Genomic DNA, 55,750 nt, shown 5'->3' on the forward strand with positions numbered 1-55,750 from the left:
CCACTGTATGCGAATGGACCGTCAACCCGGATGCGAGCGCCACCCGCAGGAGCTCAGCATGGAATTTTGCGGGGTGCAGCCCGCCAATGTCCATCCGAACGGTCCCACCGCGGTAGAAGTCGGTGCCGATATAATTTCGCTGCTCGGCATGCGGAACCGCGTAGGATTCGATCCCCAGTTTCTTCGCCAGCGTCTCGGCGCCGCGCGCCATCTTCTCATACTGTTCATATCCGAAAGCGCCTTTGAATTGGCCAACCAGTCGGAAGTCGCAGTCGAGCCCTTCGGTCTTGATGAAGTCGTAGAGGAATTCGCGTGCGACCTTGCCCTCGGCCTCGATCGCCATGGCCTTCTCTTCCCCGAAGCGCCGGGTGATCGTGGCATAGTCCGGCCGGATGCTCCCGCTCGTAATCCCGCCGTTGCGGGTGGAAGCACCCTCGCCCGGATTCATCGCATCAAAAGCTGCGACCGAGCGTCCTTCGCGCGCCAGCGCAAGCCCGGCCGAAAGCCCGGCATAACCGGCGCCGATAATTGCCACATCGAGCTTCTTTGCGAGGGGCTGCCGCGGCAGCGGCATGACGGGCGACGCTTCCCACCAGTAGGGCGTGTTCTTGTCGGCGATGTGAGGCTCTTGCACGTGGCTGACTTCTCGCTGCATTGCAGGGGTAAAGATCTGCGGTCGGTGAAACTTCAGATGTGGTCGTCTCGGACGTCGAGCGCATCACGCAGCCCGTCACCGATGAAATTGAAACTGGTTACCGCGATGGTGATTGCAGCCCCGGGGATGATTGCCAGCCAAGGTGCGCTGCCCAGATATTGCTGGGCGCCATTGAGCATGTTGCCCCAACTGGGCAATGGCGGCTGGATCCCATAGCCGAGGAAGCTGATGTAGGCTTCCATGAGAATGGCGCGCGCGACCGTCAAGGTGGAAGCGACGATAATCGGCCCCATGGCGTTGGGCAGTATCTCGCGGAACATGATGTGGGTGCCGCTCAATCCCAGCATTCGCCCGGCCAGGACGAACTCGCGTTCGCGTAACGAGCGGACTTCCGCTTCGACGATGCGGGCAACCTCCATCCAACTGGTGAGGGCGATAATGACGGTGATCATCACAGGACTGGGCTTCAGTGCGGCAGCCAGCGCCAGCAGCAGAAAGATCGATGGGAATGACAGGAATCCATCGACCGTGCGCATCAGCGTGGCCCCGACCCAGCCGCCGCGATAGCCGGCAATTACGCCGACCAGGGTGCCGATGAGCGTCGACAAAACCATGGCAAAGAAACCGACCAGCAGCGAGATTCGTCCCGCCATCAAAAGCCTTGCCGCCACGTCGCGGCCAAGCGGATCGGTACCTAGAAAGTGGTAGCCCGTCAGCGGAGGGGCAAAGCGGGCCCGCAGATCGATATACAGTGAGTCATAAGGCAGGAGATGGGGGCCGAGGACGCAAGCGAGGCTCAGGAAGATGATCATCGCCAACCCGAGCAGCGCCAAGCGATGCCGCATGAAACGAAGTGCCGCGCGGTTGTCTCTCCATCGGCTTGGAGCTGCATTTGCGGTGAGAGCGGTCATATCGGCTGTCTCCTGTCGGGGAAGTTGCGCGCTCAAGCCAGACGAATGCGCGGATCGACAATAGCGACGACAATATCGGCGATCAGGTTTCCAAGCAGAACGAGGATGGCGGAGAACATCAGCAGCCCCATCACAACCGGATAGTCGCTGTAACCAAGGCTATCGAGGAACAACCGTCCCATTCCTGGCCAGGTAAAGACGGTTTCGGTCACGAGCGCGCCAGTGAGGACGCTGGGAAGCTGCATCCCGGCCAAGGTAATCATCGGCAAAAGTGCGTTGCCGACGACATGCTTCATCAGAATCCGGCGTTCACTCAACCCCTTAGCCCGAGCCGTCTTGACGAAGTCCTGGCTAATGGCGTCGAGGGTAGCCGTCCGCATGTAGCGGCTCCAGATCGCGACATGGACCAGCGAGAGCACAATACTTGGCAGGATCAGATGGTGGAGGTAGCCCAGGATCGAGGCGTCGCCGATCTCGGACATATTGCCCGCGGGCAGCCAGCCCAACTTCAGGGAAAAGATATAGATGCCGACGAGCCCGAACCAGAAGGTAGGGACCGACAACGCGACCATGGCGCCGACAGTTGCGAGATAGTCGAACAGCGAATAACGGCGCGTGGCGCCGCGGATTCCGATCCAGGCGCCAATGGAAATTGCAATTACGGTTGAGGACCCCATCAGCAGCAGCGTGGCAAAGAGATGGCTGCCGATCACCTTCAATACCGGCGCTCCGTCACGGAACGAGTGACCCCAGTCGCCCCGCACCAGCCGCCATGCCCAGTCCAGATATTGGATCCATATAGGCCGATCGAGGCCCAGCAGCCCCTTGAGACGCTCGATATCCTGCTGGGTCATTCCGGGATCAAGTCCGAATTGCGCCAGCGGGCCGCCGGGAAGGAGGTTCAGAATGCCGAAGCCGATGATCGAAACGATCACAAGCAGCACCAGGCTCTGCGAGAGGCGATTGAGCAGGAAGCCGCGCATTCGAGTCCTCCATTGTGGGTTGATGATTTTAGTCTGTTGCCGCCGCCGCGCCCGAATCGGGCGGGGCGGCGGCAACTGCGTGGATTAGGCCTTCCACTGCCAGGCCGCGGCATTCCACGACGCTGTGCGGGTGTTGGCGTTGGGCTCGAAGCCGTCCAACCCTTTCTTGCGCCCGAGGACGATTGTGTAGGCGAACAGCGGCAGGAAGGGCAGATCATGGCGTACCACTTCCTGCACGCGATTATAGATCCCGCGCCGTTCTTCCGGATCGAAGCTGCGAGCACCCTTTTCGAGCAGGGCATCGACCTCAGGGTTGGAATATTGCCCGGTGTTCGAACCGTGTCCGCCTTGAGCGGCGATTGCCTTCGTATGGAGCCGGTTTGTGGCGTCGGGGTCCGCGGCAATCAGATAGGTGACGCCCACCATGGCGGTGTCGAATTGCGACTTCAGCCAGAACTCGCCCCACATGACTGCCGCCGGCAAATTCGAGATCGTCATCTCGACGCCGATCTCGGCAAACGTCTGCTGCAGGAACTGCTGCGTCTGCTCGCGGAGGTTGTTGCCAGAAGTTGTCGAGTTGGAGAAGGACAGTCGAACCCCATCCTTGGCGCGGATTCCATCCGGCCCCGGCACCCAGCCGGCCTCATCAAGGATTTGGCGCGCCCGGTCCAGATTGAACTCCTGAACCGGCAGGTTCGGGTCGTAGTAGTAGGACTCCTTCGGCATGAAGGTCTCGGTGAGAGTGCCCACGCCGTAATAGATCGTGTCGACGATCGCTTTCCGATCCAAGGCGGCGTAGAGCGCCTGGCGCACGGCCAACTCCTTGAACTGCGGGCGGCCCAAATTGAGGTAGATCGACTCCAGGGATGCCCCTGTCTCCAGTGTCACCACGCGGTCTGGTAGTTCGCGGGCTTCAGTATAATGGTCGGCGGTGATGAACGACTGATCGACCAGGTCCACGTCGCCGCTCTTGAACTGCGTGTAGAGCACCGTCATATCGGGGATGTATTTGAAGATGAGCTGCTCGACATAAGGACCTTCGCCGGCGTACTCAGGATTGGCGACGAGCTCGATGTGATCGCCCGCCACGCGCTGGCCCCATTTGAATGCGCCGGTGCCGACCGGCGTCTGGTTGAACGCGGCTGTATTCGGATCGGCCTCTTTCTCCAGAATGTGCTTGGGTACGATGAAGGTTTCGGCCAAGAACGAAAGATAGGGCGCAAAAGCCTCCTTCATCCGCCAAGTGATCTCGGTGGGCGAAACCACTGTGATGTCCTGCACGAGCGAATGGCCGCTCGTGCGCCAAGCCCGAAACTTCGGGTTCGTGATGAGCTCAAGGGTGAATTTCACGTCCTCGGCCGTGAAGGGCTCACCATCGTGCCAGCGGGCATTGTCGCGCAACCGGATGCGCCAGTTGAGACCGTCCTGCGAAATGCCGCCGTTCTTCTGGCTTGGCACCTCGGCTGCGAGGTTTGGATGTAGGCCACCTTGGGGGTCCATCCGGACCAACGCATCGAAAACCGAGAAATGGACCGCGTCATCGACTTCGATATGCGCCATCAACGGATTGAACACGGTCGGCTCTTGCGAAAGACCGACGACGACGCGACCGGCCGGGCCTGCAGGAGGGGTCTTGGCGAAGGCGGGCTTGCCCAGCAGATTGGGCGCGATGAGGCCTGCAGCCCCACCTAGCGCCATCAGTCGCAGCGCTTCGCGCCTCGAGTAGTTGGACGTAGTCGATGAATTTTTGGTCATGGTAGTTCCTCTCTTGTTATTTCTTATGCGTTTGCTGCTACTGGACGGGCATTGCCCGGCCGCTCTCCTGGAATTGCCGCTACCAGTTGGCGCGTGTAGGCTGCTTGCGGGTTCAGGAATATTTGCGAGGGCGGCCCGCGCTCGACGATCCGGCCCTTCTGCATCACAGCGATTTCGTCGCAGATCTGGCTGGCGACGCGCAGGTCGTGTGTGATGAAGACCATCGACACGCCGGTCTCGCGCTGGATCTGATCCAGAAGCTGCAAGATCTGCGCCTGGATCGACACGTCGAGTGCGGAGACCGCCTCGTCGGCAATCAACAGCTTCGGCTTGAACATCAGCGCACGAGCGATGCCGATGCGCTGGCGTTGCCCACCCGAGAACTCGTGCGGGTAGCGGCCAAAAGCGCCGGCATCGAGACCGACATGGGCCAGAAGCGCACGCGCTTCATCGCGCGCCTGGACATAGGGCATCCCGTGCGCCATCGGGCCTACCGTCATGATGTGACCGACCGTCGAGCGTGGGTTCAGAGAAGCGAAGGGATCCTGGAAGATCATCTGGATCCGCGGTCGAAGCGGGCGGAACTTCGCTTCGGAAAGCTTGGCTATGTCACATCCTCGAACAAGATCCCGCCGCCGTCACTGTCCAGCAGCTTGATCAGCAGCCGGCCCAGCGACGATTTCCCCGAGCCGCTCTCGCCTACGACCCCCAGCGTGCGGCCGGGCGCCAGTTCGAACGAAACCTCGTTGACCGCCGTCACAACTCGTTGGGCGCCGAACAGCGCGCTGCCGCCACGATAGGTCTTCAGCAGACCCTCAACCTTCAGGATCGGCTCCTTGCTGGCAGCCTCCGGACGAGGACGATTTTCGCCGGTCAAATGCGGTACGGCCGCAATCAGGCGCTGGGTATAAGGGTGCTTGGGCGACTTCAACACCTGCTCGGCGCTGCCCTGTTCGACGACATGGCCCTTTTCCATCACTACGACGCTGTCGGCGATCTCGGCCACCACGCCGAAATCGTGGGTGATGAACATCACGCTCATGCCCTTGCGCCGCTGAATGTCACGGATCAGTTGCAGGATCTGAGCCTGGGTGGTGACGTCGAGCGCGGTGGTTGGTTCATCCGCAATCAGCACCGTCGGCTCGAGCGCCAAGGCCATGGCGATCATGACGCGCTGCCGCTGCCCGCCCGAAAGCCGGAAAGGGTACTGGTGATACATGAGTTCGGGATCTGGCAGGCCTACTTCAGTGAGCAGCTCGATGGCGCGGTTTCGACAGGTTTGTGGCGTGCCGAAGCCATGCGCGGCCATGACCTCGTCAATCTGCGCGCCCACCGTCATCAGGGGGTTGAGCGCCGAGAGCGGGTCCTGAAAGATCATAGACACGACCCGTCCACGCAGATTGCGCAGCTTGTCTGGCGACATGCCGATGATGTTCATCCCCTCCAGCTGGATGACACCCGACGAGAGGCGGATCACCTTTGGCAGAAGCCCCATGATTGCGTTGGCCGTGACCGACGTGCCCGATCCGGACTCGCCTATGATGCAGAGGATCTGGCCGCGTTTCAGATCGAAGGAAATGTTCTTGACAGCATGGGTCCGTTCCATGCCTTGCGGCAAATTCACCGTGAGGTCGCGCACCGAAAGCGCCACATCGTGGGGGGCTACAGCCTGGATGCTTGCGACCATCGAGATCACCTCCCCTTTCGACCGAGCGCGTCCACCCTGTTGCGGACCGCTTCAACGCCCTTTGAGCTGAAGCGCCTCACCGTAGCGGCCGTAGTCTGGCCTTCTCGGCGCTTCGCGCGCTGAGGCTGCGAGAGACGGGTTCTGCTCATCCTGGCGGCTCCCTTATGAAATCCGGTCCGTGTACCGGACTCTGTTCCCTTTTCTTGGAGAACTCTCCGAAGGGGCAAGCGCTGCCTATCGGATGTCCTCTGGAGCCTGCCTGCCATAAGGAAGGGTTGCTCCGTTCTTCCAGCCAGTTTGACTGTTCTGTTTGCGCAGAGTCTTCGAAACTTGGCCCTCGTGCGGCAGGAACTTCTGAAAAGAACATCCCGTTCGGCATTTCACTCTGTTCCCGTTTCGGCGCGGAAACCGGGATCAGGCAACCATATCCTTCATCCGGCAATACGCGCCCATGAGGGATAGGACCAAGGCTTTTCCGGTGTACATCGGTCCCATGTGCAGGCCATGCCGCCGAGCGGATTGGTGACCGTACGGCCCATCGCAATGTTGGCGCTGCCGATCAAGGTCGATGACTGCGCCGTGTGCCGAATTGCCCATGCCGAAGATCACGCGACTGCATGAAGTGTACCCCCGCTTGCCTCGCGCAGCGAGCTTTCGCACAATAATTGCCTGTCCTGGGGGCTGCTAAACGCAGGATATTCCGTCCAGGCACAAACTCCGCAGACTGCCTCTGCAGGCGGCAGGTTAGGATGCTTCAAATTACCGGAGTCCATCCATGTCCGCGCCGCTCATGCACATCGACTGCAGCCCTTCCCTCCCTCGCGAGGCGGACGTCGTCGTCATCGGCGGCGGCGTGGTGGGCGTGTTCAGCGCATACTATCTGGCGCGCCGCGGCCTCAAAGTCGCCCTGGTCGAGAAGGGGCGTATCGCGGCCGAGCAGTCCAGCCGCAACTGGGGCTGGTGCCGCCAGCAGAACCGCGATGCGCGTGAGCTGCCGATGGCGACCAAGAGCCTCGACCTCTGGGAGAAGGTAGCACAGGAGACCGGCCAAGACACCGGCTTTCGCCGCTGCGGGCTCCTCTATCTCTCACAAGACGCAAATGAGCTGGCAGGCTGGGCAAAGTGGCGCGATTTTGCGAGAACGGTCGGGGTCACCACACACATGCTGAGCGCGGAAGCAGCCACCGAACGGGGCAAAGCGACGGGCCGCAAATGGAAAGGTGGCGTGTTCTCGCCAACTGACGGAACGGCGGACCCTTCCAAGGCAGTGCCGGTTGCGGCGCGCGGCATCATGGCGGCGGGCGGCACCGTACATCAGCATTGCGCGGCGCGCGGGCTGGAGTTGAGCGCCGGCCGGGTGAGCGCTGTGGTGACCGAAGCGGGCACCATCCAGACAAAGACCGTGGTCATCGCCGGGGGGGCGTGGGCTTCTTCCTTCTGCAACCAGCTTGGCATGCGGTTCCCGCAAGCTGCCGTGCGTCAGTCCATTCTAGCCGTGGCGCCAGGCGCAAACGGTCTGCCGGATGCCCTGCATACCGCGGGCGTCTCTCTGACGCGGCGCAGCAACGGTGGATACGCGCTGGCGATCAGCGGGCGGGCGCGTGTCGATCCAACGCCGCAGCAGTTCAGGTTCAGCCGCGAGTTTGTACCTATGTTCGCCCGCCGCTGGCGCAATCTCGCCCCGGGCGCCTTCGAGGGCTGGCGTCAAGGCCATGAAAGCCTGCGCAAATGGGCGCTCGACGACATCACGCCGATGGAACGGAACCGGATTCTCGACCCGAAGCCCGACATGGGACAGATTCGGCTGACATATCGAAGAGCCTGCGAATTGATCCCCGAACTCCAACGCATCGCGATCTCCGATGTCTGGGCGGGTTATATCGACAGTACACCCGATGGCATTCCCGCAGTCGGTGAAGTGGAGGGAATTCCGGGCTTCATCCTGGCGGCGGGATTCAGTGGTCACGGCTTCGGGATTGGCCCCGGCGCGGGGCATATGATCGCCGACATCATCACAGGCAGCGAGCCTATTGTCGATCCGCGTCCTTATAGGCCCGAGCGCCTGAAGACCGCTGCGTGGGGCAAGGTCGCTGAATTCTGAGAAGACCGTCTTGCCAAGGTACAATCGGTCGCACACGAGATTGAGGCCAAGGCGGCCAGCACCAAAAAACAGGGAAGTGACGATGCGCGAATATGAGATTGCCGCCATTCCTGCCGACGGGATCGGCCCAGAGGTGATTGCCGCAGGTCTCCAGGCGCTTGAGGCGCTGCAGCAGCGCTGCGGCGACTTCAAGCTGCGCGTCCAGCACTTCGACTGGGGCTCAGACTATTACAAGGCCCATGGTCGAATGATGCCCGAAGATGGGGTGGCGCAACTGAAGCGCTTCGACGCCATCTTCTTTGGCGCAGTAGGCGCCCCCGATCTGCCTGACGACATCACACTCTGGGGCCTCCGGCTGCCGATCTGCCAAGGCTTTGATCAGTACGCCAACGTGCGGCCGACCAGGATATTGCCCGGGATTGTTTCGCCGCTGGCGGGCGTTGGCCCTGGCGATCTGGATTGGGTGATCGTGCGTGAGAATTCTGAGGGCGAGTATTCGGGCCACGGCGGCCGCGCCCATCGCGGCCTCCCCGAGGAGGTCGGAACCGAGGTCGCGATCTTCACGCGCGTCGGCGTCACCCGCATCATGCGCTATGCATTCCGGCTGGCGCAGTCACGGCCGCGAAAGCTCCTGACAGTTGTTACGAAATCCAACGCGCAGCGTCACGGCATGGTAATGTGGGACGAAATCGCAGCCGAGGTGGCGCGGGAATTCCCGGACGTCGCGTGGGACAAGATGCTAGTCGATGCTATGACAGTGCGTATGACGTTGAAACCTCGGAGCATCGATACGATCGTCGCCACCAATCTTCACGCCGACATATTGTCGGACCTTGCAGGCGCGCTCGCGGGCAGTCTCGGCGTTGCACCGACCGCCAACATTGATCCCGAGCGGCGCTATCCCTCGATGTTCGAGCCAATTCACGGCTCGGCATTCGACATCGCCGGCAAGGGTATTGCCAACCCGGTCGCCACCTTCTGGACCGCTGCCCAGATGCTCGAACATCTGGGCGAGAGCGCAGCGGCCGTCCGGTTGATGAGCGCTGTAGAAACGGTGACGAGTGAAGGCGTGCTGACGCCCGACGTGGGAGGGACAGCGACCACGCAGGAAGTGACGGACGCCGTCTGCCAGGCGATCCGCGGTTCGAACGTGTGACAGGTTTCCAATGAAGCTCGACAAGATCGACATCAAGATCTTATCCCAATTGCAAAAGAACGGGCGGGTCACGAATGTCGAGCTTGCCGACCTGGTCAACCTTTCGCCGAGCCCTTGCCTGATGCGGGTGAAGAAGCTTCAGGCGGAAGGCTTCATCACCGGCTATTCCGCCCAGATCGATGTGTCCAAGCTCGGGCAGACTCTAACGATCTTCACCGAAGTCACGCTCAAGCACCATCAACAGAACGATTTCGCGAGATTTCTCACCGCAATTCAGAAAGTCGATTCTGTCATCGAATGCCATCTGGTTTCAGGCGGTTACGACTATCTTGTGAAGTTTGTCACAGCGGGCATAAGCGAGTACCAGACGATCATGGAGCGCATGATCGAATTGGATATCGGAATCGACAAATATTTCAGCTTCGTCGTGCTGAAGTCACCGATCGTGAAATCCCATTTGCCTCTCGACATCATTTTCGACAAATGAGAAGGCAGCTCCGGCTCGATCCTCAAGCGGCGTGCGCTCGCGCCACGCTCCATCTTGTTGGGCGCGGCACTTGTCGAATGACGATGTCACGATTCGGGGGAGGCCGTCATTGCACTCGTCTGAACGGCGCTTAGGCTAAGCTTCGACTGCATCTGGAGACTTCCAGCGAACGCCTGCTGTCGCCTTGTCCTCGTCAAATGGCTTGAATATATATCCTTCAATGATATATAGACAGGCAGCACGCACGGCTTGCGGAGTTGCGACAATCCAGCCTCGGGGTCACAGTTGGACCAAAGGCAACAGGCGAAAAGATGAACAAGATTGAAACTCTGATCCACCGAAGAGCTGACGATCGCCGGAAGACCGCGCAAGCCTGTGTATCGCGTATTCTCCGGAACGCCAAAGCCCACGGCGTCGATATCTCTGTTGTCGGATCCCTCGCGAAAAACCGTTTCCGCGTCCACTCGGACGTAGATCTGCTGGTTCACGGAAGTACTGATCCTGCGCGCCGGGCCATGGTAGAGCGCTTGGTCGCAGACCAGCTTCGGGGAACGAACATTCCCTATGACCTGATCTTTGCCTCAGACGTTTCGTCCGAACGAGTACAGGAATTGTTCAATGACAGCGTTTAAGCATCCGGCATTCGCAAAGCTGTCGCCAAAAATCGCGCGCGCTGCGAAGGAACTGCAGCAAATCGAGGAGTATCTGTCGGCTCATGGGAGTGAGATGTCACTCGGCGAATGGGGGGCGATCGCAGCTGTTTCGCTGGGAGTCCACAATGTCTACAACGGCATCGAGGACATCCTGCTCAGCCTGTCCAACGACATAGACGGCCTCGTTCCCCAAGGGCCCACGATGCACCAGGACGTGCTCGATCAGATGTCGGCGGAAATTGCAGGCATCCGCCCGGCTGTGCTCGACCCCGAGCTTTATCAGTCCCTGAGTGAGTTAAAGGGATTCCGTCACCTGGTGAGGCATCGGTACGGTTTTGACCTGAAAACAGACAGGGTGCAGGAAAACCTCGACAGGGTAAAAGAGGCATTTCCGTCTTTCGTCGAGGCCATTGTTTACTTGGAAAGCACTCTTACTGAGGAAAACACGCACGACAGTAATGGCGGCGGCCACGGCTCAGGAGGCGGGGCATCTGGTGGTCCCTGAACCAATGGCTCAGTCGTGTGTGCCGGAAGAGATTCTGCGGGCGTTGACCCCTGAGAATTGTCGGCTGGTGGCGCTGATCCATCGGTATCGACCGCAAAGCATCACGGAACTGTGCAGGTTGGCGGCGCGTCCGCAGCCGAACGTATCCCGCTCCTTGGCGGCCCTTGAGCGGGCGGGAATTGTCTCAATGGTGGGCTCCAGGCCGAAGAGACCCGAACTCGCCGTGCAACGAGTCACGATCGAACTCGCTGAGCTTCAGAATGGCCGATGCGAGGTCGACGATTCGTGAAAACAAATCGCCGGACCATCATCTTTGCTGCGCCATGGGTAACAGGGGCAAAGTCGATCAGTGGGATTCGAAGCCGCCGCTGACGAGGTTTGGCAAGTATTGGACGTGAAGCCTCGGTGACGCCGAGCCGATCGCCAAGAAGGAGGCCGGAGCTTTTAGCGGTTTTCATTAGGCCCAGTAAGGTATCACGACAGGCGCGTCCTGCCTGTAAGCGGGTTTCGCCGGAAATCTTGCCTCGGATCACCTGGCATTGAATGTCGTTCTCGGAGCCGTTGGTATACGGAAGATTCCCGGGCTGAGCGCGGACGGTGGCCAACTCGGCCTTGTTGGCGCATCACCTCGGGATTTTGCTTCGGGAGAACGAAGCGTCTAGCTTGACACTTGGGCCGGGAAACATCCGAAAGACCCGGACTGCGTGAGTTTCGCTCTGGTCGATGCAATGCCCGCTAGATGTCTTCTGGATTGACCGAGGTCGCTTCGGCGATGGCAATGATCATCCGTTCATCGCTGCCCGCACATCCTTATCTTGGAGGGTTTGGTCCAGCGTCATCCGCGTGCGTTCGAGGATTCCATCAATATCGTCGTCTGTGCAGCAGAGCGGCGGCGCATAGCCGAGGATGCCGCTGTTGAAGGCACGGATGACAAGGCCGTTCGCCCACGCGCGCTCGAAGATGCGACGCCCCGGATCGGCCGCCGCCGGCAGAGGCGTCTTGCGTACCTTGTCGGTGACCAACTCGATTGCTGCCAGCATGCCGCGACCGCGAATATCGCCAACCAGCGGGTGGTCGGCCAGCGAGCGAAGGCCTTCCATCAAGCGCTTCCCCACTTTCCGCCCATTCTCGAGCAAGCCATCTTCATAGAGGCGCAGGCATTCGAGCCCGACCGCCGCGCTCACGGGATGGGCCGAATAAGTATAGCCATGGCCGACAGCCGCTTTGCCGGCTCCGTCCGCGATCGTATTGTACACGTGGTCCGACATAAAGACGGCGCCCATCGGCACGTAGCCCGAGGTCAGTCCCTTCGCCGTGGTCATGAAATCCGGCACGACCTCGTCTTCCTCGCAGGCGAAGAGCGGGCCGGTACGGCCAAAGGCAGTGATAACTTCGTCGGCAACGAACAGAATGTCGTGTTCCTTGCACACGGCGTGCAGAGCCTTCAGCCAACCTGTCGGTGGAACGAGGACACCGCCCGAACCTTGGATGGGTTCGGCGTAGAAAGCCGCAACGCGGCCCGCGCCGAGTTCCGCGATTTTGGCCCGCAGGGCCGCGACCGATGCATCGATGATCGCCTGCGGGTCGGAACCGACCGGATTGCGATAGGCGTAGTGCGAGGGAATTTTGTGCTGCCAGTCGTAAGGCACGCCGAAACCCGCATGGAAAGCCGGGATCGCGGTCAGACCTGACCCTGCCGTCGAGGATCCATGGTAGCCATACTCGACCGAGATGAACTGGTCTTTTTTCGGCGTACCCTTGGCATGGTAGTAATAGCGAATGAAGCGGATCGTACTGTCGACTGCGTCGGAGCCGCCAAGCGTGAAATAGACATGGTTCAAATCGCCGGGCGCCAGTTCGGCAAGCCTGGCAGCAAGGCGAATGGCAGGCTCGGATCCCAGCCCGAAATATCCCGTCGCATAGGGAAGCTCTCTTAGCTGCTTTGCTGCTGCTTCAACGACGCTCTCCTGGCCGTATCCGATGTTGACACACCATAGACCGGCGAATCCGTCCAGCAGGGTTTTCCCGCTTGCATCGGTCACGGTTGCGCCTTTGGCGGATTTGAGCACCCGCACGCCCGTCTCCTCGTGGCTCCGATAGCATGAAAACGGGTGAACCAGATGTGCGCGATCGAGTTCGATCAGTGAGTTTGCCAGCATTTGTTCCTCCGATTCAGCGTAGTGCCTGACTGACGAGAGCATAAGTCCGGTGTGGTGTGGTTTCGTCCTTCAGCTCGTTTTCAGCGTGATCTGCTGCGCAGTCATGGTTCATTCCGGGCTTGAATTCTCTAAGGCCCAAGGTAGGCTGCCGCGGACAGCAGTTCCTCCCGACCAGAACCTGAGCGATAGGCGTTTTGACTTTCCTTTGCCGCTGGCACCGCATCTTATGCCACGCACGGCTGAGAGATCGCGCGCCGCCGAAGCCCGAAACGAACTCAGGCGCAACTCTCTGCCAAAGCTCTCACGCAATACAAAACAATCTGCTTCAGGGCGCATTGAATGCGGCGACTAGTCTTCTCCGGCCCTCATTATGATCCTTGCTGTGAAAGGCACGCAGTGCCGACAGGATTGGAAGGATCGACCCCTATGACCCAGTTCAGACCGAAATACATCACCTTCGACTGCTACGGTACACTGACCAACTTCGACATGGCCGGAGCGGCGAGACGCGTATACGGCGCGCAGCTCTCCCCTGCTGGGATGGCGCAGTTCATCAAGGATTTCTCGGCCTATCGCCTCGATGAGGTCCTTGGCGCCTGGAAGCCGTACAGCGAGGTCGTGCACAATTCCGTGGAACGAACCTGCAAGCGCAACGGCGTCGCATTCCGGCCCGAGGATGCCCAGCGCATCTATGCGGAAGTGCCGACATGGGGTCCGCACCCGGATGTCCCGGCGGGCCTGGCCAAGGTCGCCAAGGAGATTCCGCTGGTGATCCTGTCGAACTCCATGAAGAGCCTGATCATGTCGAACGTGGAGAAACTCGGCGCACCGTTCCACATGGTCATCACGGCGGAGGAGACCGGCGCCTACAAGCCTTTAATGAAGGGCTTCGAATATATGTTCGAGAAGCTCGGCTGCGGCCCGGAGGACATTACGCACGTGTCGTCCTCATTTCGCTATGATCTCATGACCGCCTATGATCTCGGTATCAAGAGCAAGGTCTGGGTGAACCGCGGCCACGAGCCTGCGAACCCCTTCTACGAATATACCGAAATCAAGGATATCGGCGGTCTGGCCGGCGCCGTCGGACTGGAGCCCGTTCGGGAATTCGCCTGAACCTCTGTTTGCCGGCGCAGTCCGCGCCCGAGCGAGGCGCTCCCAAACGTTAATAGTCACTGGTCGCAACAAGAACGGGGCGGTTTCACCGCCCCTTTCTCGTTGTTCCAGCGCTTTAGGGCTGCAAGTGTTTCCACCTGCTTGCAAGATAACTAATTAAGCCCGCCAACATGAAGCGTCTTGATCTGGAGATATTCCTCGATGCCGAGCTGCGATCCTTCGCGTCCCACTCCTGACTGCTTGACACCGCCGAAAGGCGCAACCTCGGTCGAGATCATGCCGGTGTTGAGCCCGACCATACCGAACTCCAGCGCCTCGGCAACACGCCACGACCGCTTGAGGTTGTCGGTGTAGAAGTAGGAGGCAAGGCCGAACGGCGTGCCGTTCGCGATGGCGATGGCCTCTTCCTCCGTTTCGAAACGAAAAAGCGGCGCCACCGGACCGAACGTCTCTTCCGATGCCAGGAGCATCTCGGTAGTAGCCTCTCCCAGCACGACGGGCCGTGCATATTGCTTGCCCTCCGGCACCGTCTCGCTTTGGGCGATGACCTGCGCACCTTTCGCCTTTGCATCCGCGATGTGACGCTCGATCTTGTTGATCGCGGCCGCGTTGATCATCGGGCCGATCTCAGTGCCCTCGTCCGTCCCTGCGCCAACCTTCATCCGCGTGACGCGCTGGCTCAGCTTTTCGGCGAAAGCGTCGTAAACGCCTTCCTGCACGAGAATCCGGTTCGCGCAGACGCAGGTTTGACCGCCATTGCGGAACTTGGATGCGATCACCCCTTCAACTGCCTTATCCAGATCGGCGTCGTCAAAGACGATAAAGGGTGCGTTGCCGCCAAGCTCCAGGCTCAGCCGCTTGATGTTATCGGCCGCGCCACGCATGAGCAGCGCACCGACGCGGGTCGAACCGGTGAACGAGATCTTGCGCACCGTCTCGTTGGCCATCAGTTCGTTGCCGATTTCGATGGGCAGGCCGGTCACAATGTTGATCACGCCGGCAGGAATACCTGCCCGTTCCGCCAGAACGCCGAGCGCCAGCGCCGAGAATGGCGTAAATTCCGATGGCTTGATGACAACCGTACAACCTGCGGCCAGCGCCGGTGCTACTTTGCGCGTGATCATCGCGTTGGGGAAATTCCACGGCGTGATGATGGCGCAGACGCCGACAGGTTCTTTCAGCACCAGAATGCGGCGATCGGCCGTGGGTGACGGAATGGTCGAGCCGCCGATCCGGCGAGCTTCTTCGGCGAACCATTTCACAAAAGATGCGCCGTAGCGGATTTCCGCCAACGCCTCGGCAAGCGGCTTGCCTTGTTCCAGCGTCAGCAGGAGCGCGAGATCCTGTTCGTGCTGACGGATGAGGTCGTGCCAGCGCTCCAGAAATCCTGCACGCTCGGCATGGGTCCTTTTCTTCCAGCCTTTGAAGGCCTCGGCCGCAGCGTCGATTGCGGCTCTCGTCTCGTTCTCCCCCATTTCGGGAACGGTGCCGAGAACACTTTGGCTGGCAGGGTCAATGACATCGACCACGCCCTTCGTTTCCGCATCCCACCAGACACCGCCAATCAGCGCCTGCTGGCGGAAAAGGTCGGAATCGTTGAACATGCCAATCTTCGTCATCGCATTCATGGTCTTTTCCTCTGCTCTTTCAGCTCAATCCTGCCAGCACGGCCTGCGTGATTGTTTCAGTCCTGTCCTTGCCTGCGATCGTGCCAATCCCCCGCGCGGTTGCGGACTCGATTGCCGACATCACTTGTGCCGCAGCCTGCCCCTCGCCCAGATGCTCGAGCATCATCGCACCGGACCAGATCGCGGCGATCGGATTGGCGGTGCCGAGATGCGCGATGTCGGGCGCCGAACCATGGACCGGCTCGAACATGGAAGGCGCGCTGCGATCGGGATTAATATTGGCGGAGGCGGCATAACCCAGCCCGCCCTGAATGGCCGCTCCAATATCCGTGAGGATGTCGCCGAAAAGGTTCGATGCGACGATTACGTCGAGGCTTTCAGGCGCCAGGACCATGCGGGCGGCAATGGCGTCGATGTGGTAGTGCGAGACCTCCACATCGGCATAGTCCTTCGCCAACTCGCGCGTGACCTCATCCCAGAAAACCATGGAGTGTTTCTGCGCGTTGGATTTGGTGACAGATGCGAGCTGCTTGCGACGCGACCGCGCCTGTTCGAAACCGAAACGGATGATCCGTTCGACACCCGTACGCGTGAAGATCGCAGTCTCGACCGCGACCTCATCGGCCGTGCCGGAATGAACCCGCCCACCGGCGCCGGAATATTCGCCTTCCGTATTCTCGCGGATGCACAGGATATCGAAACCATCGGAGCGGAGGGGCCCCTGAACGCCCGGCAACAGCCGGTGCGGTCGTATGTTGGCGTACTGCGTGAACCCTTTCCGGATCGGCAGGAGCAGTCCGTGAAGCGATACTGAGTCGGGCACTTCCGCGGACCAGCCCACGGCGCCGAGATAGATCGCATCGAATTTTCGAAGTGTCTCGATGCCGTCTGACGGCATCATTGCACCGGTCTCCAGATAGTAGGCGCACGACCACGGGAATCTTGTGTCATCAAGGGCGAAACCGCCCCGCTTAGCCGCCGGCTGCAGCACCTGCCATGCCGCCTGCGTCACGTCCTTGCCGATGCCGTCGCCGGGGATAAGCGCTATCTTGTAGGTCTTCATTGATGGGGGTCCTCATTCGCACTAGCGTCATCGGAACAATAGTGGACCGCCGGCCGCATTTTCCGTCGTGGATGAGCCGCCCGACGGCGTCGAATCGCGTCAGGCGGAACCTGGAAAGCCGATTGTTCTGGAACGGCTGCGCGCGCTATTCGGCCCGACCTTGAGCACTGAACTCAGTCATAAACGCAGACGTAGATCTTGCGCACGGTCTCGATAGTGCGCCAGACGCCGACGAAACCGGGCTTCATTACGAAACTGTCGCCGGCGCGGTAGGTCTTGGTCTCACCGCCCTTCTCCTCGATTTCGACGAGACCCGAAACGATGTGGCAGAACTCGTAGATAATGCCCTTGATCGAGTGCGTCTCGCCGGGCGTCGCCTCCCAGACACCGGTGAGCACCTTTTCTCCCTTCGAGGCATCTTGTGCCCAGGTCTTGAAGGATGGATTGCCCGAAATGAGCCGCTCCGGAGCTGGTAATGCCTCCTTCGGCGCGAAGTCTGGAACTGTGTCGATCGTGATCAGAAGTGACATGTGATGTTTCCTGGTTAGTAGCCGAGTGTCCGATCGATGAGGCCGATCAGTTCTTCTCCGGTGCGGTGGCGCCGGATATTGTCGACGACGGATTGTGCCGCCGTATGCGGTTGCGTCACCGAGGCGATGTGCGGCGTTATCATCACCTTCGGATGCGACCACAGCGGATGGTCTTGCGGGAGCGGTTCTGGATCGGTGACATCAAGCATCGCCGCAGATACGTGACCGGTGTCGAGCGCGTTGATCAGCGCGGCCTGGTCCAGTTGCGGACCCCTGCCGACATGCAGCAGCTGCGCCCCGACGGGCAGTAAGTCGAAGAACTCGGCATCGAGCATGCCGTGCGTTTGTTCCGTGAGCGGGAGCAGGCACACGAGAATATCCGTTTGCTTCAGAAAGCCCGCGAGTTGGTCCGTGCCGTGAAAACAGGCGACGTCCTCTATCCGCTTTTCGCTGCGGCTCCACCCGGCAAGCGGAAACTGGAACGGCTTCAAGCGCTCGATAGCCGCTTGGGCCAGCATGCCAAGGCCGAGGAAGCCAACCCGGCGTTCTGCCGCCTGTCGAGCGACAATCGGTTGCCAAAGGCACCTTTTCTGCTGCTCGAGATAGGCGGGCATCTCCCGGTGGAGCGCCAACACGCCGAGCGCGACATATTCCTGCATCATGCGTATGATGCCGTCCTCGACCATGCGCACAAGCTTCACATGGCTTGGCACCACGTCCTGCTTGAACTGGTCGACGCCCGCTCCGATGGAAAACAGCACTTCCAGATTGCGGTAGCGCGAGATCTCGTCCGGCACCGTCCAGGTGATGAGATAGCGCACCTTCTCCGGCTCCATCTCGTCCCCGGAATGGAAGAATTCCAGATCCGGGATCTGGCGCGCAAAGATCTCGCGGAAGACCGCAGCACGCGCGGTATCGGAATTGAAAAGAAACGCCATGGTGACCGCCCCTTCCTTCAGGCCGCAAGACGCGCCCCGAGCCCCTCGATCATCTTCCGGCAAGCGGCGAGTTCACCGATCTCGATATATTCGTCTGGACGATGGGCACGGCCGATGTCGCCAGGACCGCAAATGATCGCATCGATGCCGGCCTGCTGGTAAAGCCCGGCCTCCGTGCCGTAACTCACAGCTGTCAGCGGCTCCTGCCCCGTCAGCTCCGTCAGAACGGCCGCTAGCTCGCTCCTGTTCGCGGGCGCAAGGGCGGGATAGGTGCTCAACTCGTGCCACGCCACATCGAAGCCGCTGTCTCGCAGGGCGAAAAGCCGGGCCTTGACCGGCTCAAGCAGGGAGGCTGGAGAAACGCCGGGCACGGCACGCGCCTCGATATCGGCTGCGCAGTGGCCAGCGATGATGTTGACCGCCTGTCCACCGGCGATGACGCCCACCTGCAAGGAAGAATAGGGGGGCTCGAAATTGTCATCGAGCGGCCCGTCGGCGAGGGACTGGCCGTAGGCCACGGCGTGCGTGATGACCCCGGCCATGGCATGCACGGCATTGAGTCCGAGATCGGGGCGTGACGAATGGCCTGATCGCCCGATCACCTCGAGCCGCGCGGCGGCCTTCCCTTTGTGCGCGCGCACAGGCTGCATCCGGCTCGGCTCGCCGACAATCGCGCCAAGCGGCCTCTCGCATAAGCTCGGCAACGCGGCTAGGAGATGCGGCACACCACGGCACCCCGCCTCTTCGTCATATGAGAATGCAAGATGAACTGGCTGCCGCGGGTTCATCGCCGCAAGTCCTGGGAGCGCGGCCAATGCGCAGGCGAGGAAGCCCTTCATGTCGGTGGTGCCGCGGCCGTATAGCCTGCCGCCCTCGCGGCGCAGGACGAACGGGTCCGAGCTCCATTCCGGCTCGCCGGCCGGCACGACATCCATATGTCCGGAGATGATGTAGCCCCGACCCTGGCGCGGGCCGATCGTCACGAAGAGGTTGGACCGGTCACCCTCGGGACCGGGGAGAACCGTCACCTCGGCTCCGGCTGCCTGACAGTAGTCGCGGATCCAATCGACGATCGCGCCGTTTGGCGTGCCCACAACATAGGGAAATCCAATCAGCGTCGCGAGGATTTCTTCCACGTTCATGGCGGTCCGCTCTGCTTGCACAATATCACCGGGTGCAACCAGCCTACCGGTATGGAGAAGGGTTCCCTGCCGAATCGCGTCGTGCTTTGGTCAAAGATTGCGAAAAGGCACCTCGAACCAGCGAAACCTGCTGGCTTTCCTGTATGATGCTGCGGCAAAAGAGGCATGTCGCGACATGGCGATCGATGACAGGATCACACCGCGTGCCTTGCGCATTCGTTGAAGGAGCGGATCGACTGAGATGCAGAGATCAGTACGCCTGAAATCCTTCGAACTGGTCGCGCGGGACATTGATGATGTCGACGTCAAGCTACTGCACGCGCTGTCGATCTCAGTCCGCTGGCCTCATCGGCCGAAGGATTGGGACTTTCTGCGCCGTGCCGGCCGCGGCATTGTTGCCGTTGATGGTATCGGACGCGTTTTCGGCAGCGCGATGTGGTTTCCCCACGGAGACGATTTCGCCACAATCGGCGTAGTGATCACAACGCCCCGCACGCAAGCGCAAGGAGGCGGCCGATGGCTCATGGACTTGGTGCTCGAGCAGTGCGGCGATCGCAACTTGGCACTCAATGCTACCCATGCTGCCTATCCTCTTTATGTCTCACTCGGCTTCACGACCGAGGCGATCGTATACATGCGCCAGGGGGAGGTCCCACAGACGCTCCCAACAATGCCGGCCCTGGACGGTCAAGTGCAGGCGCTATCGAGCGACAGGCTGAAGGAGATCACGGCGCTGGACACGCGCGCGTTTGGGACAAACCGCGAGAGGCTGCTCGCGTTGCTCGCGGCCGATGCCTCAATCTGCAGTTTGAGCCGCGGCGGCGAGATCGTCGGCTATTCCATGTGTCGCGAGTTCGGACGTGGTCACGTGATCGGCCCCATGGTCGCGCGCAACGATCTTGATGCGGTCCATCTCACAGCCGTGCATCTGAAGGAACTGGCAGGACGGTTCGCCCGCGTCGACACCCGCGAGAAGGATGGCGTGTTTGCCGCGTTTCTCCAGCAGTGCGGCCTCGGCATTGCCGAGACCGTTACGACCATGTCCAAAGGGCGCCGCTTTCTGAACCGGGAAGACAATGGGCCTTGGGTCTATGGATTGGCCGGCCACGCCTTGAGCTGAATGCAAGCACGCTGGCGGTCAGAGGATCAGGTCGATCAGTGCGCGCGTCGATCAACCGGCAAAATGCGGTTGCCGTCACGCGGCCGGAACGGCTGCCGCTTCGAATCCGCTCCGAATCCCGGATTCGGTTTCCGCTGCCGGCATAACGAGCGTCCGACGCCCATCCGCCACGCCGTCCACGATGACGTGGCCGATGCCGCGCGAGCACGGCTCGATGCGCGCGTTGAGGTGATAAATGTCCCGCAGCAGATCGGACGTGATGACGGCCGGCGTTGGCCCGCATGCGACCAGCCGGCCGTCCGCGATGACCATTGTCTGATCGCTGAAGCGCAGGGCGTGATTGAGGTCGTGCAGGGCGATCAGCACGACCATGCCTCGCGCCTGAGCAAGTTCCCGCATGAGGCCGAGCACTTCCACCTGCCGCGACAGATCGAGTGCTGATGTCGGTTCGTCCATCAGCAGGATCTCCGGCTCGCGCACCAGCGTTTGTGCCAGGCTGGCGAGTTGCCGCTGGCCGCCGGAAAGCTCGCCAATGTTGCGGAAAGCGATGTCGGCGATGCCGAGCGCCGCCAGGGTCTCGTCGATACGAGCCAGATCATCGTCGCTCACAGACCAGCCCATACCCTGCTTACGGGCGAGCAACACTGACTCATAGACGGTGAGCACCGCGTTGGCGGACGTTTCCTGTGGCATGTAGCAGATGCCGCTCTTCCCGCGAATGGCCCCCTCGACATGCATTGCTCCCGGTCCGTGCAGGAGGCCGGCGATGCGCCTGAAGAGCGTCGACTTCCCGGCGGCATTCGGACCGATCACGGCCACGATGTCTCCGCCCTCGAACGCTGGCGTCGTAACATCCCGAAGCCGGAGGCTCGTGCCGTAGCGCGCGCCGAGCGCCTCGAGCCGGATCGTCACCATGAGCGCCTCGTGCTGGACAGGATGAGCGAGATGAAGAACGGGATGCCGATCAGCGAGGTGACGATGCCGATCGGGAAGACCGTCCCCGGGATAAGCGACTTGCTGACGACCGAGCTGGCCGACAGGATGAGCGCGCCCGCAAGGGCCGAGGCGGGCAGGAAGAAGCGTTGGTCCTCGCCGATGACCATGCGCGCGATGTGCGGGCCCACGAGGCCGATAAAACCTATGGTGCCGACGAACGCGACGGGAATGGCGGCGAGGAGGCTCACCAGGATCAGCGTCTCGAGCCGCAGGCGACCGACTTTGACGCCGAAGCTGGCCGCCTTGTCCTCACCGAGCCTCAACGCCGTCAGCGCCCAAACGCGCCGGGCGAAAACGGGTGAGACTGCGAGGAGAATGAATGTGGTGACTGCAAGCTTGGGCCAGGTGGCCTTGGTGAGGCTGCCCATTGTCCAGAAGACGACCGCCGCCAACGCTTCCGCCGACGCGAAAAACTGGACGAGCGCGAGCAGCGCGTTGAAGGTGAAAACCAGCGCGATGCCGAGCAGCACGATGGTCTCCGTGCTGACGCCGCGCTTGACGCTCAGCACGTGAATGAGGAAGGCCGCCAGCATCGCCATCACGAAGGCGTTGATCGGCACCACATATTCGACTGCGGCGGGGATAAGCCTCACCCCGAAGGCAAGTGCAAGCGCGGCGCCGAAGCTCGCGGCGGCGGATATGCCGAGCGTGAAGGGGCTCGCCAGCGGGTTGTTGAGGATGGTCTGCATCTGCGCGCCGGCCACGGCGAGCGCCGCCCCGACGACAATGGCCATCAGGGCCACCGGCATGCGGATGTCCCAGAGCACCACGCGCACCTGCTGCGGCACCGTGTCGGGGAACACAAGCGCCCGCACGACCTCGCCAAGTCCGTAGCGGGCGGGACCGATCGCAAGGTCGACGCACAGGCTGAAGAGCAGGGCAGCGCCGAGGCAGGCAAGGATCAACTGCCGCCGCCAGACGAGAGCGCGGTAACGCCCTCGTCCATCGGTGCTGTCGAGCGCGGTGCTGACGGCCGTCGATTCAATCGACATCGGTTAGCGAGACCCAGTGGCCGGGCCTGTATGCGACGGGCAGGAATTTCTCGTGCAACGCCCTGAAGGTCGCCTCGGGATCGAGATCGGCGAAAAGATCCGGATGCAGCCATTTCGCCATCTGCTGGATGGCCACGAACTGATAGGGGCTGTTGTAGAACTGATGCCAGATGGCATGCACCGCGCCATCCTCGACGGCCTTCACGCCGGTCAGCGCCGGCCGCTGGGTCAGCGCCTTCAGCTTGCGCAGCGCCTCTGCCTCATCACGGCCGGGGCCGACGCCGACCCAGGCACCGCCCGGCACATAGGCTTCCCACGAGCCGCCGGTGACGATGATCTGATCCGGGTCGGAGGCGATGATCTGTTCGGGATTGAGTGTGCCGAACGTGCCGGGGATGATGTCCTTGGCGATGTTGTCGCCGCCCGCCATCTCGACGAACTTGCCGAAATTGTCGTCGCCGAAGCTCATGCAGCAATCGTCCGAATAGCCGCCGGCGCGTTCGATGAAGACCTTGGGCCTTTCCGGCTTGGCCTTCTCGATGACGTCGGTAACGGTTGCGATCTCAGCGGCGCGCCAGGTGATGAATTCCTCGGCGCGCTCCTCCTTGCCGAACAGCTTGCCGAACAGGCGCATGCTGGGTTCGGTATTGGTGAAGGGGCGCTCGCGGAAATCGACATAGACCAACGGAATGCCGGCGGCGGCGAGCTTCTCGATATACTTGCCGTCTTCCGTGGCCTGCTTCGACTCGATGTTCATCAGGATGACGTCGGGCTTGAGCGAGACGGCCTGCTCGACGTCGAAAGTGCCGTCCTTGAAGCCGCCAAAAGTCGGGATCTCCGCCATCCTGGGGAATTTTTCGAGATAGGCGGCGTAGTTGTCCGGATCCGCTTGGCTGAAATCCTCGCGCCAGCCAGCGATGCGCTTGAACGGATCCTCGGTGTCGAGTGCCGCGACGAGATAGACCTGCCGGCCCTCACCCAGGATTACCCTCTCGACCGGGACGTTCACCTCGACCTGGCGGCCCGTGATGTCAGTCACTGCAACCATTTCGGCCCTGGCGGCCAGCGTCATCGACAGGGCGACGATAGCGGCCGCCATCGTCCCTGCTGGGATCTTTCCGAAATTCATCGCGCCCTCTCTTGAAGTGGATTAGCCAGAGGTGGCTTATAAAAGATGAGTTCAATTCTCAAGAAATATCTTTTAGAGCCATTCCAGACTGGTGCGACGACAAGGGGTCTGGAATGGCGGGCGAGCCCAATTATTCGGTGCGGGACGAGATACGCGACTATTGGTCGACGCGCGCCGGAACATTCGACCTTTCGGTGGGGCATGAAATCTTCTCACAGCGGGAACGCCTGGCCTGGCACAGGCTGATGCTCAAGCACTTGGGGCGCGGGGATGGGCGTCGCGCGCTCGACCTCGCTTGCGGCACTGGGGTCGTATCCCATCTCATGCATGACCTGGGTTATGCCGTGACCGGGCTCGATTGGTCAGAGGCCATGATTGCCCGCGCGCGTGCAAAGGCGATGCAGCGGGAAAGCGGCATCCGGTTTCTGATCGGCGACGCCGAGCGGACCCTTGAAAAAGCAGAAAGCTACGACGTCCTCGTCACCCGTCATCTCGTCTGGACGTTGGTGGATCCGCGAGCGGCATTCGCCGAATGGTTCTCGCTGCTCAAGCCTGGCGGACGGCTGCTGATCATTGATGGTGATTTCGTCAGTGAGACTTGGGTAACCCCTCTGCGACAAGTCCTGGAAAGGGCCATTGGCCGGACAGCCGGGCCGGTCCACGGACTGGATCAGGTGATGGCGGACCGCCATCGCAGCATCCTGTCGCGGCTGCACTTTTCGCACGGCGCAAAAGCGGACGAGGTCTGCGCGCTTCTCGTGGAGGCAGGCTTCGAGATGCCTATAGTCGACACCCGGCTCGGCGCGATTCATCGCGCGCAGGCGTGGCACATGAATTTCCTCAGGGCGCTGGAACGCTCGACGCAGCATCGCTACGCGATCTACGCGACGAAGTCGGCCTCGTAGTTGGGGAATTTCTAACGATTTCCACAACCCATCGATCGACGATTATCGGCTCTCACCGCGCCATTCTTGATCTGACATCCGACCCGCAGGCTGAATCCGATTGCTCGCAGCAGCCTCTAACAGACTTGACAGCACAGTGCGCAAGGCCACCGCGAAATCTTAGGAAAGAAGCTGTACGGATTGTCCCTGCGCCGAAAGCAGTTTGACGGCCTTCCGGTCAAACGAGACGAAAGTCTCCCCGCCAAGCCAGCCGCCGTCAAAAGCAATCACGCCGTCCGCGAAATCGCCGCCGGCATCGAGGTCTGACAGCCCTGCCTCAACTGCCGGCCGGTTGACGACAACATTCGCGGAGTTCAGCAACGCCCGGATCGCCGCGGCAATATTTTCGCGCTCTGTCTGGTATTGCCGGGCCCGGTTTGGCCAGCAGGTCGACGGCAATGGCCGCCTATAGGCGGCGCAGCAGCACATTCGTGTCGGCCGTAACCCTCATTCCTTGCCGGACCCGGCCGCGGCACCCGGTTCCGCTATCGCCTCGTTGATCTCCTCGATGCTGAGCACCCGGCCGTTCGTCTTGCCTCTGAGGAAGCCGTGGAGGTCCCGGAACGACCCCTTAGCCCGGTGCCGCCTTCAATTCCGCCCGACCGTCGGGCAGCAGATCAAGCTCGATCTTCTCGCCCGGCTTGATGCCCAGATGTTGCAGCACGTCCTTGCGGAACACCTGTCCCCTTGTCGTCACTGTCAACGTTGTCACATCGAGCACTTCCTGGTCATCGCGATTAGATAATGCAAATCTGCATTATCAATTCAGATGGTCGGGGCCAAGCGTGACGTCCATGCGGCGACAAAATCGCATTCGATGCCTTTTAAACGCTACAGTGGAAGAGACGATCCACTTGGCGTCTTCCGCCTAGGCTGAAGCACAAGCCGCTGCCTCGAGCCGGTTCACGAGCTGCAAGGTATTCTCTCGTGATTTGGGCAAGGTCTAAGCTAAAGCCAACTACGGCCTCCTGCCTCCCGGCGCACACTATCGCCCAACGTTGGAGCGTAGGCAATATTGTATTAGCGTCAACTTGAATACCGCCATCGTCGCTCCCGGCTCAGCCCCTGGCGCGGCGAATAGGCAGTGGTGGCGATCACCGCCGGGCGGCACAGGGCGCGGGCCTAACCGCGTCTCAGCCGCAGCTCGCGCGTGACTCCCGGCGGCGAAATCCGAACTCCGGACCCCTAGAGTCGAAATTACTAGTGTCAAAATAGTTGTTTTAGATGAATTATTTAATCAAAATGTCGTTTTCGAAAGCCTGGCAAACCAAGATCATCGGGTCGCCTAGAGTTGAGGCTTCCTTTCGCGCACTTCGGTCGCTTCTGTTCGCGCGATCGATCCAGCCGTTGGCGATTGAGCAGCATGGAATCGCCGAATTCATGCGTGCGATATCGGTGCTCGGCGAAGGCTGCGGAGGCCTTGGCGAGCAGAGCATCGTCGGCAAAGGCGCGCAGCAGCTCGAAATGGCTTTCGCCGGGCTGGTGGACGCCTGTCAGAATTGCATCGACCAGGCGAAGTGGCGTGCCCAGCGCGATGCGCCCTGTCGCAATGCCATTTCCGGCAGGCACATTGCCGTCGGGGTAGGCAGCTGCCTCAAGCGCGCGCACCACGCTCGTGCCGATTGCGATGATGCGGCTGCCGCGGAGCTTCGCCCGCGCGACCTGCGCCGCGGTGTGCCCGGGGATGCGGTACGGCTCGTCGAAAGGGAGGCGCAAGTCGAGCGCGGGGTCGCCGGCGGAAGACACGCCCGCGGCATGAGTGAGTGTTGCGAAGCCCACGTCGCGCCGACGCCAGGCCTGGAGCGTGCGCCAGTCGAGTGCGAAGCCTGCCGATGGCGCTTCGAACGCGACCGGCCCGGCGGCAATCTTCGTCCAAACATTCCAAAGTGCCAACGGTTCGTGAACATGCGCATATTGGATCGGCCTGCCGTGCTGCGCCAGTCCTGCAAGCACCGCTGCGCGGCTGCCTGGGAAGCGCAACTCGATAAGGCGGGGGTGATCGAGAAGGCGCTCTACGATGGCTTCAAGCGGACCGAGCCGAAGGTGATCGCCTGGTGACAACCGAGGCGGAGGGAGCCGGTCTTCTGTGCGCATCCGGTGATCGCCTGCGCCGAAGGCAATCGCTACGAAGCGGGTTGGATCGGGAAGTGACAGCCAGCCTGCCAGGCGGATCTCGATCGCTTTGTCGTTGGGGATATGCGTGCCGCGCAAGCTGGCAGGCAAGGTCGCGGCGTCGTTGGCGACTACCAGATCGCCGGCATCCAACAGTGTCGCGAGTTCACTGCGCGGCAGGTCGCGCATCGTGCCGTCCGCCTCGACGACCAACAGCCTGGCGGGGCGCCGATCGGGGCCGGAGGCGGCAATCATGCATGTGCCCCGGCGCGAAGTGTTGCGCCGGCCGGCAACGCGTCGAGGATCTTTTCGATGATCTCGGCAGCAGCCAGTTCGGGGCGCTTCAAGGTCGTCGGATCGGCATCAGGCACCGCGAGAGCGTGCAGCGGGGTGTCCATATCGCCGGGGTCGAGCGCGAGGAGCCGTATGCCGTCGGCCTTCGCCTCCTCGTCCCAAATCGCCGTCAGGTGAGCAAGAGCGGCCTTGCTCGCGCCATACGCACCCCAGCCGGGATAGGCGTTCACCGCCGCGTCGCTGGAGATGTTGATCACCAGCGCGCCACGGCCCTCGCGCGCGGACGCGGCAAGTGCACCGAACAGTGCTTTCGTCAGCCGGAACGCGCCGACGAGGTTGACCGCGAGCGCTTTTTCCAGCTCCTCGCACTCGGTATCGGCGAGGAGCGCCAGTGGGAGGGGCCCGAGGCTCGACGCATTGTTGATCAGAACGTCGAGCCCGCCTAGGTGTTTGATCCCGGACTTTGATGGGGCATCCTTATCTTCCGAATCAAAGGATGCGCTATGGGCCAGGTTCTGCATGGGAGCGCCACAACGACAGAGGCGGTCCGTCGAGCGATACAGCATAGTCAAGAGAGCCTGAGGACGCTGGCCAGGCGCTACGGGATCAACCAGAAGACGGTCGCGAAGTGGAAGAGGCGCGCTTCGGTCGCCGATCTGCCGACTGGTCCGAAGGAACCGAGATCGACGGTGCTCTCGATTGAGGAGGAGGCGGTCATTGTCGCTTTCCGCCGCTATACGCTGCTGCCGCTCGACGACTGCCTCTATGCGCTTCAGGCGACCATTCCGCACCTGACGCGGTCTTCATTGCATCGCTGCCTGCAACGCCATGGCATCGGCCGGCTGCCGGATGTCGAGGGCGACAAACCGACGAAGAGGAAATTTAAGAGCTACCCGATCGGCTACTTCCACATCGACATTGCCGAGGTCAGGACCGAGCAGGGCAAGCTGCACATGTTTGTCGCCATCGACCGCACCTCGAAGTTCGCCTTCGTCGAGTTGCATGAGAAGGCCCCCACCGCTGTATCGAGAGACTTTCTACTGCGGCTGATCGCGGCCGTCCCCTACAAGATCCATACCGTGCTTACCGACAACGGCATCCAGTTCACCACCCCTGGTGCCGGTGGCTCGGCGGTGCCGCTGATCAAGGAGGCAATCGCCAATGGCGAGATCTTCCGCGCTCACGCCTTCGAATACGCCTGCGCCAGGAACGACATCGAGCACCGCACGACCAAGGTCAGGCATCCGTGGACCAACGGCCAAGTCGAGAGAATGAACAGGACTATCAAGGATGCAACCGTCAGACGCTTCTACTATGAGAGCCACGGCCAGCTCGGCCAGCACCTTGCCGACTTCATCTCGGCCTACAATTTCGGCCGCAGGCTCAAGACCCTCAAAGGCCTCACACCCTATGAGTTCATCTGCAAGGTTTGGGCCGCACAGCCCGAACGCTTCAAATTTAATCCGCTCCAGCAAATGCCGGGACTAAACACCTAGGCTCGCGGTGACCTGCAACGCGATCGGGTAGATGTCGGCCTTTTTGCCGACGTCGCCGACAATGCCATGTGCGCCCGTCTCGTCAGCGACGCGTTCGACGCTCGCGGCAGTGCGTGCAACGAAGGCGACGAACGCACCCTCTCTGGCAAGTTGCCGGACAAGCGCCAGTCCTAGACCGGACGTGCCGCCCGTGACTGCTACACGAAGTCCCTGAAGATCAATGTTGGTCAGCATTGCCGATGCTCCTTCAATCCGTATAGCCGAATCGTACAAGCTTAAGTTAACTTGAGGTCAAGCATTCATTCTGTGGATCGATGCCGACCAGACTCATGTATCGCCGCGCACCTTCGCCTTGTCGGCCCGAGACGATCGACTTCCTCGGAGGTTCTTCACCGTTCTCATCTACTCAATGAAAGCCATGCTGTGGCTGCACATCACGGCGGTGCTGAGCTGTTTGTGCTTTGCCTATGGCACCCCCATCGGCAGCTTATCCCTGAGCCTGTTGGAACTGATGCTGCTGCCGATCAATGCCTGGCGCCTGTTCGAACTTTTCCATCAACTTAGCCGGGCCGAATTCAGGGGGCCTGAAAATGCCAACACCGCATCTCTGGCTGCTGCTCCGGTCGGCGCTTTCCTTCTGGGTGCTCGGCCGGATCTGGCTTGTGATCGCCGTTAGCGTGCGCTTTCAGGAAGTGGCAGAGCTCGTCGCAACGGCCGAGACGAGGCGCAAATTCGCCTAGCGCCTCAACGCCGCATGGTTCCGCTTTTGATGGGCGACAGTGGACCGGCGGCTTTCGGGATGACCATCTTCCCTGCCGAACGGCTGTGATGCGGCGCACTGCTGAAATCCAGCCCCGTAACTGAGCGGTGGCTTTTCAGAACACGATGGCCTCTCGGCGAATTCGAGAGGCCATCGTGATCAGATCTCGGTTCCCTCGGCGAGTGTGAGCGCGTCCCCGACCTCGACATCCGGATGCGAACCGTATTCTCGATCTCGGTGTGCCCAAGCAGGATCTGAACCGCCCGGAGGTTGCCTGTTGCCGTATAAGAAGCGGATCGAAACCGAAAGTTCGACGCGAATTCAACAGAGAGCTCGCCGGCTGTTCACGGCTGCTCTACGCGCTCAGTCCTAAGACAAGCCGCCAGAGAACTGGCCTTCCAGAAGCGACGCGGGTCAAGGGAACGTCGCCTCGCCGGGCATCTTTGCAACCGCGACGATCACTCCGGCACGCCGGAGATGCCCAGCGCCTCGACGTAACGCTCGGCGAAGATCTCGTCCAGCCACGGGTTGATCTGTCTCTGCAGGGTGAGCGTGTAGGTCGGGAACGCCTTCATAAGCCGCCGCGCCGCCGCCTGCGCCTCGTCCAGCCGGTTGAGTTTGACCAGCGCCATGATCACCACCCGGTGCGAGGAGCCGTAGTTCGGCATCTCGTGCAGCGCGCGTTCTCCCCATGCCAGCGCTTCCTCGTAGCGCTCGAGCATCAGGTAGCTCATCCCGATGCCGGAGAGCGCGATGCCCTTTTCGGGGTCGACCGGGCTCAGCCGCATTGCCCTGTGAAAGTGCTCGATGGCGACTAGCGGGCGGCTGGAATGTGCGTTGACCCAGCCGCTGCCCGTATGGCCCTGCGCCGAATTGGGGTTGAGCAGCAGGGATCGCTCGATCGTGCGCAGCGCCATCTCGTAGTCCTTCGCGCTGTAGGCAATCACCTGCGCGGCGAAGCGTAGGCTCGTGGGGTCGTCGCGCGCTTCTGCCAGTACCTCGCGCGCCATGCGCGCGGCGACTCGGATATCGTCAGGCTGGTGCCAGCACTGGCTCACGGATAGGCTGCGGATATAGGCGCCGAGTGCCTTCGCCAAGGTGAAGCCAGGGTCGATGCTGAGCGCCTCGTTGGTGAGCCGGCGCACGTCGGCAAAGCCTTCGCGCGTCATGCTGTAGAAGCGCGGCAGCGCGCGAAGGTAGAGGTCGTAGGCGCTGATGTACTCGGTCGGCTTCATGCGCGCCTGCTTGATCTCCTGCAGCCGGATGCTCGGTTCGACTGCGCCGACGACGCTCTCGGTCACCTTGTCTTGCAGGTCGAAGATGTCGCTCACGTCGCCCTCGAAGCGGTTGGTCCAGACATGGTGTCCGCTGATCGCGTCCACCAACTGCCCACTGATGCGCACCCGCGATCCTGCTCTGCGGATGCTGCCTTCTAGCACGTAGCGGACTCCCAGCTCGCGCCCGACCTGGCGCAGGTCCACCGCCCGGCCCTTGTAGGTGAAGGACGAGTTGCGGGCGATCACGAAGAACGAGTTCACCCGGCTCAATCCCGTGATGATGTCCTCCACCAGCCCGTCGGCGAAGTATTCCTGGTCCGGGTCGCCGCTCATATTGGTGAAAGGCAGAACCGCGATCGAGGGTTTCTCGGGCAAGGGAGGCGGTGCAGCCACCGAGGCGCTGGCGTCGGTCTCGACGCGGTAGGCGCGCACGGGCCGCTCGATGTTCTTGAGGCGCAGGTTGCCGAGCGGCGTGAAGCCGCAATCGAGCTTGCCCTGAAGATGGTCGTAGGCGGTGCCCGAGACGACCACGGTGCCGGGATCGGCGATGCTTTCGAGGCGGGCGGCGATGTTGACCCCGTCGCCGTAGAGGTCGCCGTCCTCCTCGCAGACCACGTCGCCGAGATTGACGCCGATGCGGAAGCGAATCCGCTCTTCCTCGGGCATCTCCGCCTCGTGTTCTGCCAGGGCCTGCTGGATCGCCATCGCCGAGGTCACCGCGTTAACGACGCTCGCGAACTCGCACAGCATGCCGTCGCCGGTGAGCTTGACGATCCGACCCTGGTGCACGGAGACCAGCGGTTCGAGAAGGTCCTTGCGGTAGATCTTCAGCCGCTCGAGGGTGCCGCGCTCGTCGCGCTCCGTCAGGCGCGAATAGCCGACCACGTCGCAAGCCATGATCGCTGCGAGGTGGCGCTGCGTGGTCATTGCACCGCTCAGCCAAGCGCTTGCACGGGGGCCGCCCCGCGTCTGTGTCCTGCCAACTTCCTGACGCCCCACGTGCATCGTATCTATCTTTCCCAGTCGCCGGCCGTTGCCGATACAGAACGGAGAACGCAGCTTGATCTTGCCTTCACGAGATTTCGCTATCCCACTTGCGAGGCGTGGAGCGTTCCAGTCGCCGCGCCCACGCAGCCTTTGGAGACGCTGACACGTCACTCCCAGAAGGCCGGAGATATTTCCTGCCCTGTGTAACCGGTTGACGCCACTGTGGCGGTGCTTTTGTCACGGCGATGTAACAGCGAGATGGCCTACGGGCGCGCATCGGTGCATCACACCATACGTTTGCGCTTAGAGGTGCTGAGGTCGGCAGGTGGTGCGAGCTCGACCTTCAGCATGGTCAGCTGCGATGTCTGCTTTGGGCGAAAGCAAAATCCGCCTCTGCGGTCGATATTGAAGCGCAAAACTGCCGTTCACTTCATGATAGATGTAGGCCGGCTTCAATTCAGAACCGACCTCGGCCAAAGGCTACCTTTGAGCCAAGACGACCTTGGTTGCATGTGATTGGGCAAACAGGCCGACTTCCTCAGTCGGCTATGTCAAGCCGCTCGGGTTTTCATGTCTTCGCCGCTCACCATTTTGGTCACGGCGGAGTAATCGAGCTTGCCTGAGCTGAGGACAGGCACTTTCGCAACGACGCGCACCTCGGCCGGTACCCTCAGGTCCATGGCGCCATGGGCCTTGGCGAAGACCAGGAATTCGGCACGCGTGGCGCTGACGGCCTCGGTGATGAGGATCAAAGCAGTCGAATTCGGCATTCCGACACGCATACGTATTGGTGGTCAGACTCGCTGGTGGACGCCCTGTTCCGCCTCCGGTTGGCGCGAGCTAGCCTTTTGAGCCGGCTGGTGCGATTGCGCCTGGAACAATATCCGTGTTCTGAGCCACCTTGATTCGCCATCCCGACTGCCCTTCTTGGGCAATCAGAAGCAATATGCCTTTCCTAACCCCGGCCGGGGAGCCGTCAGGAGCAAATGCTCCCGTTAGGGTCCAAGTGTAATGAACAGCAGCAAGCCCCGGAGCCAATTCCACAACCGACGAGATATCGCCTTCTAATCGGCTATCCCGAAACATGGTATCATGGGTGGCTCGGTGCGCCGCTTCGATCTCGGATCGGTTCTTCCACCAAACACCTACGACGTTAACGAAATTAGCATCGGAAGCGAACAGAGACGCAAACTCATCCATGTCATGCCGGTTCCAAGCGTTCGCAAAAGCGGTAGCGACATGCTCGGGCTTACCAGACGTCACGCTCATGACCCACGTCTCCTGCGTACCTTCGCTAAGCATATAGGAGCCGGGACCGGATGCGACACGGCAAAGGTCAAATTTCAAACTGACGCACTACCGGCAGCGGAGGAATTGCGACATCCAATGTGGGATCCTGTTACGATCCCCTATGGCCATCCGAATAGTGGTTATCCTGGCGCTTCTTTCCGCCTTCGCCTACGGATTCGCAAAACTCGTTGAACGTTATGGCGGCGTTGGCGATCAGCCTTCTCCATGTGAGGAAGGCTCAACCCTTGATTGCCCAGACCGCAATGCGGCGCCACCTTAAACCTGAGCCTAAGCATTCGAGCGCGCTTGGAATAGGAAGTCGCGTTCGCGCCAATCAAGCGGAAGACCAAAGTCTGCACGGCAGAAGGGCGAATTGATGACTATCATCGTGACATGATAGCTTGCCGCACCTTGCCCGAGGACGGTGTGTTCGCGCCATTCCATGCACATGCCATGGGTCGCAGTTGCGCCACAAATGCTCAGGGCGCCAGTCCGGCCTTCCCCCCAAGCGACGATCATGGCGTCGAGGCGCCGCAGGCTGATGGATGTTGTCTGGTCGGTCATCTTTGATGAAACCGTACCGGATGAAGACGCCGAAGGGGGGCGGAAGCCGACTGAGAGCCCGCCAATTTCGTCTAAGTTCATGTCCGCCATTTGCAAGTAAAAATGCGAAAAGCCACTGCGATGCAATGACTTAGCTTGCGTTCTTGAGCCTTCGACCTTTTCTCTAGAGTCTTTCCCAACGCGGCCGTGGGTGAAATTCCCCATAGTTCCGACGTGAGATTGGGGAGTTTGCCCGATGCGGCCCCTGGCTTGTGGCGGTGCGGTTTGCTGCACCCTCAATAAGCAGAAACCGGAGAAAACCATGTCCACGAACGATTTAGGCACGACGGAACTGCAAGAAGCTGCGGAGCGGAAACACACTGCTGTCGAAGCGAAGTCGGAAGACGACCGCGTACCGATTGAACCACGGCAAGCCTGGATCGGATCGCGCCGGGCTATGACCGAACCAATACCGAGACGCAGATGTGGCTCGGCAGCGAGGCGCTGCACAGGGTGGGGCTCGGCCATAGGCGAGTGTTCAGGTTCTGAGCAGCAGACTTGAACTTCTGTACGACAACCGATCTCAGCCTGATCATTCTCCCAATTGACTGCCGAAAATGACCGCCTTCTTACAACTAGCCGCCAAGCCACATTTGGCACTTGCAAACTCGCGCTGGGGTGTCGACCGCTTCTCTCACGCTCCCCCCATATAGATTTCCATGATCTGCCGGTCGTCGCGCACGTCCCGACGCGTCCCCTCGAAGCGCTTTTCGCCGGCCGCCAGGATGTAAAGCTTGTCCGCAATCGGCATCGCCTCGCGGATGTTCTGCTCCACCATCACAATGCCGATGCCGTGCGCGGTGAGGGTGGTAATGCGTTCGAGCGTCTCGATGACCATGGCCGGCGACAATCCGGCGGAAGGCTCGTCCAGCAGAATGAAGCGCGGTTCCGAAACCAGCGCCCGCGCCAGCGCAAGCATTGCCTGCTCGCCGCCCGAAAGCGAACCGGCCGCGGTCCGGCGCCGCCGTGCCAAAGAGGGATATTGCTCGATCAGCGCCTCGATGCGCTGCTCGACTATCCGCCGGTCCGCGATGGCGTAGCCACCCATGCGCAAATTCTCTATCACTGTCAGGCGCGGAAACACACCGCCGCCCTGCGGCATCAACACCAGCCCCTGGCGCACCACTTCATGGACGGCAAGGTTGGAAAGTGTTGATTCGCCCAGGCTCGCCGTGCCGCTCCACACCGGCAGCGCGCCGACAATGGCCTTGAGTAGGGTCGACTTGCCACTGCCGTTCGGCCCGAAGATGCAGGTAATCTTGCCAGCTTCCGCGCTCAGCGAGACGCCATGGACGATCTCCTGCTTGCCGTAGCCGGTAACGATGTTGTCGGCGGTGAGCGTGGTGCTCATTGCGGCCGCCCCAGATAGGTTTGCATAACCTCCGAATTGCGAACGATGTCGTTGAAAGGCCCTGTGGCCACGACACGGCCCGCATCCATGACGATTATGCGGTCGCACACGTTCCGCACCATTTCCATGTCGTGCTCGATGACCAGGACGGTGGTGCCGCGCTCGCGCAGCCGCGCGATGGCATCCACGATGATCCTGCGGATGCTGGGATGCACGCCCGCCGTCACCTCGTCGAGCAGAATGAGCGAGGCCTGGCGCATCACAACGCGCCCGAACTCCAGCAGTTTCTGCTGGCCGCCCGAAAGATCGGATGCGCGGTTGTCTGCGACATGCTCCAGCTTGAGCAGCGCCAGCGTATCGGCCGCCCGTTCGCGCGCGCCCTGCCAGTGGCCCTCGGCCGCAGCCGCCAGCAGGTTTTCGGTGACGCTCATATTGTCGAACATGGCCGGAATCTGGAAGGTGCGAGCAAGCCCCAGCCGCGCGATCGCGTGAGCCTTTCGGCCGCCGATTTCGTGACCGTCGAAGCGGATCTGGCCACGATCCGGCGTCACCGTGCCCGATATTAGGTTGAACAGAGTCGACTTGCCAGACCCGTTAGGTCCGATCAGGCCGGCGATCTCGCGCCGACCGACGTCAAGGGAGACACCGTTGACGGCCTTGATGCCGCCGAAATGGCAGTGGAGTTCGCGCACGACGAGAATAGGCTCGCCGGTGCCAGCCGTTTTGCCCTCGGCGGCGCTCAACTGGGCCGTCCCGGGCCGCCGCCGACAAGATTGCCGACCGCCTTGTCCAGCACGGCGCCAGACTTGGCTACGCGCCTCGAAAACAGGCCGGCGATGCCGTTTGGCAGGAACAGCACCACCAGCACGATGGCCGCGCCCAATATGGCGATATAGAAGGCGGTGTCACCCCAGTACATCCAGATGATGCGGTTTACTACAAAGAGCGCCACACCGCCCAACGCCGGCCCCCACAGGCTGCCCAGCCCGCCCAGCAGCACCATCACCACCATCTGATCGGTGATGTCGCCGCCGAAGACGCTTTTCGGATTGATGAACGTGACCCAGTAGGCGAAGATCGCGCCGAATACCGAGGCGGTGACGGCACTGAGCACGAAGGTCTGCAGCTTGACCAGCGAAGTGTTGATACCGATAGCCTCGGCCGCCGGCTCATGATCGCGCAGCGCCTTGACCTTCAGCCCGAAACGCGAGCGCTCGAACAGCGCCCACGTAATGAGATAGGTGAGCGCAGCCGTGCCGAACATGGCGAAGTAGAAGAAGCGCTCGTCAAGAAAGGGCGGCAGCCCAATGCCGCCAATGCCGCCGGTGAAGTCCATCACCGAGGCGAACTGTATGAGCACCTCGGCGAAGGCCCAGGTGGCTATGGCGAAATAGGCGCCGCGCAGGCGCAGCGTCGGCGCGCCGATGACGATGGCAAACAGCGCCGTCACCACGATACCGGCCGGGAGGGTGGCGAAGAAGGGCCAGGCGAGCCTGTCGCCCATCAGCAGCGCCGTAACATAGGCGCCGAGCCCGAAGAAGGCCGAATGGCCGAAATTGATGTAGCCGGCATAGCCGCCGAGCATGTTCCAGGAGCAGGCCAGCCCCGCCCACATCAGCGCGCCAGTGGCAATGCGCAGCCAGTAGTTGTTGACCAGCATCGGCAGCAGCGCCAACACAACGATTACGGCGATCAGCAGGAGGAGGCCGGCCCAGCGTGGCTTCATGTCCCGCCTCACAAGCCGTGCCGCAGGATCCCGCGCGGAGACACGAGAAGGACGAGGAATAGGGTGGCGAAGATCGCCAGCAGCGAATAGCTCGACCCGACATAGGTCGCGACGAAGGCTTCGATGACGCCGAGCAGCAGCGCGGCGACAAGGGCACCGCTGACGGAGCCCAAGCCGGCAAGCACAGCCACGAAAAATGCGAACAGAGTATAGCGCAGGCCGACCTCCGGGTTCACTGAAAAGATTGCACCCATTAGTACGCCGGCCATGGCAGTGATGCCTGCGTAGAGCCCGTAAACAGTGGCGCTGAGGCGGCGGATGTTGACGCCCATCAGTGCGGCATTCTGCCGGTTTTCAGCCGTCGCTCTGATCGCCAACCCATAGCGGGTGCGGTAGAGGAACAGGAACAGTCCGCCGGCGATGGCGATCGCGAAGACCGCCGCGGCCACGCGGATCAGTGGCACCGTCACGGGCCCGACGGCGAGGCTCTCGCCGCTCAACACGGTCGGCACGCTGTGGGTATTGAAGCCCCACGCGGTCAGCATGCCGCCGCGCAGCAGCGTGAAGAGGCCGAAGGTCAACGCCAGCGCCATCAATTCCGGCCGCGCCGTGCGGCTGTTGCGGACATTGTAGAGGATCGGCCCGATCAGATAGCCGATGGCGCCGAACAGCACGAAGGCCACCGGGATCGCCAGGAATCCGTCGACACCCAGTCCGACACCCATGTAGTAGCCGAGATAGCCGCCCAGCACGACCCAGCCGCCCACCGCGAAATCGATGACATGCAGCACGCCGAAAGCGAGCTGGAAACCGATCGTAAAAGTGGCGATGACGCCGCCGATCAGAAGGCCGTTCAGCAAGGTCTGTAGGAATAGATCCAACGCGGGAACCGTCCGTCAGCCAACGAAAGAGCGGAGTGCCGCGGCAAAGCGGCCGTACACACGATAGCATGGTCCGTCATTTTCCGAGCACGCGCAACCACCGTCATTGCGCCGGGCAAGGGTGATGGCGACGAGGCCCGCCCGCACCCTGTCCAGAACCGGCTATTTCCAAGCTGGCAGCGGGTAGGTGAGGTCCGCTGCCGCGGCCTCTTTCGGCCCCACCGCTACGGTCTTGCCACCCTGAATCTGGATCAGCACCGGCACCGGCTGGACGTTGTCGTGGTAGTGGATGCCTTCCTTCTCGAACTTGATCGGTCCGTAGAAGGTCTGGATGTCGGTCGCGGCTATCGCGTCCTTAAGAGCCACCCTGTCTTCGGGCGTGAGCCCCGGCTTCTTGCCAAGCCGCTTGACGGCATCGCCGAAAACGAGACCGCTGGCCGCGCAGGCCGCTTCGGTATAGTCGGGCTCGTGCCCGGACTTCTTTTGCGCCATCTCGGCAAACTCCATTGCGGTGCCGAAGAGGTCGTCCTTATATGGAACTGACGGCAGCCACACGGAGACGCCGCAGGTGCCGTCGGCGTCCGCGGTGAGCGCCTGGGCGAAGGCCGGGTCGGTGACGCCATAGTGCATTATCAGCGCCTTGGGCCGGAAGTTCAGCGACTTGGAGGTCTTGACAACATTGATCAGCGGCTCCTCATGGCCGCCGACGGCGACGATATCGGGATTGAGCGCTGCGATCTTAGAGATGACGGGGGTAAGGTCGCCCGAGGCCGGCACCAATTCGTAAGCGACGACTTCCAATCCGGCCTCCTTGGCACCGTCGCGAAAACCTTCGCCGGTTTCCTTCGAGAAGGGTTCGTTGACGCCGATCACAGCAATCGTCTTGGCCATGGGGTTAGACAGTTTCGCCAGCACGGCCAGCGATTTGCCCGCAGTGGTGTCCACGGCCGGGATGATGCCGAAGTTGAATTCCGGCTTGGCCTTCCAGACGTTTGGCGATTCCGCGGAGCCGGAAATCATCGGCACCTGGTACTTCTGGCAGATCGGCTGCACGGCGATAGTCGAGCCGCTGGTGTAGGGGCCGAATAACACGTCGACCTCGTTCTGGACGATCAGGCGCTCGGCGGCATCGGCGCCGGTCGCGGGGTTGCTTTGGTCGTCACCGTAGAACATGTCGACCTTGAAGCGCTCGCCGGCGACTTCAACCCCACCCTTGGCGTTGATGGCCTCGGCCCATAGGTCGTAACCGCGTTTGGTCAGGTTGCCGCCGAGGATGTTCTCGCCCGACAGCGAGGTGATAACGCCGGCCTTGAATGTCGTCACCTGCGCGCGTGCCGCTCGCACAAACGGGCCCAACGGGCCGGCTGCGAGGGCGCCGGCGCTGACGCCGAGGAACCGACGGCGCGAAAAACGTTTGCTGTTCGTGAACATCACTCAACTCCCTTCATCCGGTTATCAGATTGGAAACCGACGATATCTCTTGTTTATACCACTGTATGCCTTTTGTGCGGACAGAGAAGATATGCCTGGGTCAACAGGCAATGCGTAAGGCGGCTTCGGGTCATCAACGCGTAGAGGCGCCGCAGGCCGTGGATGCTCAATGCCTCGTCGTGCACCAGCTTCGTCGACGAATGCCTTTTGGGCGCCATTGGCGCCGCGAGCAGTTGTAGACGCGGCTCCTATTCTGCACCTAGACAGAGCAGCAGGTGCTCGCGATCGGTCGCTGGCGATGCAGGGCGTGGGAGCCAGCCCGCATCGTCAAATTCGCCGGCCACTCGCTGCGCGCTGACCTCGCCTCGTCGGCCGAGGTCGACGAACGCGATGTGCAAAAACAGCTCGGCCATACCTCCTCGGAGATGACCCGCCGCTGTCAGCGCCGCAGACATCGCTTCCGCATCAACCTGACCAGGGCTTCCGACCTCGAGGCAAAAAACCCCTCCTCTGCCGTTATTCCGCCGCTCAGGTTCGCGCGAACGCCTTCACCCTGAGCGCCAACAGACTGGTTTCTGCCATTCGGGCAGCCCCGGAGCCTCCAGGCCTGTTTCATCGCCAGGACAGCTGGTCTTTCGGCAACCGACCGCTCGGATCGAACACGTTCACTTTGTGCGGAAGATCGGGGCCCCAGTCCCATAGCACCAGATTGCGGTCTTCCGTCTCCGCGCCCGGAGCAAAACTCGGCACCAGAATTCCAGCGATGCCTTCAGGCCGCAGCCGGTCATGGATGGACCAGGATGCAGGTCGCTCTCCGTTGCTGAGAGCCGTGGCCCAGGCGCTGCCCATGTCCGCAAGCGTGACAGAAGATTCTCCCCTCCCCCGCTCGGTTGTCAGATCAGTGATGTCCTCGCAGTCCACCTCATAAGAGCACAGCACGCAGGGGTCGATGCGATGCGCGAAGCCCTGGTTGGCTTCCTTGACAGCTGTCATGACGGTCAGCGCCAGATATAGCGCGGGCACACCTTTGGGATTGAATCGAGCGCCCCTGATCGCCGCTCCATCACCGGAACTCGGCTTGAATGCCCAACGTGGATCATGCGCCCGGTAGCAGGTTCCGACAAACCTCAAGCAAAGCCACCCAGGGCCATGTGATCGAGGTAGTCGCGAATAGCAGCGGCCTTGCCGTCCTTCACGAGGGCTTCGGCGGTCCGTCCACCGAATGCCGGCAGCGGCTGGGCTCGGTACCAGGCCATGGCCTGTTCCTTGCCTCCCGCCCAATCCGTCACGCGGCTGATGATCTCGAGCATCTCGCGCAGACGGCCCTGCGTCTTGGCCGTTCGGCTGCGCTCCAGCCGATAGAGGGTTTCGCGGGCAAGCCCGGCCGTCTGAGCCAACTGACCCTTGGACATTCCAAAGCTGTCGGCCACCTGGTCAACGGCAATTTTCCCGGCCCGGTCCATATAGGACAAAACCAGGGGTTCCTTCTGTACGGATTTCTTGAGGGCCTGCCCCATGGAGTTCCCTGTCATATTAGCAGCCGCATTTACTGTGCAAAACATATGGCGCTTTTCGACTGGTTTCAAGCTCCAAGCGCATGGCGCCCCGAGAACCGGTCTTTGCACAGCTCCGAACACGACGGCAGCGCTGGATGAGGCGCGCGCCGTCAATGCGGGAACAGGACGGCTTGCGGAGTTGCAGCCCGGTGGTGAAAGTTGGGCGGAGGCCTATGTGGCGAGCGGTGACATGGCGGAGGAAATCGGGACGTTGAAAAGCCCAAGAGGGCAAGCCGATCATCGCGCACGGCGGAGTGAGCTTTGCCCGCAGTCTCGTCGCTCAGGGACTGGTCGACCAGCTCGCCCTGATGGTGGTGCCCGTGGCGCTGGGCAAAGGCCTGCCGCTGTTCTCCGAAGTCGCCGCGCCGATGTCTCTCAAGCTGACAAGCTCGAAGGCATTTCCGGGGGGCGCGGTGGCGCAGATCTATCGGCCGGCGTGAGCCCTGGCGAAAGTCCGGTTGCCGGCAATCTATCTACTCATGGACAACTTATTCATTCGGCGCGTGCCACCCTTCCATCAGACTAGCTAATTTCCCAGGCGATGAATCGGCAGGCTCTTCGGCACGGTGCGTGCGCTGCATGGCGTCTCCCAATACGCAACAAGGCCCCTCACGGGGGCCTTGTCCTGTCAACTTTTGCTCTGAACTCATTTCCCCATCAACTGCTTGGCATTCTCTGGCGTGATCGCGGTCGTGGCCACCGTCACCGTCGGCTCCACCGACGAAGCACAATCAAGCAGAATCTTCTTCGACATCTCGATCGCCTCCTTGGCGCCGGTCGGGTAGGTGAAGGTTGCCGCCCAGTCGCCCTTGGCCACGGCCTCGATGCCACCGGCTGGGCCCGGCAGGCCGTCGGTGCCGATAATCTTGACCTGCTTGCCCGCGCCCTTGGCTGCAAGCAGCGCGCCGGCTGCCATCATGTCGTTCGAGGCGTAGAGCACCTTGATGTCGGGGTGCGCTTGCAGCATGGCAGAAAAAGCGGTCTGAGCTTTGTCGGGCACCCAGTCGGCGGCCTGCTCGGCCACCACCTGGATCTTGTCATTTTCCTTCACACCATCCTTGAAGCCGTTGAGTCGCTCCACCGCCGGCGTCGAACTTGGCAGGCCTTCAAGCACCGCTGCCTCGCCGCCTTCCGGGAGCAGGGTCTTTGCGGTGTATTTGCCCGCTTCGAGCGCGATCTTGTAATTGTCGCCGCCGATGAAGGCGGTGTAGTCTTTACCTGGGTCGCCTACCGTCTTGCGGTCTAGCTCGATCACAGGAATGCCGGCATCCATGGCGCGCTTCACCGCCGGGGTCAGGGGCGCTGCCTCGAAGGGCGAGATCAAGAGCAGATCGACTTTTTGAGTGATGAAGTTGTCGACCTGCGATGTCTGCGTGTTGACGTTGCCGGCGCCATCGGCGATCTGCAGCGTGAACTGAGACACTTCCTTGACCGCCGCGCTCAGTTCGTCATTGACATGCTGGCGGTAGGGCTCGGCGTTGTTTGCCTGCGAAAAGCCAATGATGAACTGGCCGTCCTTGGCGCAGGCCTTGACCATAGGGTCGGCGGCCTCTGCGGTGCCCGCCATGCACAGGCACGTGCCGGCGAGCAGTCCAAGCCGCCAGGCACGCCACGATCCTCGTTCTATGGTTCTCATGCTCTCTCTCCTCCTTTTGGGGCCGCTGCGGCCAGACCTTGGTTTTTAACGCCTTCCACTTGCTCGCCGTCTGCCTGCTATCTGCCCAAACCCTCGCGGCGGCGAACAAGGGATTGAAGCACTGCCGCCAGCACGATGATCGCGGCGGTCGCGAGCAACTGCATGGCCGGGGTAATGTTGTTGAGCTGAAGGATGTTGGCGAGCGCGCCGAGCATGATAGTCCCGGCGACGGTGCCGACCATAGAGCCGGCCCCACCGAACAGGCTTGTCCCGCCAATGACCACTGCTGCGATTGCCGTGAGCTCATAGCCCATGCCGTCATTGGCGCTGCCGAAATTGAACTGGCCGGCATGAACGATGCCGGCAAGGGCGGCGGCAAAGCCGGTGATGGCATAAACTGACATCTTGACCACCGAGACCGGCACGCCGGAAATACGCGCCGCCCGCTCGTTGCCGCCGACGGCAAAGACATAGCGGCCGAAGCGCGTCGTGTTCAGTACCAAGGTGGCAATGGCGGCGAAGACGATGAAGACAATGGTCGCCACCGGCACGGTGTTGTTGAACAGACGCTCGCTCAGCACCGCGAAAACAGGTGGCGCCAGGCCGGGACCGTCGCCATAGGAAATGTTGATGTACTGGTTGCCCGAAACGACCAGCGCGAGCCCCCGCGCCGCCTGCAGGCCGGCGAGCGTGACAATGAACGGCTCGAGGCGAAAGCGGCTGGAAATCATGCCCTGGATCATGCCGAAGACGGTGCCCATTACCAGCACGGCGAGGACGGTCGGGATAAGCCCGAAGCCGCCGGAGATCATCATCGTTGCGGTAACCACGCTGGAGAGACCGAGCACGGCGCCCACTGAGAGGTCGATGCCGGCGGTGATGATGACGAAGGTCATGCCGATTGCGATAATGCCGGTCTCAGACACCGCGCGCACGATGTTGGCCATGTTGTCGGGCGCAAGGAACAGGATCTCGCCATGGCGCCTCGGCGAGAAGATGACGCCGCCGATCGCGACCAGCACCAGGCCGATCAAGCTCTGGAAGCGCACGACCAAAGCGAGCGGATCGCGATGCACGGGTGCTGCCGCCAACGGGCCGCCTGCAACCGAAGTCGTCTCGTCAGACATCAGGCCTCCTTGCCGTTTGCTGCGGCCAGCACCGTGTGCTCGTCGACGCCGCCGATGAATTCCGCTACATTGCGCCCCTGGCGCAGCACCACGATGCGGTCGCATAGGCCGATCAGCTCAGGCATTTCGCTGGAGGCGACCAGAATGCCCAACCCTTGAGCGGCCAGTTGCCTCAGCCGCGCATAGATCTCGCCTTTGGCACCGACATCGACGCCGCGCGTCGGTTCGTCGAGCAGCAGCAGACGCGGATTGCCTAAGATTTCCTTGGCCAGTACCACCTTCTGCTGGTTGCCGCCTGAAAGCGCGCCGACGGCGATGTCGGGGTTCTTCGGCCGGATGTCGAACTGACCGAAGGATTGTTTCACCGCCTCCGCCTGCCGGCCCGGCGACATCAGTCCGGCCGGCGAGAGGCGGCGGATCACCGACATGACCAGGTTGAGGCCGACAGCCATCCTCAGCATTAGGCCGCTGCCGCGACGGTCGTCCGTGACGAAGGCGATGCCGGCCGCTCGCGCCGCCCTGATCGAATTGAGCTTCACCTGACGGCCGTCGAGGGCGACATCGCCCTCCCAGTGACCGGAGAGGCCGGTGCCGTAAAGCGCGCTGAGAAGTTCGGTCCGCCCTGCCCCCATGATGCCGGCCAGTCCGACGATCTCCCCTTCATGCACATCGAGCGAAAGCCCTGTCGGGGCCTGCCAGCCGGCACTGTCGCGCGCCAGCCGGAAACTTGCATCGCGCAAGCTGAGCAGTGCCCGGCCGACTGCTTTAGCGCGCTGGGGATAAAGCTCGTCGAGCGGACGCCCGACCAGCAGCCGCACCAACTCGGCTTGCGGCGCGTGCGGCTCGGTGACGCCGGCGACGCGCCCGTCGCGCATCACCGTCACCCGGTCTGCGATCTCGGGCACTTCCTCCAGCCGGTGCGAGATATAGATGATGCCGATGCCGCTGGCGGCGAGCTTGCGCATGATGTCGAACAGCCTTTCGACTTCGCCCACCGTCAGGGCCGCCGTCGGCTCGTCCATGATCAGCACGCGCGACGCGTAGGACAGCGCCTTGACGATCGCCACCACCTGGCGCTGGCCGATCGAGAGATCGGCGACCAGTCGTGCCGGGTCAATGGCGAGTTCGATCGCTTCCAGCCGCCTGTAGGCCTCGCGGCGCATCGCCGCCACATCGAGCAAGCCGCCGGGGCGCATTAACTCGCGGCCCAGGAAGAGGTTCGACGCCACATCGAGCGTCGGTACGAGATCGAGCTCCTGGAAGATGGTGGCAATGCCGGCGCCCTGCGCTTCGCGTGGATTGCTGAAGCGCACTGGCTTGCCGTCGATCTCAATCGCGCCTTCGTCCGCCGCATAGACGCCCGACAACAGGTTCATCAACGTCGATTTGCCGGCGCCGTTCTCACCGAGAAGGGCGTGGATTTCACCGGCCCTGAGCTCGAAGTCGACGCCGCGCAGAGCCTGGACACCACCGAAGCGCTTGACCGCGCCGGTGACCGAAAGCAGCGGCGCGCTCATCTCGGCCTCGCGCAGGATTGGCGGGCATGAAGCGTGGCTTGGAGTCGGACGGTGCGCGGCTCCGTCGCGGAGGATGCGATACGAGCGCTGAGCAAAGCGGCCGCCTGCCGGCCGATCTCGGCGCAAGGCTGCGCCACCAGCGTCAGCCGCGGCTCGAAACAATCGGCCCACTCGAAGTCGTCGAAGCCGGCAAGCGAAAGATCGCCCGGTATCGCCATGCCCATTTCGCGGATCGCGCGGACTGCTCCGATCGTCGTCATGTTGTTGCCGGTGACCAAGGCCGTGGGCGGCGACGGCAAAGACAGTATGACGCGGGTCGATGCTGTCGCGGACGCGGTGTCTACGTTCCCGACCGACAAATAGCGCGGCAGGCAGTCAAGTCCGTTGGCGGCCAGGGAAGACCGGAACGCCTCGACGCGTTCGCGGGTCGTCGCCAAGCCGGGCTGGCCAGCGACGAAGCCGATCCGCTTGTGGCCGAAGGAGGCGACGTGATCGATAAGGGCTCGCATTGCCGAATGGTTTTCAACGCCGATCTGGTCGAAGCGCTCGTCGGCCAAGCGGTCTATCAAGACGCAGGGCAGCTTCTTCTCGGCCAGATAGTCGATCGCTCGCTGCGGCGCGCCCGATGGCGCCAGAATGACGCCGTCGACCCGCCGCTGATGGAACGCACGAACTACCGAAAGCTCGCGATCCGGGTCGTCCTGGGTGTCGGACAGGAAAACCATGAGGCCGAGACGCGCGCACTCGGCCTCCACTGCGCAGATGATGTCGGTGAAATAGGGATTGGAAATTGCCGAGATTGCCAGGCCGACGCTGTTGGTCGTCGAGACCTTGAGAGACCGCGCCAGTTCATTAGGCTGATAGCCCATCGAGGCAATCACGTCGTTGATGAGCTTCGCCTTCTCGGGCGATACAAAACGGGTGCGGTTGACGACATGCGACACGGTCGAAACCGACACGCCCGCGCGGCGCGCCACTTCAGCCATTGTCGGCATGGCGGCTCGAATGGGGTGCTCGCAAGCGCTCCTCCCTCACTGTGTTTCCCATCCGCTCTTGTTCTGATTGGCGATTAGGCGAAACGATAATGCAATCGAAACGTTTGCGCAATCGTTTCGATGCTCAACATGCCGCAAACGAGATCAGCGGCCGTTCCAGGTGATTGTCCAATGACGCTGTTAAGGGAAACCGGAGCGGCGGTCACCTCATCGGCTGCTTTGGAAGCTGCTTGGTTTCGTGCGAATGTCTTGGAAGGGTGGGGAAGTCGACACTGGCGACCCTTACGATGGGCGACTTACAGAGCCCGATCTGGCCAGGAGACGACCCACCTACTCTAGTTCCCAGAGACTCCTCGTAGGAAGACGCGAACATCGGTTATCGACCTGCCGGCCGCAGCCGCATTGTACTCCACCCGGTGACCGTCTGCTCGATTCAGATGTCCGGGTCATCGAGAATGCGAGAGATCGTGCTGCGCCCCAGCGCACTCATTGCGGGGTTGGTGCGATGGTAATACCAGACGAGACCCATTGCCTGCTGGAATGCCCAAGCGACACCGCGCTTCCACCAAAGATCTTCAACTTGAAGGACGCGCCGAAAGGTCGCCCTTCGCTCGCGGTCTAGAAGATGCCACGCGGCTACTAAATCCAGCGACGGGTCGGCTGGCCCGAAACTGCCGCCATCAAGCACTCCGACAAGACGCCCGCCCTGCACGAGAAGGTTTGCTGGGATAAGGTCCCTATGACTCATCACGACAGACCCAGCGGATGGCAACTCCCGGAAGCGAGTCCACAAATTGCGCAGTCGAGCCACATCAAGAAGACCCTCGCTGTTTTCAAAGCAAACACTCATCCAATCGTCATGATCCGAGAGATGTCCACCACGTCCTTGCCCGTCGAAGCGTCGGCCCCGTGTGTCCGCTTGGCGCAACGATGCCACGAGGTGTGCAAGGTCTAGCGCGAACGCCGAAGAACCAATTAGCCCGTGCCGCGTGGCAACCTCGCCTTCGATCCACGTTTGTAATACCCATGGCATTGGATAGTGAGGACCTGGCTCGCCGAGCCCAATTGGTTGAGGCGTCGGAAACAAGCAATGTTCCCCAATTTCAACAATAGCAGCGGCCTCTGACCGAAGCATATCGGCGCATTCGGTCGGATTCATCGCCCTCAGCGGGAACCGGGCAGTGATCTTCGAGCCAACGCGGAAGATCGCATTGACGGTTCCCGACGATGTGACTGTGGTGAGGTCCTCATGACGGTACTGGGGAAATTGATCGCGGATCAACTGGCGGGCGATATCGATGTCGATATTCACTTGATCGTCATGCATCATGAGTTCGTGTCCTGCCGAGCTCGGTATGAAGGGCAAATAGTTGTTCGTTGTAGCAATTGGACGGAACAATGTCCGCTTTCTAGTCTTCGCAGTCAGATCCCAATATGTCTGCAACGCGCGCATTGTCGCCCGGCCGGTATGGGGACGGAAGCGGCCGTTTCATGTTGCGGCCCTGGTGGGAACGTCTTCAGGCCGTCTTTCATTGGCGGAGGGAACGCGCAATTTCACCCTTCCCTTCCTTTTTGCTGACGGCGTCTTGGCAGCCGGCGTCTCCTTCGGGCAAGCGGCTTGTCCATCCGCTTTCCGTGGCAGATGTTGCAAATGCCAAACTTTGGTGCAGGAAACCAGGAATTGGTCGGAACTATAGCGACACGCCGAATCAGCCCGGCAGGAGGTCCAACTGAAGTGCTCAGATTTCGAATAAGTTGGCCCGCCGTACGGGAGACATTCAGAGAAACCACGAGGCATCTTAACATACTACTCGCGGCTTCCGTGAGCAGACCATCATATCCAAGGACTGCTCGTTGAGCGCCAACCAGTGGGCCTCAAACCGTACTGCGCACGACTAGGCTCAGCGGCCCGGCCGGCAACATCGACATTATCCGTAAGTTGCGGATTTCTTCCTGGCTGAGGTGGGCATTTACCAATTCACCCGGTCTAGAATCCCTCACGCGAAAGGTTCGCGAGGTCCACGTCTGATAACCCTTCGATCCCAAGGGCAGGAAGAATATCATTATCTTCCTTGAGGTCGCGACCATAGGCCGCCGATAATATCGAAACTCCAGACTCGTGGAGTATCGCCGGATTCCCACTAATCTTGCCCAATAGTACGGTCGACAGCAATCCGAACGGGACATCCTCGAGAATGTAGCGGCTTTCGATGGTTGTCGGGCCAAAGCCGCCGCGGCCTTGGCGGTCCATCTCCTGGTTCATCTCCGAAACCGTTCCCATCGGAACATGGAACGATACTGAAAAATGCTCTTTGACGGTGCGAACCGCGATACCGAAATGGGCAGCGATGGCCAACCGCTCGGCATCCAGAGCCTCGATAAGGCGGCCGACGGCAGGAGTGACGTTTCCCCCCTGGCTCCATTGCTCGGCCTTTTCCATGCGTGTCAGATTAAGAAGGGCAATTCCTAGATGGTTTTGCGGATTGAGGTTGCTGAGCGCGATCGCAAGCATCCCGTCGCGCTTGACGAAACGATCGCCGAACAAGGTCGTGCAAAGTTCGTGTCCTTGATCCTGGCAACTGAAAGGCAGCGTCGCAACATCAAGCTTCTGGCGGATGGTGGTGACATGGACTTCGGTTGGTCCGAGCTGGCGGCCGGTCAGTAGTGTCGTGCCCCAAACGACGATCGGCAACCTGACCTTGCGCTCGGCTAACCGCTTGGAGAGATACAGCGCCGCGAAGGAACAATGCGAACTGATGATGACGGGAATTCCATCAGCCAGGTGAGGGACCGCCGCATCCATCACCATCTTGTGGCCGTAAGCCGGAAGCGCAATCACCACCACGTCCGCGTTGACAATGGCGTCTTTGCAATCCTTGGCAATGCGCACCGGTACCGTCGCCGCGATATCCCCCGTCGCTTTTAACAATTCGCCAGCAGCCAACGCGCTGGTGCGCTGTCCCGACGGTGACCAAAGCATTGGCGAATGTCCCGATCCTGCCAAATAGGCGGCAAGGCCATAAGCAATTGCTCCGGCGCCCAGAATACTCACGCGCATAATATTCCTCCTGTTGCAGGCTTTATGGTTTCAGAATTCTTGCCGTCGTCACCTGAAAGTTTTTCATCAGGATGTTTCGCAAATTGGAGCCGTGTCTGCCGTCCTCGTCCGCCTCCTACAAGGATTCCGGCTCTGAAGCGGCCAATTCACAAACCCGCAATGAACATTAGTTTCCGCTTGACATATATCAAAAACGAATGAGACGATGTCAATCATACGGATTGCGCATGAAGCCAGAACATGGAAACCCGGGATCTTCAGACCTTCCTTGCGGTCGCTGCCAGCGGCAGCATCACCAAGGCGGCTGACATGCTCGGGCGTTCCCAGCCGGCGGTGACACGCACCATTCAGGATCTCGAGGCCGAGCTTGGCTTCGAGTTGCTGCATCGGATCGGCCGACGGGTGCAATTGTCTGAAGAGGGAGTAGCCTTTGAGGAGGAAGCGCGGCGCCTGCTGATGTCCTTCACAGAACTCGCAGCGCGAGCCAAGATGATCGCCGCCGGCAGGGGACGGATCCTGCAGATTGTCACAACCTCCGCGATCGGGACCGGCTTGATCCCGACGGCCCTGGCTGAGCTCCAAGGCGCCGAGCTTCCGCACGAGACGCATCTCGGGCAGTTTCTTCCCTCGATTGTCGCCCAGGAAGTGCGCAGCGGACGCGCCGAGATCGGGTTTTCAAGCCTGCCGCTCGATACGCCCGGTCTGGATGTTCTACGGTTGTACTCGGCGCCTGACGTTGCCGCCGTGCGGGAGGACGATCCGCTGGCTGAACTTGATGTCGTGCCGCTTTCGGGTTTTGCCGGTCGCCGCGTCGCCACGCTGCTCAATCCACTGCGTTTTCAGTTGCATGTCGCCAAAGCGCTGGCGGCTCGCGGCATCGACACCGGCCCAATGATCCGGACCAATACTGCCTATGGCGCCTTGCAGATCGTGCGTCAGACTGGGGTTGCCGCTGTCATCGATCCCCTCACGGCATACGGCGTGCCCCTGCCCGGTGTCGTCATTCGCCCTCTCGACGTAACCGTTCTCTTCTATTGGGGCGTTGTGGCTGCCGCAAACCGTCCCCTTCGCCCAGTTGCGCAGGCGTTGATGGATGCGGTCGAAGCGGTGGCTGAACGGTCGATTGCCGGTTTCAGGAAACTCGATCCGGCCTTGGCCGGCCAATTGGTCACCGATCCCGCCTCGGGCACAAATAACGGGACGGGAATATGAAGCATATTCCCACCCCGGCAGCATCGAGCGGCCTTGCCGCGCTGGAAGCCCAGCTCGCGCAGGATCTCGACTTTCTCGAGCTGCCCGCCAAGCCTTGGGTCCCCAAGCGCACGCACGATGGCGCCCCGGTCCGTGACGTCGTAGTGATCGGCGCCGGCATGTGCGGACTTGCTGCCACGGCAAAGCTTGTGCTGACCGGGATAACCAATGTCGTTGCCTACGATGCCGCTCCGACCGGGCTCGAAGGACCATGGGTAACGTTTGCGCGCATGCAGACGCTGCGCTCGCCGAAGACCCTCCACGGTCCGTCGCTCGGGCTGCCGCAGCTGACGTTCCGCGCCTGGTTTACGGCACAATGGGGACCTGAGGCCTGGCAGTCGCTGGACAAAATCCCCAGGGGCCAGTGGATGGACTACCTGGTCTGGTACCGCAAGGTTCTTGCTCTGCCGGTCCGAAACAGCGTGCGCATGACCGGCGTCGCGCCCGTTGGTGATCTGATTGCGATCGATGTCGAAGGCGCAGAAACGGGCCGGGTTCTCACCCGTCGTCTCGTTCTGGCCACTGGTCGGTCCGGTCTCGGCGGTTTTGCCGTGCCCGGTTTCCTCAAGGGCATCGATCGCGCCTATTGGGCCCATTCTGCCGACGACATCGATTTCGACGCGCTGAAAGGTAAGCGCGTGGCGGTCATCGGCGCCGGTGCCTCTTCTATGGACAATGCCGCAACGGCGCTCGAGGCCGGCGCCGGCGCAGTCGACATGTTGATCCGGCGCAAGGAAATGCCATGCATCAACAAGCTGACCGGTATCGGCAGCCCGGGTGTTGTACTCGGCATCTATCACCTGCCTGATGCCTGGAAGTGGAAGTTCTTCGACTACACCGCCTCCACCCAGACGCCCCCGCCGCGTTCATCGACGCTTCGGGTGTCTCGGCATGCGAATGCCCGGTTCCTTCTCGACTGCGGCATAGTCGCGGTAAAAGAAGATGCCGGAGGCCTTCTGGTCGAAACCACACAAGGGCCGATGCGCTACGATTTCATGATCGCGGCAACCGGATTTTCAAACGATTTCAGCGGTCGCCCGGAATTTGCAGCACTCGCGCCACATATCCGCACCTGGTCGGATGGGCGATATACGCCCGATATGGGGCCGCCGCGCGCAGGTATGTCGGACGCGCCCGATCTCGGTCCTGCCTTCGAATTTCGCGAACGCGTCCCCGGCTCCTGCCCGATGCTGGCGCACATTCACTGCTTCAACGACGCCGCCATGCTGACCCACGGTAAGGTCTCCGGCGATATCCCAGCCGTCAGTGCCGGTGCCGACCGTCTCGTCCGCGGCATTGCGGCGTCGCTGTTTGCCGAAGATGTCGAAACCCACTTCGCCAATCTGATCGCTTACGACACCCCGGAACTTCTGGGCGACGAATGGGTCGATTCAACACCCTTGCTGCAAAAGGAGGCCGCGCTGTGATCGACGCAATGGACAAGGCCGCCGGTATTTCGCCGAACGATGCACTTTTCGCTGCGCGGCGGTTTCGGCCCGAATTTGTGCAAGGGGCGGAGGAATGTCGCCTCTCCGTCCTGCAGCCGGCAAACGATCAGGGGCTGGCGCCGAATTTGAGGGTTGCTCTGGCCCGTCGCATGGCCGCTCTGAATGCCGATCCCGTCCTGATGGCCGAATATGATGTGCAACTGGCCCAACTTGGTCCGACAGAGCAGCTCAGGGCATTGGCTCGGGGCGAAACGGATCTCGATGAGCCATTGGCGACCATCGCCCGTCACGTCGACCTGATCACGCTGACGCCGAAAAAGGCGGAGGCGAGCCATATCGCCCTGCTCGCTCAAGCCGGATTGAACAATCCTCAGATCGTCGCACTCTCCGAACTGATTGCGTTCGTCAATTTTCAGACCCGAGTGGCGACCGGTCTGCGATTGTTGAGGTTGGCATGATTTCCTCTGTGCGCCTGAAGCCGCTCAATTGGCATCCCCACATCGCACCGGTCGAGCTATCCGAGGCCAGGCCGGAACAGCTCGAAGCGATGAAAGTCACGCCATCGGCCAAGAAGGTTTCGGAGTATGTGCGCACCCTTGTGCATGATCCCGAGAGCTATCTTGCCCGCACCGTCTTGTTCAACGCGATCATGTATGTCGAAGGCGGGCTTGCCCGTCCCGACCGCGAACTTGGCGCATTGGGTGCCTCGATCGTCAATGGCTGCAAATTCTGCGCCGTTGTTCACGCCCGCCGCCATGCAGAGCTGACCACGAGCGATGATGTGGTCACCGCGCTTTATCTCGACAAACCTGAAGCGCTCGGGCCACGCGATGCGGCAATCTACAGCTTTGCCCGCCGTCTGTCGGCGGCGCCGTCGGAAGCAACGGTAGACGACATCGCCTCGCTGCGTGCCGTCGGCATGAATGATGCTGAGATCATCGACCTTATCCACGCCATAGCGATCTTCGGCTGGGCAAACCGGCTGATGCACGTTCTCGGCCACGCGGAGAGCGGATGATGATGACGCACATGTCAAGGCAGTCCGTCCCAGACTCTGAAGGACCAACGAGAAATGCTTGAACTCAAAGATATAAGGCTGTCCTACGGAAGCACGCAGGTCCTGAACGGCGTCAATCTCTCGGTAAAGCGGGGTGACGTGGTGTCGATCATCGGCCCCAGCGGCACCGGCAAGACCACGCTGCTGAAATGCATCAACTACCTGGCCAAGCCGTCGTCAGGGACCATCGCGTTCGACCAGATTCGGATGGACTACCAGCGCGCCGACAAGACCGCTGTCCAGGCGATCCGGCTTCGCACAGCGATGGTCTTTCAGCAGTTCAATGTCTTCAAGAACATGACAGTCCTCCAGAACGTGATGGATCCGCTGGTCGTCGTGCAGCGCAAGTCAACGGACGAGGCGCGTGAAATCGCGCTGCGAGAGCTTGACCGGGTCGGTCTCTCAGCGAAGCGGGACAGCTATCCGTCCCAGTTGTCGGGCGGCCAGCTCCAGCGCACCGGCATTGCGCGTGCGCTGGCGGTTCGTCCCGACGTGATGCTCTTCGATGAGCCTACGTCGTCGCTGGATCCTGAACTCGTCGGTGAAGTTCTGAAGGTGATCAAGGATGTCACGTCGTCAGGGATCACTTCGCTGCTTGTGACCCACGAGATGCAATTCGCAAAGAACATCTCGAACCGGATCGTCTTCATGGATCGTGGCGTGGTTGCCGCCGATGGCAGTCCAGCTGAAATCTTCGACGCACCATCCAGCCCACGACTTGCTCAATTCCTGCAGTCAGAACTCGCTTTTCAATAGCTCAACAAGAAGGGAACCTAAGAAATGTCTGCAATCACATCCAGTTTTTCCCGTCGCGCTGCCCTGGCTGTTGCCGGCGGCATCGCAATTACCCTTGCAACCGCAGGGATCAGCAATGGTCAGACCGTTCGCACGATCAAGATCGCGACATCTGCCGAATCCAAGCCGCTGGCATGGGGCGCGATCGGCGTCGAGCCGCAAGGCTATGAGCCGGATCTGCTGAGAGCGATCAACGCAAAGCTGCCGCAGTATAAGTTCGAAATGGAAGGTGTTTCGGATATCGCGCAGGAAACCGGCCTCGCCACGGGCAAGTACGACATCGCGGTCGGTGGCTACTACAAGTCGCCTGAGCGCGCCAAGCAGTTCTTCATTCCGGAAAACCCCATGGGCGCCAGCCTGATGAAGATCTACAGCAAAAAAGGCAGCGGCATCAAGGAAATGAAGGACCTGGTCGGCAAGAGGATCGTTCCGACCACGGCCGGCGGCGGCACCTACAAGTTCATCATGAACTGGCAAAAAGAAAATCCGCAATACAAGCTTGATGTTACGGCATCGAGCGCCGGTATTCCCTATCCGAATCGACTGGACGAAGTTCAGAACGGCAAATTCGACGCGCTTGTTCTGCCTTCGAATCTCGGTGAGCAGACCGTCATCGAGGAAAAGAAGCTCGATATTGTGGCGTCCGATCCGGTCTTCAGCAACAACACCTACATGCTGATTCACAGGTCGGACGAAAACAAGGTTTTAGCCGACGACGTGAACAAGGTTCTCAAGGAATTAAAAGACGATGGCACGATCGAAAAGCTCTCGCAGAAATGGTTCGGCGAGGACATCGTCAAATACATGAAGTAACAGGACCTTTTCCCAACCATGTAGCGATAGCCAGCGGTAAGGCTGAATTGCAAGAAGGAGCGTTTCAAAGTGGATGTTTCTGCTATGATTCCCGAGTTGCTCTCGGCGTTGCCGCTGACGCTCGCCATCACCTTTACGGCCATGGTCGTCGGCTTTTGCTTGGCTCTCGTCGCGACAACACTCCGGGTTCGGAGGATACCGGTGATCAGTCACCTGACTGACCTCTACGTGTCCTATGCCCGGAGTGTTCCCGTCGTCCTGCAGTTGTTCGTCGCGTTCTACGGACTGCCCTTGTTGGTGATCCTGTTCGGCGCCGAGGATTTTATTTCTGCAACGATCGCTGCGATGGTGGGGCTGAGCCTCTATCATGGAGGGTATCTGTCGGAAGTCATGCGACCTGCATACCTGGCCGTCGATCGCGGCCAGCATGATGCGGCCGACAGTCTGGGATATACCTTCCGACAGAAGATCACCCGCGTCGTCGGCCCGCAAGCGGTGCACTTCGCACTGCCGGGCTATGGGAACTCCATTATCTACCTGATCCATAACGTTGCGCTGGTCATGTACATCGGGGCGGCCGACGTGATGGCGACCGCGCACTTGATCATGGAGCGCGACTATAACCAGTACCAGTTCGAAACCTACCTGGTGCTGGCGGTCATCTATTCGCTGATGTGCCTTGTCGCGTGGCTCGTCGTGCGCTTCTTCGAGCTCCGCTCGCCAATGCAAGCGCCAGAGACGACGATAACAGCTCAGATCAAGAACGCGGCCGTCGCGAGCGTGTGACGAAAGAGTAATCCGACCATGTTTGATACCGATATTCTGCTCCAGGACTCGCAGGAAATTCTGGGCGCCGTACCCGTGACGCTCGGCATGGCTTTCACGATTTTCATCCTGTCCACGATCGTCGGCAGCCTTTTTGCGCTCGTCGAACATAGGCGGATCCCCGTGCTGCGAGAGCTCATCATGGCCTATAAGGTCGTCTTCAAGGGCGTTCCGATGGTGATCGTGATTTTCCTCGCCTATTTCGGTCTGCCCCCGGCACTCCAGTTCCTGCTCTCGTTGCTCGGGATCAACTTCAACGCCCACGAAACGCCCAATTGGGTAGTCCTTGTCATTGCAGTCACCGGTTGTGTTGCGGCGTTCCAAGCGGAGATCATCAAAGGAGCCCTCAACGCCTTCGATACCGGTCAGTCGGACGCAGCCCATTCGCTGGGCTATACGGGCGGCCAACTGTTCCGACGGATCCTATTTCCCCAGGTGGCCCTCACGGCAATTCCCGACCTGACAACCTCGATGATGGTCATCATGAAGGCGCTTTCGCTCGGATTCGCCATCGAGGTTGTCGATATCTTCGCCCAGTCCCAGTTGACCGCCGCGCTGAACTACTACTACCTCGAAGCCTTCGTCATTGCCGTCGTGATCTACATGGTGATTGCCTATATCGTCACACAGATTGCCGACAGGCTGGAGCGGGCGCTGAGGGTGCGGACCTGAGCGGAACCTCCTCGGAATTCTAAAGCATCGAGGTCGGGGGAATTCACCGCGGGATAAGGCCTGCAACAGCCGACGAAGAGCATCGGACGTGCCCGCAAACGGATCTGCGGGCCCATGAAACGACGACGCCGGTCCCTGACGC

At 61.1% G+C, this 55,750-nt stretch carries 53 protein-coding genes and 5 pseudogenes (1 of these 58 running past the window's edge); 21 read left to right on the forward strand and 37 right to left on the reverse strand.

The window, feature by feature from the left end; genetic code table 11:
- The 5 genes and pseudogenes from RQ479_RS12170 to RQ479_RS12190 all read right to left on the reverse strand — a co-directional run.
- Nucleotides 1–655: the 5' end (the start) of an NAD(P)/FAD-dependent oxidoreductase gene (locus RQ479_RS12170; RefSeq protein WP_376705252.1), read on the reverse strand. It extends 677 nt beyond the left edge of the window; 655 of the gene's 1,332 nt are visible here — the first part of the coding sequence; its start codon is at nucleotides 653–655; its stop codon lies beyond the left edge, outside the window.
- A gap of 32 nt (nucleotides 656–687) precedes the next feature.
- Nucleotides 688–1,566, reverse strand: a complete 879-nt coding sequence (locus RQ479_RS12175; protein ID WP_376705253.1) for an ABC transporter permease — start codon at nucleotides 1,564–1,566, stop codon at nucleotides 688–690.
- Nucleotides 1,567–1,598: 32 nt separating this feature from the next.
- Nucleotides 1,599–2,549, reverse strand: coding sequence for an ABC transporter permease (locus tag RQ479_RS12180; RefSeq protein ID WP_376705254.1), 951 nt, complete (start codon nucleotides 2,547–2,549; stop codon nucleotides 1,599–1,601).
- 84 nt (nucleotides 2,550–2,633) lie between these two features.
- Nucleotides 2,634–4,304, reverse strand: a complete 1,671-nt coding sequence (locus tag RQ479_RS12185; protein ID WP_376705255.1) for a peptide ABC transporter substrate-binding protein — start codon at nucleotides 4,302–4,304, stop codon at nucleotides 2,634–2,636.
- A 23-nt stretch (nucleotides 4,305–4,327) separates the two neighbouring features.
- Nucleotides 4,328–5,991, reverse strand: a pseudogene (locus RQ479_RS12190) (ABC transporter ATP-binding protein).
- Nucleotides 5,992–6,766: 775 nt separating this feature from the next.
- Here RQ479_RS12190 and RQ479_RS12195 point away from each other — a divergent pair.
- The 6 genes from RQ479_RS12195 (at nucleotide 6,767) to RQ479_RS12220 (ending at nucleotide 11,182) form a co-directional block, all read left to right on the forward strand.
- Nucleotides 6,767–8,092, forward strand: a complete 1,326-nt coding sequence (locus RQ479_RS12195) for an NAD(P)/FAD-dependent oxidoreductase (RefSeq protein WP_376705256.1) — start codon at nucleotides 6,767–6,769, stop codon at nucleotides 8,090–8,092.
- An 82-nt stretch (nucleotides 8,093–8,174) separates the two neighbouring features.
- Entirely contained in the window at nucleotides 8,175–9,248 is a 1,074-nt protein-coding gene (locus RQ479_RS12200) for a tartrate dehydrogenase (protein ID WP_376705257.1), read from the forward strand.
- Nucleotides 9,249–9,258: 10 nt separating this feature from the next.
- On the forward strand, nucleotides 9,259–9,735 hold the full coding sequence (locus RQ479_RS12205; protein WP_023718597.1) for an Lrp/AsnC family transcriptional regulator: 477 nt from the start codon (nucleotides 9,259–9,261) through the stop codon (nucleotides 9,733–9,735).
- 311 nt (nucleotides 9,736–10,046) lie between these two features.
- Entirely contained in the window at nucleotides 10,047–10,367 is a 321-nt protein-coding gene (locus RQ479_RS12210) for a nucleotidyltransferase domain-containing protein (protein WP_376705258.1), read from the forward strand.
- The gene (locus tag RQ479_RS12215; RefSeq protein ID WP_376705259.1) at nucleotides 10,354–10,893 is read left to right on the forward strand and encodes a hypothetical protein; all 540 of its coding nucleotides are present in this window, start codon (nucleotides 10,354–10,356) and stop codon (nucleotides 10,891–10,893) included. Before RQ479_RS12210 ends, RQ479_RS12215 begins: the two co-directional genes overlap by 14 nt.
- 4 nt (nucleotides 10,894–10,897) lie before the next feature.
- Nucleotides 10,898–11,182: a helix-turn-helix domain-containing protein gene (locus RQ479_RS12220; RefSeq protein ID WP_376705919.1), complete on the forward strand. Its 285-nt coding sequence runs from the start codon at nucleotides 10,898–10,900 to the stop codon at nucleotides 11,180–11,182.
- Nucleotides 11,183–11,675: 493 nt separating this feature from the next.
- Here RQ479_RS12220 and RQ479_RS12225 read toward each other — a convergent pair whose 3' ends face one another.
- Entirely contained in the window at nucleotides 11,676–13,052 is a 1,377-nt protein-coding gene (locus RQ479_RS12225) for an aspartate aminotransferase family protein (RefSeq protein WP_376705260.1), read from the reverse strand.
- Between the two features lie 426 nt (nucleotides 13,053–13,478).
- On the opposite strand from RQ479_RS12225, the gene RQ479_RS12230 reads away from it, so the two are divergent.
- Nucleotides 13,479–14,168, forward strand: a complete 690-nt coding sequence (locus tag RQ479_RS12230; RefSeq protein WP_352718808.1) for a haloacid dehalogenase type II — start codon at nucleotides 13,479–13,481, stop codon at nucleotides 14,166–14,168.
- A 152-nt stretch (nucleotides 14,169–14,320) separates the two neighbouring features.
- Here RQ479_RS12230 and RQ479_RS12235 read toward each other — a convergent pair whose 3' ends face one another.
- The 5 genes from RQ479_RS12235 to argE all read right to left on the reverse strand — a co-directional run bounded on the left by RQ479_RS12235 (nucleotide 14,321) and on the right by argE (nucleotide 19,469).
- Nucleotides 14,321–15,796, reverse strand: a complete 1,476-nt coding sequence (locus RQ479_RS12235) for an NAD-dependent succinate-semialdehyde dehydrogenase (protein WP_376705261.1) — start codon at nucleotides 15,794–15,796, stop codon at nucleotides 14,321–14,323.
- Between the two features lie 19 nt (nucleotides 15,797–15,815).
- Complete coding sequence (locus RQ479_RS12240; RefSeq protein WP_376705262.1) at nucleotides 15,816–16,859, reverse strand: tartrate dehydrogenase; 1,044 nt, start codon at nucleotides 16,857–16,859, stop codon at nucleotides 15,816–15,818.
- A gap of 173 nt (nucleotides 16,860–17,032) precedes the next feature.
- Nucleotides 17,033–17,389 carry a cupin domain-containing protein gene (locus RQ479_RS12245; RefSeq protein ID WP_352786754.1) on the reverse strand — a complete coding sequence of 119 codons (357 nt, stop codon included), beginning with the start codon at nucleotides 17,387–17,389 and terminating at the stop codon, nucleotides 17,033–17,035.
- Nucleotides 17,390–17,403: 14 nt separating this feature from the next.
- On the reverse strand, nucleotides 17,404–18,327 hold the full coding sequence (locus RQ479_RS12250; protein ID WP_376705263.1) for a 2-hydroxyacid dehydrogenase: 924 nt from the start codon (nucleotides 18,325–18,327) through the stop codon (nucleotides 17,404–17,406).
- Between the two features lie 17 nt (nucleotides 18,328–18,344).
- Nucleotides 18,345–19,469 (reverse strand): acetylornithine deacetylase, encoded by a 1,125-nt coding sequence (gene argE / locus RQ479_RS12255; protein ID WP_376705264.1) that lies wholly within the window; start codon nucleotides 19,467–19,469, stop codon nucleotides 18,345–18,347.
- A gap of 241 nt (nucleotides 19,470–19,710) precedes the next feature.
- Here argE and RQ479_RS12260 point away from each other — a divergent pair, with 241 nt between their 5' ends.
- Nucleotides 19,711–20,589, forward strand: a complete 879-nt coding sequence (locus RQ479_RS12260) for a GNAT family N-acetyltransferase (protein WP_376705265.1) — start codon at nucleotides 19,711–19,713, stop codon at nucleotides 20,587–20,589.
- Between the two features lie 75 nt (nucleotides 20,590–20,664).
- Here the strand turns inward: RQ479_RS12260 and RQ479_RS12265 are convergent, their stop codons facing one another.
- The 3 genes from RQ479_RS12265 to RQ479_RS12275 are packed head-to-tail and all read right to left on the reverse strand — an operon-like array spanning nucleotide 20,665 to nucleotide 23,676.
- Nucleotides 20,665–21,504, reverse strand: a complete 840-nt coding sequence (locus RQ479_RS12265) for an ABC transporter ATP-binding protein (protein WP_376705266.1) — start codon at nucleotides 21,502–21,504, stop codon at nucleotides 20,665–20,667.
- Nucleotides 21,498–22,577, reverse strand: coding sequence for a FecCD family ABC transporter permease (locus RQ479_RS12270; protein ID WP_376705267.1), 1,080 nt, complete (start codon nucleotides 22,575–22,577; stop codon nucleotides 21,498–21,500). The genes RQ479_RS12265 and RQ479_RS12270 overlap by 7 nt, the downstream gene beginning before the upstream one ends.
- Nucleotides 22,567–23,676 carry an ABC transporter substrate-binding protein gene (locus RQ479_RS12275; RefSeq protein WP_376705920.1) on the reverse strand — a complete coding sequence of 370 codons (1,110 nt, stop codon included), beginning with the start codon at nucleotides 23,674–23,676 and terminating at the stop codon, nucleotides 22,567–22,569. Before RQ479_RS12275 ends, RQ479_RS12270 begins: the two co-directional genes overlap by 11 nt.
- 143 nt (nucleotides 23,677–23,819) lie before the next feature.
- On the opposite strand from RQ479_RS12275, the gene RQ479_RS12280 reads away from it, so the two are divergent.
- Nucleotides 23,820–24,611 carry a class I SAM-dependent methyltransferase gene (locus RQ479_RS12280; RefSeq protein ID WP_376705268.1) on the forward strand — a complete coding sequence of 264 codons (792 nt, stop codon included), beginning with the start codon at nucleotides 23,820–23,822 and terminating at the stop codon, nucleotides 24,609–24,611.
- 159 nt (nucleotides 24,612–24,770) lie between these two features.
- Here RQ479_RS12280 and RQ479_RS12285 read toward each other — a convergent pair.
- The 4 genes and pseudogenes from RQ479_RS12285 to RQ479_RS12300 all read right to left on the reverse strand — a co-directional run.
- Nucleotides 24,771–24,989: pseudogene (locus tag RQ479_RS12285) on the reverse strand (VapC toxin family PIN domain ribonuclease); the annotation flags it as partial.
- Between the two features lie 108 nt (nucleotides 24,990–25,097).
- A pseudogene (locus tag RQ479_RS12290) lies at nucleotides 25,098–25,362 on the reverse strand (AbrB/MazE/SpoVT family DNA-binding domain-containing protein).
- Between the two features lie 521 nt (nucleotides 25,363–25,883).
- Complete coding sequence (locus RQ479_RS12295) at nucleotides 25,884–27,017, reverse strand: S-adenosylmethionine:tRNA ribosyltransferase-isomerase (protein ID WP_376705269.1); 1,134 nt, start codon at nucleotides 27,015–27,017, stop codon at nucleotides 25,884–25,886.
- Nucleotides 27,014–27,577 (reverse strand): SDR family NAD(P)-dependent oxidoreductase, encoded by a 564-nt coding sequence (locus RQ479_RS12300; RefSeq protein WP_376705270.1) that lies wholly within the window; start codon nucleotides 27,575–27,577, stop codon nucleotides 27,014–27,016. The genes RQ479_RS12295 and RQ479_RS12300 overlap by 4 nt, the downstream gene beginning before the upstream one ends.
- Between RQ479_RS12300 and RQ479_RS12305 the strand changes: the two genes are divergently transcribed.
- Nucleotides 27,560–28,552 (forward strand): IS481 family transposase, encoded by a 993-nt coding sequence (locus RQ479_RS12305; RefSeq protein WP_376705271.1) that lies wholly within the window; start codon nucleotides 27,560–27,562, stop codon nucleotides 28,550–28,552. The genes RQ479_RS12300 and RQ479_RS12305 overlap by 18 nt on opposite strands.
- Here the strand turns inward: RQ479_RS12305 and RQ479_RS12310 are convergent.
- Complete coding sequence (locus RQ479_RS12310) at nucleotides 28,541–28,786, reverse strand: SDR family NAD(P)-dependent oxidoreductase (RefSeq protein ID WP_376705272.1); 246 nt, start codon at nucleotides 28,784–28,786, stop codon at nucleotides 28,541–28,543. The two genes, RQ479_RS12305 and RQ479_RS12310, sit on opposite strands and share 12 nt — an antisense overlap.
- A gap of 175 nt (nucleotides 28,787–28,961) precedes the next feature.
- Between RQ479_RS12310 and RQ479_RS12315 the strand changes: the two genes are divergently transcribed.
- Nucleotides 28,962–29,228: a hypothetical protein gene (locus RQ479_RS12315; RefSeq protein WP_376705273.1), complete on the forward strand. Its 267-nt coding sequence runs from the start codon at nucleotides 28,962–28,964 to the stop codon at nucleotides 29,226–29,228.
- 243 nt (nucleotides 29,229–29,471) lie between these two features.
- Here RQ479_RS12315 and RQ479_RS12320 read toward each other — a convergent pair.
- The 10 genes and pseudogenes from RQ479_RS12320 to RQ479_RS12365 all read right to left on the reverse strand — a co-directional run.
- Nucleotides 29,472–29,608, reverse strand: a pseudogene (locus tag RQ479_RS12320) (integrase); the annotation flags it as partial.
- A gap of 162 nt (nucleotides 29,609–29,770) precedes the next feature.
- A complete protein-coding gene (locus RQ479_RS12325; protein WP_376705274.1) occupies nucleotides 29,771–31,516 on the reverse strand; it encodes an adenylate/guanylate cyclase domain-containing protein in 1,746 nt (581 codons plus the stop codon).
- 611 nt (nucleotides 31,517–32,127) lie between these two features.
- Nucleotides 32,128–32,346 carry a hypothetical protein gene (locus RQ479_RS12330; protein ID WP_376705275.1) on the reverse strand — a complete coding sequence of 73 codons (219 nt, stop codon included), beginning with the start codon at nucleotides 32,344–32,346 and terminating at the stop codon, nucleotides 32,128–32,130.
- Nucleotides 32,347–32,416: 70 nt separating this feature from the next.
- Nucleotides 32,417–32,845: an SgcJ/EcaC family oxidoreductase gene (locus RQ479_RS12335; RefSeq protein ID WP_376705276.1), complete on the reverse strand. Its 429-nt coding sequence runs from the start codon at nucleotides 32,843–32,845 to the stop codon at nucleotides 32,417–32,419.
- 309 nt (nucleotides 32,846–33,154) lie between these two features.
- A complete protein-coding gene (locus tag RQ479_RS12340) occupies nucleotides 33,155–33,754 on the reverse strand; it encodes a hypothetical protein (protein WP_376705277.1) in 600 nt (199 codons plus the stop codon).
- Between the two features lie 349 nt (nucleotides 33,755–34,103).
- Nucleotides 34,104–34,820: an ABC transporter ATP-binding protein gene (locus RQ479_RS12345; RefSeq protein ID WP_376705278.1), complete on the reverse strand. Its 717-nt coding sequence runs from the start codon at nucleotides 34,818–34,820 to the stop codon at nucleotides 34,104–34,106.
- Nucleotides 34,817–35,563: an ABC transporter ATP-binding protein gene (locus RQ479_RS12350; RefSeq protein ID WP_292656652.1), complete on the reverse strand. Its 747-nt coding sequence runs from the start codon at nucleotides 35,561–35,563 to the stop codon at nucleotides 34,817–34,819. The genes RQ479_RS12345 and RQ479_RS12350 overlap by 4 nt, the downstream gene beginning before the upstream one ends.
- Nucleotides 35,560–36,546: a branched-chain amino acid ABC transporter permease gene (locus RQ479_RS12355; RefSeq protein ID WP_376705279.1), complete on the reverse strand. Its 987-nt coding sequence runs from the start codon at nucleotides 36,544–36,546 to the stop codon at nucleotides 35,560–35,562. Before RQ479_RS12355 ends, RQ479_RS12350 begins: the two co-directional genes overlap by 4 nt.
- An 8-nt stretch (nucleotides 36,547–36,554) precedes the next feature.
- A complete protein-coding gene (locus RQ479_RS12360) occupies nucleotides 36,555–37,427 on the reverse strand; it encodes a branched-chain amino acid ABC transporter permease (protein WP_376705280.1) in 873 nt (290 codons plus the stop codon).
- A gap of 162 nt (nucleotides 37,428–37,589) precedes the next feature.
- Nucleotides 37,590–38,858 (reverse strand): amino acid ABC transporter substrate-binding protein, encoded by a 1,269-nt coding sequence (locus tag RQ479_RS12365; protein ID WP_376705281.1) that lies wholly within the window; start codon nucleotides 38,856–38,858, stop codon nucleotides 37,590–37,592.
- 311 nt (nucleotides 38,859–39,169) lie between these two features.
- On the opposite strand from RQ479_RS12365, the pseudogene RQ479_RS12370 reads away from it, so the two are divergent.
- Nucleotides 39,170–39,349 (forward strand): annotated as a pseudogene (locus tag RQ479_RS12370) (integrase); the annotation flags it as partial.
- Between the two features lie 121 nt (nucleotides 39,350–39,470).
- On the opposite strand, the gene RQ479_RS12375 reads toward RQ479_RS12370, so the two are convergent.
- Nucleotides 39,471–39,989: an RES family NAD+ phosphorylase gene (locus RQ479_RS12375; RefSeq protein WP_352718784.1), complete on the reverse strand. Its 519-nt coding sequence runs from the start codon at nucleotides 39,987–39,989 to the stop codon at nucleotides 39,471–39,473.
- The gene (locus tag RQ479_RS12380; protein ID WP_352718783.1) at nucleotides 39,986–40,375 is read right to left on the reverse strand and encodes an MbcA/ParS/Xre antitoxin family protein; all 390 of its coding nucleotides are present in this window, start codon (nucleotides 40,373–40,375) and stop codon (nucleotides 39,986–39,988) included. Before RQ479_RS12380 ends, RQ479_RS12375 begins: the two co-directional genes overlap by 4 nt.
- A gap of 293 nt (nucleotides 40,376–40,668) precedes the next feature.
- Here RQ479_RS12380 and RQ479_RS12385 point away from each other — a divergent pair, with 293 nt between their 5' ends.
- Nucleotides 40,669–40,854 (forward strand): dihydrofolate reductase family protein, encoded by a 186-nt coding sequence (locus RQ479_RS12385; RefSeq protein WP_352978079.1) that lies wholly within the window; start codon nucleotides 40,669–40,671, stop codon nucleotides 40,852–40,854.
- A gap of 206 nt (nucleotides 40,855–41,060) precedes the next feature.
- On the opposite strand, the gene RQ479_RS12390 is transcribed toward RQ479_RS12385, so the two are convergent.
- The 6 genes from RQ479_RS12390 to RQ479_RS12415 all read right to left on the reverse strand — a co-directional run bounded on the left by RQ479_RS12390 (nucleotide 41,061) and on the right by RQ479_RS12415 (nucleotide 48,747).
- The gene (locus tag RQ479_RS12390; RefSeq protein ID WP_352464118.1) at nucleotides 41,061–42,050 is read right to left on the reverse strand and encodes a substrate-binding domain-containing protein; all 990 of its coding nucleotides are present in this window, start codon (nucleotides 42,048–42,050) and stop codon (nucleotides 41,061–41,063) included.
- Between the two features lie 77 nt (nucleotides 42,051–42,127).
- Entirely contained in the window at nucleotides 42,128–43,177 is a 1,050-nt protein-coding gene (locus tag RQ479_RS12395; RefSeq protein ID WP_376705282.1) for an ABC transporter permease, read from the reverse strand.
- A complete protein-coding gene (locus tag RQ479_RS12400) occupies nucleotides 43,177–44,694 on the reverse strand; it encodes a sugar ABC transporter ATP-binding protein (RefSeq protein ID WP_376705283.1) in 1,518 nt (505 codons plus the stop codon). Before RQ479_RS12400 ends, RQ479_RS12395 begins: the two co-directional genes overlap by 1 nt.
- Nucleotides 44,691–45,689 carry a LacI family DNA-binding transcriptional regulator gene (locus RQ479_RS12405; protein ID WP_376705284.1) on the reverse strand — a complete coding sequence of 333 codons (999 nt, stop codon included), beginning with the start codon at nucleotides 45,687–45,689 and terminating at the stop codon, nucleotides 44,691–44,693. The genes RQ479_RS12400 and RQ479_RS12405 overlap by 4 nt, the downstream gene beginning before the upstream one ends.
- A 433-nt stretch (nucleotides 45,690–46,122) precedes the next feature.
- Nucleotides 46,123–47,019 (reverse strand): aminoglycoside phosphotransferase family protein, encoded by an 897-nt coding sequence (locus RQ479_RS12410; protein WP_376705285.1) that lies wholly within the window; start codon nucleotides 47,017–47,019, stop codon nucleotides 46,123–46,125.
- Between the two features lie 657 nt (nucleotides 47,020–47,676).
- Nucleotides 47,677–48,747, reverse strand: a complete 1,071-nt coding sequence (locus RQ479_RS12415; RefSeq protein ID WP_376705286.1) for an NAD/NADP octopine/nopaline dehydrogenase family protein — start codon at nucleotides 48,745–48,747, stop codon at nucleotides 47,677–47,679.
- 240 nt (nucleotides 48,748–48,987) lie between these two features.
- Here RQ479_RS12415 and RQ479_RS12420 point away from each other — a divergent pair, with 240 nt between their 5' ends.
- From RQ479_RS12420 to RQ479_RS12455, 8 genes are all read left to right on the forward strand, one after another.
- Nucleotides 48,988–49,959 carry a LysR family transcriptional regulator gene (locus RQ479_RS12420; RefSeq protein WP_376705287.1) on the forward strand — a complete coding sequence of 324 codons (972 nt, stop codon included), beginning with the start codon at nucleotides 48,988–48,990 and terminating at the stop codon, nucleotides 49,957–49,959.
- On the forward strand, nucleotides 49,956–51,425 hold the full coding sequence (locus RQ479_RS12425) for an NAD(P)-binding domain-containing protein (protein ID WP_376705288.1): 1,470 nt from the start codon (nucleotides 49,956–49,958) through the stop codon (nucleotides 51,423–51,425). Before RQ479_RS12420 ends, RQ479_RS12425 begins: the two co-directional genes overlap by 4 nt.
- An 8-nt stretch (nucleotides 51,426–51,433) precedes the next feature.
- A complete protein-coding gene (locus tag RQ479_RS12430; RefSeq protein ID WP_376705289.1) occupies nucleotides 51,434–51,904 on the forward strand; it encodes a CMD domain-containing protein in 471 nt (156 codons plus the stop codon).
- Nucleotides 51,901–52,464 (forward strand): peroxidase-related enzyme, encoded by a 564-nt coding sequence (locus RQ479_RS12435; protein ID WP_376705290.1) that lies wholly within the window; start codon nucleotides 51,901–51,903, stop codon nucleotides 52,462–52,464. The genes RQ479_RS12430 and RQ479_RS12435 overlap by 4 nt, the downstream gene beginning before the upstream one ends.
- A 54-nt stretch (nucleotides 52,465–52,518) precedes the next feature.
- The gene (locus RQ479_RS12440) at nucleotides 52,519–53,259 is read left to right on the forward strand and encodes an amino acid ABC transporter ATP-binding protein (protein WP_376705291.1); all 741 of its coding nucleotides are present in this window, start codon (nucleotides 52,519–52,521) and stop codon (nucleotides 53,257–53,259) included.
- 24 nt (nucleotides 53,260–53,283) lie between these two features.
- Nucleotides 53,284–54,111: a transporter substrate-binding domain-containing protein gene (locus tag RQ479_RS12445; protein WP_376705292.1), complete on the forward strand. Its 828-nt coding sequence runs from the start codon at nucleotides 53,284–53,286 to the stop codon at nucleotides 54,109–54,111.
- Between the two features lie 69 nt (nucleotides 54,112–54,180).
- A complete protein-coding gene (locus RQ479_RS12450; protein WP_352975954.1) occupies nucleotides 54,181–54,897 on the forward strand; it encodes an amino acid ABC transporter permease in 717 nt (238 codons plus the stop codon).
- 18 nt (nucleotides 54,898–54,915) lie between these two features.
- On the forward strand, nucleotides 54,916–55,608 hold the full coding sequence (locus RQ479_RS12455) for an amino acid ABC transporter permease (RefSeq protein ID WP_376705293.1): 693 nt from the start codon (nucleotides 54,916–54,918) through the stop codon (nucleotides 55,606–55,608).
- Nucleotides 55,609–55,750: the final 142 nt, after the last annotated feature.

Origin of the sequence: Mesorhizobium sp. ISC25, assembly GCF_042295465.1 — a bacterium.
Taxonomy (GTDB): Bacteria; Pseudomonadota; Alphaproteobacteria; order Rhizobiales; family Rhizobiaceae; genus Mesorhizobium.

Coding starts and splice junctions, on each gene's coding strand:
- RQ479_RS12175 (WP_376705253.1), bottom strand. CDS start 1,566: ATGACCGCTCTCACCGCAAATGCAGCTCCAAGCCGATGGAGAGACAAC.
- RQ479_RS12180 (WP_376705254.1), bottom strand. CDS start 2,549: ATGCGCGGCTTCCTGCTCAATCGCCTCTCGCAGAGCCTGGTGCTGCTT.
- RQ479_RS12185 (WP_376705255.1), bottom strand. CDS start 4,304: ATGACCAAAAATTCATCGACTACGTCCAACTACTCGAGGCGCGAAGCG.
- RQ479_RS12195 (WP_376705256.1), top strand. CDS start 6,767: ATGTCCGCGCCGCTCATGCACATCGACTGCAGCCCTTCCCTCCCTCGC.
- RQ479_RS12200 (WP_376705257.1), top strand. CDS start 8,175: ATGCGCGAATATGAGATTGCCGCCATTCCTGCCGACGGGATCGGCCCA.
- RQ479_RS12205 (WP_023718597.1), top strand. CDS start 9,259: ATGAAGCTCGACAAGATCGACATCAAGATCTTATCCCAATTGCAAAAG.
- RQ479_RS12210 (WP_376705258.1), top strand. CDS start 10,047: ATGAACAAGATTGAAACTCTGATCCACCGAAGAGCTGACGATCGCCGG.
- RQ479_RS12215 (WP_376705259.1), top strand. CDS start 10,354: ATGACAGCGTTTAAGCATCCGGCATTCGCAAAGCTGTCGCCAAAAATC.
- RQ479_RS12220 (WP_376705919.1), top strand. CDS start 10,898: ATGGCTCAGTCGTGTGTGCCGGAAGAGATTCTGCGGGCGTTGACCCCT.
- RQ479_RS12225 (WP_376705260.1), bottom strand. CDS start 13,052: ATGCTGGCAAACTCACTGATCGAACTCGATCGCGCACATCTGGTTCAC.
- RQ479_RS12230 (WP_352718808.1), top strand. CDS start 13,479: ATGACCCAGTTCAGACCGAAATACATCACCTTCGACTGCTACGGTACA.
- RQ479_RS12235 (WP_376705261.1), bottom strand. CDS start 15,796: ATGAATGCGATGACGAAGATTGGCATGTTCAACGATTCCGACCTTTTC.
- RQ479_RS12240 (WP_376705262.1), bottom strand. CDS start 16,859: ATGAAGACCTACAAGATAGCGCTTATCCCCGGCGACGGCATCGGCAAG.
- RQ479_RS12245 (WP_352786754.1), bottom strand. CDS start 17,389: ATGTCACTTCTGATCACGATCGACACAGTTCCAGACTTCGCGCCGAAG.
- RQ479_RS12250 (WP_376705263.1), bottom strand. CDS start 18,327: ATGGCGTTTCTTTTCAATTCCGATACCGCGCGTGCTGCGGTCTTCCGC.
- argE (WP_376705264.1), bottom strand. CDS start 19,469: ATGAACGTGGAAGAAATCCTCGCGACGCTGATTGGATTTCCCTATGTT.
- RQ479_RS12260 (WP_376705265.1), top strand. CDS start 19,711: ATGCAGAGATCAGTACGCCTGAAATCCTTCGAACTGGTCGCGCGGGAC.
- RQ479_RS12265 (WP_376705266.1), bottom strand. CDS start 21,504: ATGGTGACGATCCGGCTCGAGGCGCTCGGCGCGCGCTACGGCACGAGC.
- RQ479_RS12270 (WP_376705267.1), bottom strand. CDS start 22,577: ATGTCGATTGAATCGACGGCCGTCAGCACCGCGCTCGACAGCACCGAT.
- RQ479_RS12275 (WP_376705920.1), bottom strand. CDS start 23,676: ATGGCGGCCGCTATCGTCGCCCTGTCGATGACGCTGGCCGCCAGGGCC.
- RQ479_RS12280 (WP_376705268.1), top strand. CDS start 23,820: ATGGCGGGCGAGCCCAATTATTCGGTGCGGGACGAGATACGCGACTAT.
- RQ479_RS12295 (WP_376705269.1), bottom strand. CDS start 27,017: ATGATTGCCGCCTCCGGCCCCGATCGGCGCCCCGCCAGGCTGTTGGTC.
- RQ479_RS12305 (WP_376705271.1), top strand. CDS start 27,560: ATGGGCCAGGTTCTGCATGGGAGCGCCACAACGACAGAGGCGGTCCGT.
- RQ479_RS12300 (WP_376705270.1), bottom strand. CDS start 27,577: ATGCAGAACCTGGCCCATAGCGCATCCTTTGATTCGGAAGATAAGGAT.
- RQ479_RS12310 (WP_376705272.1), bottom strand. CDS start 28,786: ATGCTGACCAACATTGATCTTCAGGGACTTCGTGTAGCAGTCACGGGC.
- RQ479_RS12315 (WP_376705273.1), top strand. CDS start 28,962: ATGAAAGCCATGCTGTGGCTGCACATCACGGCGGTGCTGAGCTGTTTG.
- RQ479_RS12325 (WP_376705274.1), bottom strand. CDS start 31,516: ATGACCACGCAGCGCCACCTCGCAGCGATCATGGCTTGCGACGTGGTC.
- RQ479_RS12330 (WP_376705275.1), bottom strand. CDS start 32,346: ATGCCGAATTCGACTGCTTTGATCCTCATCACCGAGGCCGTCAGCGCC.
- RQ479_RS12335 (WP_376705276.1), bottom strand. CDS start 32,845: ATGAGCGTGACGTCTGGTAAGCCCGAGCATGTCGCTACCGCTTTTGCG.
- RQ479_RS12345 (WP_376705278.1), bottom strand. CDS start 34,820: ATGAGCACCACGCTCACCGCCGACAACATCGTTACCGGCTACGGCAAG.
- RQ479_RS12355 (WP_376705279.1), bottom strand. CDS start 36,546: ATGAAGCCACGCTGGGCCGGCCTCCTCCTGCTGATCGCCGTAATCGTT.
- RQ479_RS12365 (WP_376705281.1), bottom strand. CDS start 38,858: ATGTTCACGAACAGCAAACGTTTTTCGCGCCGTCGGTTCCTCGGCGTC.
- RQ479_RS12380 (WP_352718783.1), bottom strand. CDS start 40,375: ATGGGGCAGGCCCTCAAGAAATCCGTACAGAAGGAACCCCTGGTTTTG.
- RQ479_RS12390 (WP_352464118.1), bottom strand. CDS start 42,050: ATGAGAACCATAGAACGAGGATCGTGGCGTGCCTGGCGGCTTGGACTG.
- RQ479_RS12395 (WP_376705282.1), bottom strand. CDS start 43,177: ATGTCTGACGAGACGACTTCGGTTGCAGGCGGCCCGTTGGCGGCAGCA.
- RQ479_RS12400 (WP_376705283.1), bottom strand. CDS start 44,694: ATGAGCGCGCCGCTGCTTTCGGTCACCGGCGCGGTCAAGCGCTTCGGT.
- RQ479_RS12405 (WP_376705284.1), bottom strand. CDS start 45,689: ATGCCGACAATGGCTGAAGTGGCGCGCCGCGCGGGCGTGTCGGTTTCG.
- RQ479_RS12410 (WP_376705285.1), bottom strand. CDS start 47,019: ATGATGCATGACGATCAAGTGAATATCGACATCGATATCGCCCGCCAG.
- RQ479_RS12415 (WP_376705286.1), bottom strand. CDS start 48,747: ATGCGCGTGAGTATTCTGGGCGCCGGAGCAATTGCTTATGGCCTTGCC.
- RQ479_RS12420 (WP_376705287.1), top strand. CDS start 48,988: ATGGAAACCCGGGATCTTCAGACCTTCCTTGCGGTCGCTGCCAGCGGC.
- RQ479_RS12425 (WP_376705288.1), top strand. CDS start 49,956: ATGAAGCATATTCCCACCCCGGCAGCATCGAGCGGCCTTGCCGCGCTG.
- RQ479_RS12430 (WP_376705289.1), top strand. CDS start 51,434: ATGGACAAGGCCGCCGGTATTTCGCCGAACGATGCACTTTTCGCTGCG.
- RQ479_RS12435 (WP_376705290.1), top strand. CDS start 51,901: ATGATTTCCTCTGTGCGCCTGAAGCCGCTCAATTGGCATCCCCACATC.
- RQ479_RS12440 (WP_376705291.1), top strand. CDS start 52,519: ATGCTTGAACTCAAAGATATAAGGCTGTCCTACGGAAGCACGCAGGTC.
- RQ479_RS12445 (WP_376705292.1), top strand. CDS start 53,284: ATGTCTGCAATCACATCCAGTTTTTCCCGTCGCGCTGCCCTGGCTGTT.
- RQ479_RS12455 (WP_376705293.1), top strand. CDS start 54,916: ATGTTTGATACCGATATTCTGCTCCAGGACTCGCAGGAAATTCTGGGC.